This window comes from Yoonia sp. 2307UL14-13 (assembly GCF_037572755.1).
Classification (GTDB): Bacteria; Pseudomonadota; Alphaproteobacteria; order Rhodobacterales; family Rhodobacteraceae; genus Yoonia.
In genome coordinates this window covers 227,834-282,361 of sequence record NZ_JBBIFZ010000004.1, presented here as the reverse complement: position 1 = coordinate 282,361, position 54,528 = coordinate 227,834, and the positions used below count along the sequence as shown (strand labels likewise).

General features: G+C 59.6%; 63 protein-coding genes (2 of these 63 only partly in view). 42 read left to right on the top strand and 21 right to left on the bottom strand.

The features are described 5' to 3' along the window. A protein-coding gene (locus tag V8J85_RS12705; protein WP_339954120.1) for a hypothetical protein crosses the window boundary here: on the bottom strand, positions 1 to 693 show its 5' portion. The gene continues 12 nt to the left of window position 1, outside the view; 693 of the gene's 705 nt are visible here — the first part of the coding sequence; its start codon is at positions 691 to 693; its stop codon lies off the left edge, out of view. A gap of 150 nt (positions 694 to 843) precedes the next feature. Here V8J85_RS12705 and V8J85_RS12700 point away from each other — a divergent pair, with 150 nt between their 5' ends. Further along, entirely contained in the window at positions 844 to 1,692 is an 849-nt protein-coding gene (locus tag V8J85_RS12700; RefSeq protein WP_339954119.1) for a DMT family transporter, read from the top strand. Between the two features lie 41 nt (positions 1,693 to 1,733). After that, on the top strand, positions 1,734 to 2,456 hold the full coding sequence (locus V8J85_RS12695) for an alpha/beta fold hydrolase (RefSeq protein ID WP_339954118.1): 723 nt from the start codon (positions 1,734 to 1,736) through the stop codon (positions 2,454 to 2,456). Positions 2,457 to 2,459: 3 nt separating this feature from the next. Here the strand turns inward: V8J85_RS12695 and V8J85_RS12690 are convergent, their stop codons facing one another. From V8J85_RS12690 to V8J85_RS12680, 3 genes are all read right to left on the bottom strand, one after another. Further along, the gene (locus V8J85_RS12690; protein ID WP_339954117.1) at positions 2,460 to 3,530 is read right to left on the bottom strand and encodes a 5-(carboxyamino)imidazole ribonucleotide synthase; all 1,071 of its coding nucleotides are present in this window, start codon (positions 3,528 to 3,530) and stop codon (positions 2,460 to 2,462) included. Beyond that, entirely contained in the window at positions 3,523 to 4,011 is a 489-nt protein-coding gene (gene purE, locus V8J85_RS12685; protein WP_339954116.1) for a 5-(carboxyamino)imidazole ribonucleotide mutase, read from the bottom strand. The genes V8J85_RS12690 and purE overlap by 8 nt, the downstream gene beginning before the upstream one ends. Before the next feature lie 66 nt (positions 4,012 to 4,077). Then, entirely contained in the window at positions 4,078 to 4,296 is a 219-nt protein-coding gene (locus V8J85_RS12680; protein ID WP_339954115.1) for a YdcH family protein, read from the bottom strand. A gap of 172 nt (positions 4,297 to 4,468) precedes the next feature. On the opposite strand from V8J85_RS12680, the gene V8J85_RS12675 reads away from it, so the two are divergent. After that, the gene (locus V8J85_RS12675; RefSeq protein WP_339954114.1) at positions 4,469 to 4,882 is read left to right on the top strand and encodes an Hsp20 family protein; all 414 of its coding nucleotides are present in this window, start codon (positions 4,469 to 4,471) and stop codon (positions 4,880 to 4,882) included. A 3-nt stretch (positions 4,883 to 4,885) separates the two neighbouring features. Next, the gene (locus V8J85_RS12670) at positions 4,886 to 5,110 is read left to right on the top strand and encodes a DUF1150 family protein (protein WP_339954113.1); all 225 of its coding nucleotides are present in this window, start codon (positions 4,886 to 4,888) and stop codon (positions 5,108 to 5,110) included. A gap of 22 nt (positions 5,111 to 5,132) precedes the next feature. Here V8J85_RS12670 and V8J85_RS12665 read toward each other — a convergent pair whose 3' ends face one another. The 4 genes from V8J85_RS12665 to trxB form a co-directional block, all read right to left on the bottom strand. Continuing rightward, complete coding sequence (locus tag V8J85_RS12665; protein ID WP_339954112.1) at positions 5,133 to 6,842, bottom strand: bifunctional sulfate adenylyltransferase/adenylylsulfate kinase; 1,710 nt, start codon at positions 6,840 to 6,842, stop codon at positions 5,133 to 5,135. Between the two features lie 116 nt (positions 6,843 to 6,958). After that, positions 6,959 to 8,287, bottom strand: a complete 1,329-nt coding sequence (locus V8J85_RS12660) for a cytochrome P450 (RefSeq protein ID WP_339954111.1) — start codon at positions 8,285 to 8,287, stop codon at positions 6,959 to 6,961. Between the two features lie 28 nt (positions 8,288 to 8,315). Beyond that, complete coding sequence (locus V8J85_RS12655) at positions 8,316 to 8,819, bottom strand: RES family NAD+ phosphorylase (RefSeq protein ID WP_339954110.1); 504 nt, start codon at positions 8,817 to 8,819, stop codon at positions 8,316 to 8,318. A gap of 3 nt (positions 8,820 to 8,822) precedes the next feature. After that, entirely contained in the window at positions 8,823 to 9,791 is a 969-nt protein-coding gene (gene trxB, locus V8J85_RS12650) for a thioredoxin-disulfide reductase (RefSeq protein WP_339954109.1), read from the bottom strand. Positions 9,792 to 9,956: 165 nt separating this feature from the next. On the opposite strand from trxB, the gene V8J85_RS12645 reads away from it, so the two are divergent. Continuing rightward, on the top strand, positions 9,957 to 10,457 hold the full coding sequence (locus V8J85_RS12645; RefSeq protein ID WP_339954193.1) for an Lrp/AsnC family transcriptional regulator: 501 nt from the start codon (positions 9,957 to 9,959) through the stop codon (positions 10,455 to 10,457). Between the two features lie 138 nt (positions 10,458 to 10,595). Here V8J85_RS12645 and V8J85_RS12640 read toward each other — a convergent pair whose 3' ends face one another. Together V8J85_RS12640 and V8J85_RS12635 are read right to left on the bottom strand one after the other, a co-directional pair. Continuing rightward, entirely contained in the window at positions 10,596 to 11,231 is a 636-nt protein-coding gene (locus V8J85_RS12640; RefSeq protein WP_339954108.1) for a hypothetical protein, read from the bottom strand. Next, positions 11,212 to 11,799 (bottom strand): TetR/AcrR family transcriptional regulator, encoded by a 588-nt coding sequence (locus tag V8J85_RS12635; RefSeq protein ID WP_339954107.1) that lies wholly within the window; start codon positions 11,797 to 11,799, stop codon positions 11,212 to 11,214. Before V8J85_RS12635 ends, V8J85_RS12640 begins: the two co-directional genes overlap by 20 nt. An 89-nt stretch (positions 11,800 to 11,888) precedes the next feature. Here V8J85_RS12635 and V8J85_RS12630 point away from each other — a divergent pair, with 89 nt between their 5' ends. From V8J85_RS12630 to V8J85_RS12610, 5 genes are all read left to right on the top strand, one after another. Then, entirely contained in the window at positions 11,889 to 13,118 is a 1,230-nt protein-coding gene (locus V8J85_RS12630; protein WP_339954106.1) for an MFS transporter, read from the top strand. 45 nt (positions 13,119 to 13,163) lie between these two features. After that, positions 13,164 to 13,814, top strand: a complete 651-nt coding sequence (msrA, locus tag V8J85_RS12625; RefSeq protein WP_339954105.1) for a peptide-methionine (S)-S-oxide reductase MsrA — start codon at positions 13,164 to 13,166, stop codon at positions 13,812 to 13,814. Between the two features lie 3 nt (positions 13,815 to 13,817). Further along, positions 13,818 to 14,552 (top strand): SGNH/GDSL hydrolase family protein, encoded by a 735-nt coding sequence (locus V8J85_RS12620; protein WP_339954104.1) that lies wholly within the window; start codon positions 13,818 to 13,820, stop codon positions 14,550 to 14,552. 29 nt (positions 14,553 to 14,581) lie between these two features. Beyond that, positions 14,582 to 15,451 carry a 50S ribosomal protein L11 methyltransferase gene (locus V8J85_RS12615; RefSeq protein WP_339954103.1) on the top strand — a complete coding sequence of 290 codons (870 nt, stop codon included), beginning with the start codon at positions 14,582 to 14,584 and terminating at the stop codon, positions 15,449 to 15,451. A gap of 143 nt (positions 15,452 to 15,594) precedes the next feature. Beyond that, the gene (locus V8J85_RS12610) at positions 15,595 to 15,909 is read left to right on the top strand and encodes a hypothetical protein (RefSeq protein ID WP_339954102.1); all 315 of its coding nucleotides are present in this window, start codon (positions 15,595 to 15,597) and stop codon (positions 15,907 to 15,909) included. A gap of 120 nt (positions 15,910 to 16,029) precedes the next feature. Here the strand turns inward: V8J85_RS12610 and V8J85_RS12605 are convergent, their stop codons facing one another. Then, the gene (locus V8J85_RS12605; RefSeq protein ID WP_339954101.1) at positions 16,030 to 16,239 is read right to left on the bottom strand and encodes a DUF1127 domain-containing protein; all 210 of its coding nucleotides are present in this window, start codon (positions 16,237 to 16,239) and stop codon (positions 16,030 to 16,032) included. Positions 16,240 to 16,537: 298 nt separating this feature from the next. On the opposite strand from V8J85_RS12605, the gene ruvC reads away from it, so the two are divergent. From ruvC to V8J85_RS12510, 19 genes are all read left to right on the top strand, one after another. After that, positions 16,538 to 17,044 carry a crossover junction endodeoxyribonuclease RuvC gene (gene ruvC, locus V8J85_RS12600; protein WP_339954100.1) on the top strand — a complete coding sequence of 169 codons (507 nt, stop codon included), beginning with the start codon at positions 16,538 to 16,540 and terminating at the stop codon, positions 17,042 to 17,044. Beyond that, a complete protein-coding gene (gene ruvA, locus V8J85_RS12595) occupies positions 17,041 to 17,691 on the top strand; it encodes a Holliday junction branch migration protein RuvA (RefSeq protein ID WP_339954099.1) in 651 nt (216 codons plus the stop codon). Before ruvC ends, ruvA begins: the two co-directional genes overlap by 4 nt. 9 nt (positions 17,692 to 17,700) lie before the next feature. Next, positions 17,701 to 18,723 carry a Holliday junction branch migration DNA helicase RuvB gene (gene ruvB / locus V8J85_RS12590; RefSeq protein ID WP_339954098.1) on the top strand — a complete coding sequence of 341 codons (1,023 nt, stop codon included), beginning with the start codon at positions 17,701 to 17,703 and terminating at the stop codon, positions 18,721 to 18,723. Between the two features lie 69 nt (positions 18,724 to 18,792). After that, positions 18,793 to 19,410 (top strand): hypothetical protein, encoded by a 618-nt coding sequence (locus V8J85_RS12585; RefSeq protein WP_339954097.1) that lies wholly within the window; start codon positions 18,793 to 18,795, stop codon positions 19,408 to 19,410. Continuing rightward, positions 19,407 to 19,832, top strand: a complete 426-nt coding sequence (locus V8J85_RS12580) for a hypothetical protein (protein ID WP_339954096.1) — start codon at positions 19,407 to 19,409, stop codon at positions 19,830 to 19,832. The genes V8J85_RS12585 and V8J85_RS12580 overlap by 4 nt, the downstream gene beginning before the upstream one ends. Before the next feature lie 25 nt (positions 19,833 to 19,857). Beyond that, positions 19,858 to 20,244, top strand: a complete 387-nt coding sequence (ybgC, locus tag V8J85_RS12575) for a tol-pal system-associated acyl-CoA thioesterase (RefSeq protein WP_339954095.1) — start codon at positions 19,858 to 19,860, stop codon at positions 20,242 to 20,244. 113 nt (positions 20,245 to 20,357) lie between these two features. Continuing rightward, positions 20,358 to 21,032 (top strand): protein TolQ, encoded by a 675-nt coding sequence (gene tolQ / locus V8J85_RS12570; RefSeq protein WP_339954094.1) that lies wholly within the window; start codon positions 20,358 to 20,360, stop codon positions 21,030 to 21,032. 3 nt (positions 21,033 to 21,035) lie between these two features. Continuing rightward, complete coding sequence (locus V8J85_RS12565) at positions 21,036 to 21,503, top strand: ExbD/TolR family protein (protein WP_339954093.1); 468 nt, start codon at positions 21,036 to 21,038, stop codon at positions 21,501 to 21,503. A gap of 34 nt (positions 21,504 to 21,537) precedes the next feature. Further along, a complete protein-coding gene (locus V8J85_RS12560) occupies positions 21,538 to 22,662 on the top strand; it encodes an energy transducer TonB (RefSeq protein WP_339954092.1) in 1,125 nt (374 codons plus the stop codon). 104 nt (positions 22,663 to 22,766) lie between these two features. Next, the gene (tolB, locus tag V8J85_RS12555; RefSeq protein ID WP_339954091.1) at positions 22,767 to 24,071 is read left to right on the top strand and encodes a Tol-Pal system beta propeller repeat protein TolB; all 1,305 of its coding nucleotides are present in this window, start codon (positions 22,767 to 22,769) and stop codon (positions 24,069 to 24,071) included. A gap of 76 nt (positions 24,072 to 24,147) precedes the next feature. Beyond that, entirely contained in the window at positions 24,148 to 24,678 is a 531-nt protein-coding gene (pal, locus tag V8J85_RS12550; RefSeq protein ID WP_339954090.1) for a peptidoglycan-associated lipoprotein Pal, read from the top strand. 20 nt (positions 24,679 to 24,698) lie between these two features. Then, complete coding sequence (gene ybgF, locus V8J85_RS12545; RefSeq protein WP_339954089.1) at positions 24,699 to 25,523, top strand: tol-pal system protein YbgF; 825 nt, start codon at positions 24,699 to 24,701, stop codon at positions 25,521 to 25,523. Then, positions 25,514 to 26,776 carry a tRNA lysidine(34) synthetase TilS gene (tilS, locus tag V8J85_RS12540; protein WP_339954088.1) on the top strand — a complete coding sequence of 421 codons (1,263 nt, stop codon included), beginning with the start codon at positions 25,514 to 25,516 and terminating at the stop codon, positions 26,774 to 26,776. The genes ybgF and tilS overlap by 10 nt, the downstream gene beginning before the upstream one ends. A gap of 84 nt (positions 26,777 to 26,860) precedes the next feature. After that, complete coding sequence (ftsH, locus tag V8J85_RS12535) at positions 26,861 to 28,777, top strand: ATP-dependent zinc metalloprotease FtsH (protein WP_445285901.1); 1,917 nt, start codon at positions 26,861 to 26,863, stop codon at positions 28,775 to 28,777. 125 nt (positions 28,778 to 28,902) lie between these two features. Next, the gene (locus V8J85_RS12530; protein WP_339954087.1) at positions 28,903 to 29,382 is read left to right on the top strand and encodes a hypothetical protein; all 480 of its coding nucleotides are present in this window, start codon (positions 28,903 to 28,905) and stop codon (positions 29,380 to 29,382) included. Between the two features lie 61 nt (positions 29,383 to 29,443). Next, positions 29,444 to 30,022: an MOSC domain-containing protein gene (locus V8J85_RS12525; protein WP_339954086.1), complete on the top strand. Its 579-nt coding sequence runs from the start codon at positions 29,444 to 29,446 to the stop codon at positions 30,020 to 30,022. A gap of 139 nt (positions 30,023 to 30,161) precedes the next feature. Beyond that, positions 30,162 to 31,838 (top strand): formate--tetrahydrofolate ligase, encoded by a 1,677-nt coding sequence (locus V8J85_RS12520; RefSeq protein WP_339954085.1) that lies wholly within the window; start codon positions 30,162 to 30,164, stop codon positions 31,836 to 31,838. 94 nt (positions 31,839 to 31,932) lie between these two features. Next, positions 31,933 to 32,826: a bifunctional methylenetetrahydrofolate dehydrogenase/methenyltetrahydrofolate cyclohydrolase FolD gene (gene folD, locus V8J85_RS12515; protein WP_339954191.1), complete on the top strand. Its 894-nt coding sequence runs from the start codon at positions 31,933 to 31,935 to the stop codon at positions 32,824 to 32,826. Positions 32,827 to 32,899: 73 nt separating this feature from the next. Continuing rightward, entirely contained in the window at positions 32,900 to 33,640 is a 741-nt protein-coding gene (locus tag V8J85_RS12510; RefSeq protein ID WP_339954084.1) for a LytTR family DNA-binding domain-containing protein, read from the top strand. Here the strand turns inward: V8J85_RS12510 and pdeM are convergent. Further along, the gene (gene pdeM, locus V8J85_RS12505) at positions 33,594 to 34,277 is read right to left on the bottom strand and encodes a ligase-associated DNA damage response endonuclease PdeM (RefSeq protein ID WP_339954083.1); all 684 of its coding nucleotides are present in this window, start codon (positions 34,275 to 34,277) and stop codon (positions 33,594 to 33,596) included. The genes V8J85_RS12510 and pdeM overlap by 47 nt on opposite strands. A 32-nt stretch (positions 34,278 to 34,309) precedes the next feature. After that, entirely contained in the window at positions 34,310 to 36,712 is a 2,403-nt protein-coding gene (locus V8J85_RS12500) for a ligase-associated DNA damage response DEXH box helicase (RefSeq protein ID WP_339954082.1), read from the bottom strand. Between the two features lie 130 nt (positions 36,713 to 36,842). Here V8J85_RS12500 and V8J85_RS12495 point away from each other — a divergent pair, with 130 nt between their 5' ends. After that, on the top strand, positions 36,843 to 37,031 hold the full coding sequence (locus V8J85_RS12495) for a PLDc N-terminal domain-containing protein (protein ID WP_339954081.1): 189 nt from the start codon (positions 36,843 to 36,845) through the stop codon (positions 37,029 to 37,031). A gap of 54 nt (positions 37,032 to 37,085) precedes the next feature. Here the strand turns inward: V8J85_RS12495 and V8J85_RS12490 are convergent, their stop codons facing one another. The 4 genes from V8J85_RS12490 to V8J85_RS12475 are packed head-to-tail and all read right to left on the bottom strand — an operon-like array spanning position 37,086 to position 41,038. Continuing rightward, on the bottom strand, positions 37,086 to 38,645 hold the full coding sequence (locus V8J85_RS12490) for a phospholipase D family protein (RefSeq protein ID WP_339954080.1): 1,560 nt from the start codon (positions 38,643 to 38,645) through the stop codon (positions 37,086 to 37,088). Then, complete coding sequence (locus V8J85_RS12485; protein ID WP_339954079.1) at positions 38,626 to 40,275, bottom strand: sensor histidine kinase; 1,650 nt, start codon at positions 40,273 to 40,275, stop codon at positions 38,626 to 38,628. Before V8J85_RS12485 ends, V8J85_RS12490 begins: the two co-directional genes overlap by 20 nt. A gap of 47 nt (positions 40,276 to 40,322) precedes the next feature. Beyond that, the gene (locus V8J85_RS12480) at positions 40,323 to 40,877 is read right to left on the bottom strand and encodes an RNA polymerase sigma factor (RefSeq protein ID WP_339954078.1); all 555 of its coding nucleotides are present in this window, start codon (positions 40,875 to 40,877) and stop codon (positions 40,323 to 40,325) included. Continuing rightward, positions 40,874 to 41,038: a hypothetical protein gene (locus tag V8J85_RS12475; RefSeq protein ID WP_339954077.1), complete on the bottom strand. Its 165-nt coding sequence runs from the start codon at positions 41,036 to 41,038 to the stop codon at positions 40,874 to 40,876. Before V8J85_RS12475 ends, V8J85_RS12480 begins: the two co-directional genes overlap by 4 nt. A gap of 102 nt (positions 41,039 to 41,140) precedes the next feature. Between V8J85_RS12475 and V8J85_RS12470 the strand changes: the two genes are divergently transcribed. After that, on the top strand, positions 41,141 to 41,950 hold the full coding sequence (locus V8J85_RS12470; RefSeq protein WP_339954076.1) for a response regulator: 810 nt from the start codon (positions 41,141 to 41,143) through the stop codon (positions 41,948 to 41,950). Positions 41,951 to 41,989: 39 nt separating this feature from the next. Here V8J85_RS12470 and V8J85_RS12465 read toward each other — a convergent pair whose 3' ends face one another. Then, entirely contained in the window at positions 41,990 to 42,487 is a 498-nt protein-coding gene (locus V8J85_RS12465) for a Dps family protein (RefSeq protein ID WP_339954075.1), read from the bottom strand. Positions 42,488 to 42,571: 84 nt separating this feature from the next. On the opposite strand from V8J85_RS12465, the gene V8J85_RS12460 reads away from it, so the two are divergent. Both V8J85_RS12460 and V8J85_RS12455 read left to right on the top strand, forming a co-directional pair. Continuing rightward, entirely contained in the window at positions 42,572 to 42,958 is a 387-nt protein-coding gene (locus V8J85_RS12460; protein WP_339954074.1) for a DUF883 family protein, read from the top strand. Positions 42,959 to 43,043: 85 nt separating this feature from the next. Continuing rightward, on the top strand, positions 43,044 to 43,304 hold the full coding sequence (locus tag V8J85_RS12455) for a hypothetical protein (RefSeq protein WP_339954073.1): 261 nt from the start codon (positions 43,044 to 43,046) through the stop codon (positions 43,302 to 43,304). On the opposite strand, the gene V8J85_RS12450 is transcribed toward V8J85_RS12455, so the two are convergent. Beyond that, a complete protein-coding gene (locus V8J85_RS12450; protein ID WP_339954072.1) occupies positions 43,282 to 43,647 on the bottom strand; it encodes a hypothetical protein in 366 nt (121 codons plus the stop codon). The genes V8J85_RS12455 and V8J85_RS12450 overlap by 23 nt on opposite strands. 61 nt (positions 43,648 to 43,708) lie before the next feature. Here V8J85_RS12450 and V8J85_RS12445 point away from each other — a divergent pair, with 61 nt between their 5' ends. Beyond that, a complete protein-coding gene (locus tag V8J85_RS12445) occupies positions 43,709 to 44,437 on the top strand; it encodes a Crp/Fnr family transcriptional regulator (RefSeq protein WP_339954071.1) in 729 nt (242 codons plus the stop codon). A gap of 87 nt (positions 44,438 to 44,524) precedes the next feature. After that, on the top strand, positions 44,525 to 44,803 hold the full coding sequence (locus V8J85_RS12440; protein WP_339954070.1) for a hypothetical protein: 279 nt from the start codon (positions 44,525 to 44,527) through the stop codon (positions 44,801 to 44,803). On the opposite strand, the gene V8J85_RS12435 is transcribed toward V8J85_RS12440, so the two are convergent. Then, positions 44,804 to 45,256, bottom strand: a complete 453-nt coding sequence (locus tag V8J85_RS12435; protein WP_339954069.1) for a hypothetical protein — start codon at positions 45,254 to 45,256, stop codon at positions 44,804 to 44,806. It abuts the gene before it with no gap. 277 nt (positions 45,257 to 45,533) lie between these two features. Here V8J85_RS12435 and V8J85_RS12430 point away from each other — a divergent pair, with 277 nt between their 5' ends. The 5 genes from V8J85_RS12430 to V8J85_RS12410 all read left to right on the top strand — a co-directional run bounded on the left by V8J85_RS12430 (position 45,534) and on the right by V8J85_RS12410 (position 50,731). Beyond that, on the top strand, positions 45,534 to 46,184 hold the full coding sequence (locus tag V8J85_RS12430) for a sugar transferase (RefSeq protein ID WP_339954068.1): 651 nt from the start codon (positions 45,534 to 45,536) through the stop codon (positions 46,182 to 46,184). Positions 46,185 to 46,283: 99 nt separating this feature from the next. Next, entirely contained in the window at positions 46,284 to 46,541 is a 258-nt protein-coding gene (locus tag V8J85_RS12425; RefSeq protein ID WP_339954067.1) for a spike base protein, RCAP_Rcc01079 family, read from the top strand. A gap of 3 nt (positions 46,542 to 46,544) precedes the next feature. Continuing rightward, entirely contained in the window at positions 46,545 to 48,164 is a 1,620-nt protein-coding gene (locus V8J85_RS12420; protein ID WP_339954066.1) for a hypothetical protein, read from the top strand. A gap of 30 nt (positions 48,165 to 48,194) precedes the next feature. Beyond that, positions 48,195 to 50,234 carry a YjbH domain-containing protein gene (locus V8J85_RS12415; RefSeq protein WP_339954065.1) on the top strand — a complete coding sequence of 680 codons (2,040 nt, stop codon included), beginning with the start codon at positions 48,195 to 48,197 and terminating at the stop codon, positions 50,232 to 50,234. Positions 50,235 to 50,260: 26 nt separating this feature from the next. Further along, the gene (locus V8J85_RS12410; RefSeq protein WP_339954064.1) at positions 50,261 to 50,731 is read left to right on the top strand and encodes a YjbF family lipoprotein; all 471 of its coding nucleotides are present in this window, start codon (positions 50,261 to 50,263) and stop codon (positions 50,729 to 50,731) included. Here the strand turns inward: V8J85_RS12410 and V8J85_RS12405 are convergent. Beyond that, complete coding sequence (locus V8J85_RS12405; protein ID WP_339954063.1) at positions 50,715 to 52,697, bottom strand: GumC family protein; 1,983 nt, start codon at positions 52,695 to 52,697, stop codon at positions 50,715 to 50,717. The two genes, V8J85_RS12410 and V8J85_RS12405, sit on opposite strands and share 17 nt — an antisense overlap. A gap of 127 nt (positions 52,698 to 52,824) precedes the next feature. Here V8J85_RS12405 and V8J85_RS12400 point away from each other — a divergent pair, with 127 nt between their 5' ends. Both V8J85_RS12400 and V8J85_RS12395 read left to right on the top strand, forming a co-directional pair. Continuing rightward, the gene (locus V8J85_RS12400; RefSeq protein WP_339954062.1) at positions 52,825 to 54,051 is read left to right on the top strand and encodes a hypothetical protein; all 1,227 of its coding nucleotides are present in this window, start codon (positions 52,825 to 52,827) and stop codon (positions 54,049 to 54,051) included. Then, positions 54,036 to 54,528 carry the beginning of an oligosaccharide repeat unit polymerase gene (locus V8J85_RS12395; protein WP_339954061.1) on the top strand. The gene runs 845 nt beyond the window's last position, so 493 of the gene's 1,338 nt are visible here — the first part of the coding sequence; it begins with the start codon at positions 54,036 to 54,038; its stop codon lies beyond the right edge, outside the window. The genes V8J85_RS12400 and V8J85_RS12395 overlap by 16 nt, the downstream gene beginning before the upstream one ends.

The window sequence follows — 54,528 nt, the reverse complement described above, 5'->3', positions numbered from 1 at the left end:
GGCCCTCAGCCACATCCGGTCCAGCGCGTCTATGGCATCGGTGTCGAACCGCTCTTCCTCTTTCCAGTATTTGCCCGAGGTGACGTAATAGCCAAGCCGTGTTTCTTCTTCCAATGCTGCGCGGGCCCGGGTGGCGTCGTATGCGGCGGGCTGGGCCGTTGTGACATTTTCGGGTAATGCGCGGGGAAAGATCAGGCGGCTTTCGTCGTCGGACAGATTGACCATCGCGCAGTTCTGGCGGGCGGCCATGATCATCAGGCGCGCGGATTTTGCCTCGAGCGATCGCAGGCTGACATCTTGGCGCAACGGGTCGGGCAGGCCTGCGCCGTAGAAATGGGTCGCCGTTGTGGTCGGATAGACCATGTCGCAACCCAACATCGCGATCACTTTGGGTCGCAGCGCGGCGAGCGCCCAGTAAGCCGCCGTATAGGCCATCGTGCCGCCTGCATAGACAAAGCCCCCTAGGGTGTTTTGTAGCGGTACATAATCGGCTGCGGTGACGATTTGTTGGTGCGGTTTCGTGTCCACCGGATGCCGTTCAGAGGGGAAATCATCGGGGTGGATCAGATAATCCCAATCCGACCGCACGGCCCATGCGTTGTTGATCGCGACGATATCGTCGAACGGTGCGCGCGGCCATGTCCGGCAGGTGACCACGTTGGGGCCACTGCCCAAGATCAAAACGATGCTCACGCGGGATATCCTATCGCTACCGACCCGAAACGTTAGCGCAACGGCGGCTATGGTCCAGAAAAATCTCACGTTTTCGCGGGGTGGCTGGACCGGATATATCGACAGCGTTACCACAAACCGCAGACATCTATCAGGCGGGTGACCTTATCAATGCAGCTTTTTCTTCTGGTCGCCCTGACGATGACGGCCTTCGCCGCGAATTCCATCCTGAACCGGATCGGCGTGGCGGGATACGGCATGGACCCGATGGATTTCGCCACGATCCGTGTGGCGGCGGGGGCGCTGATGCTGTGGGTGCTGGTCCTGCCGCGCCAGGCCGCGCGACCCATCTTGGTGGGCGTTCGCAGGTTCGCCGGGGCGCTGTCGCTGGCCGTCTACATGATCGGATTTTCCTGGGCCTATATCAGCCTTGGCGCCGGTCTTGGTGCGCTGATCCTGTTCGGTGTGTTGCAGGTCGTCGTTTTTGGTTGGGCCGTCGTCGAAAGGCAGGGGATCCCATTGCAGCGCTGGATCGGGGCGGTTGTGGCCCTGATCGGTTTGGGAATTTTGCTGTGGCCAGCTGGAGAGGCCGCCGTGCCGGTGGGCGGTGCATTGGCCATGACATGCGCCGCAGTCGGATGGGCAGTCTACACCTTGCTGGGCCGCGGTGAGCCGGACGCCTTGGGCGCGACGGCGGCGAATTTCCTTTTGTGCCTGCCTGTTACCGGTTTCGCCTTGCTGCTGATTGGCCTTGGCGACCTGAGTGCAGGTGGTGTCATCACCGCCATCGTCGCGGGTGCAGTTACATCCGGCCTTGGCTATGCGCTGTGGTATCGGGTTTTGCCGTCATTGCCCACGACCGTCGCGGGGATAGCACAGTTGAGCGTCCCGGTGATCGCGGTGGCGGCCGGTGTGCTGCTGCTCGATGAGCCTTTGACGGCCCGCCTGATCCTGTCGGGCGCCCTTGTTTTGGGTGGCATCGGCGTATCACTGATCCCGCGACGCAGGGTCATCGCGTAAATGTTTGCGCGGTTCTTACAAAGGAATGATATCGACGTGTCATGAGATATCTCAGCGCCCTACTTGCTGCCATTATGGCCAGCTCTGCCGCGGCAGAGGATTGCGTCGTCATGTTGCACGGCCTCGCGCGGACCGAGATTTCGTTCACGCCAATGCAGATCGTGCTCGAGAACGAAGGATATACAGTCGTCAATCGCGGCTATCCTTCGACCGAGGCGACGATCCAAACACTGGTCGATGAACACCTGACCGAGGATGTGGCCGCGTGCGGTGACCGGACGGTGCATTTCGTCACGCATTCCATGGGCGGGATCCTTGCGCGGGCGTGGTTGACCAAAAACCGCCCGGGCAAGATGGGCCGCGTGGTGATGTTGGGGCCGCCCAATTCGGGTTCGCAGCTGGTCGATATCTTCGGTGATTTTGAGCCGTTCGAATGGGTCAACGGACCTGCCGGGCTACAGCTGGGCACCGGGGACGAGAGCTTTCCCAACCAGCTGGGCCTACCGGAATACGAGGTCGGGGTGATCGCGGGGAACCGGACGTTGAACCCGGTTTATTCGACGCTGATCGATGGGGCGGATGACGGAAAGGTATCCGTTTCATCCACGCGGTTGGATGGGATGACGGACCATATCGAATTGCCCGTGACACATACGTTCATGATGAACAATCCACTGGTGATTCAAGAGGTTCTGGCGTTTCTGCGGGACGGGCAGTTTGATCATGACCTGAGCCTGACCGGGGTGATTTTGGGGACAGAGTAGTCCCTAAGCCCGTGTCTTGATCCGGTTCACGTGACCCATTTTGCGGCCCGGCTTGGCGTCCGCTTTGCCATAAAGATGAATGGCGGTGTCGGTCTTGGCGATATCGGGTAGCCCGTTGATATCGTCACCAATCAGGTTCTCCATCACCACGTCCGCGTGCCGCGATCCGTCACCCAGCGGCCAGCCGGCGATGGCGCGGATATGCTGTTCAAACTGGCAAATGGTGCAGCCGTTTTGCGTCCAATGTCCGGAATTGTGCACGCGCGGGGCGATTTCGTTGACGATCAGGCCTTGCGGCGTGACGAACAACTCTACCCCCATGACGCCCACATAATCCAGCGCATTCAGGATGCGGGCGGCGATCAGCACCGCGTCGCTGCGTTGGCTGGGGCTAAGGCGCGCTGGCACGGTCGTGGTGCGCAGGATGCCGTGCTTATGTACGTTTTCGCCGGGGTCGTAGCAGGCGACCGACCCGTCAAGCCCTCGTGCGCCGATGACGGACACCTCATGGCTGAAAACGACGAACCCTTCGAGGATGGCGGGGGCATCGTTCATCGTTGTGAGTGCTGCGTCTGCGTCGTCAGCCGACATGATCCGTGCCTGCCCCTTGCCGTCATAGCCCATTCGACGTGTCTTGAGGATCGCGGGGGTGCCGATATCCGCTAGTGCTGCGGTCAGATCGTCGGCGGATGCAACATTGGCGAAGGGGGCCGTTTGCAACCCCAGATCGCGCAGGAATGTCTTTTCGGTCAGTCGGTCCTGGCTGGTGGCAAGCGCCTGGCGGTTGGGGTGGATCGGCTTGATCGCCTCGAGCGCATCAAGGGCCGCCGTGGGGATGTTTTCGAATTCGTAGGTGATGACATCGGCGCTTTGGGCAAAGCGCTGCAGCGCGTCGGTGTCGTTGTAATCGGCCTTGAAATGGAAATTGGCCACGTGGCTTGCGGGGCAATCGCCCGTGGGCTCAAAAATGCAGGTTTTGAAGCCGAGCCGCGCGGCCGCGACCGACAGCATGCGCCCCAGCTGTCCTCCGCCCAATATGCCGATCGTGGCGCCCTGTGGCAGGGGGTCAGTCATCTTGCGGTATGTCCGGGATCGAGGCCGACAGATCAGCCCGCCATTGATCAAGGCGCTGGGCGAGGTCGGGGTCTTGCAGCGCGAGGATGCCCGCGGCCATCAGGCCTGCATTGGCTGCGCCTGCGGCGCCGATGGCCATGGTGGCGACGGGAAAACCGCGTGGCATCTGGACAATGGAATAAAGGCTGTCGACTCCGGATAAGGCTTTGGTCTGGATCGGCACACCGATCACTGGCACCCGGGTTTTCGAGGCCATCATGCCGGGCAGATGTGCGGCACCACCGGCGCCCGCGATGATCACTTGCAGGCCGCGATCGGCGGCTTGTTTCCCGTAATCCCACAGCCGGTCGGGCGTGCGGTGGGCTGACACGATCCGCGCCTCATGCGTTATGCCCAACTGATCCAGGATCGCCGCGGCCTCTTTCATGGTGGGCCAATCAGATTGGCTGCCCATGATGATCCCGACCTGTGGTTGCGTCATGCCGATCTGTCCCGTCCGCAAAATGAAGCGGCACTATAGCGGCGGGATGGCAGGCCGCAATCCGGGTCAGGCGATAATGTCTGGCAAAATGCGGTCTTCGAGTGCCGCGATCTGGTCTTTCAGTGCCAGTTTCTGCTTTTTCAGCCGCCGCACGGTCAGCATATCGGCGTTGGGGCGTTCATGCAGCGCTTCGATCGCCTCGTCCAGATCACGATGTTCCCGGCGCAGCACGGCGAGTTTGACGCGCAAAACCTCGTCCTGTTCCATCTTGGCGTTCGTGTTCATCGCGATCTTTGTCCGTCTTTTGGCAACTCGGCTGACGTTAAGATAGGGTCAAATGACTGGATTTGCGACATCTTCCTCTTGATCATGGCCCATCAGACACCCATATTTTTCAAGAAGGTCGCCGTAATCGGGGCCGCACTCCGACAGTCGCTTGACGAAAAGGGCATGTCTCATGACGAAATTGGCTTTGGGAACGCATCCGTTCCTGCTTGGCTTTGAACAGCTGGAACGGCTGGTCGAACGCACCGCGAAAAGCGGGAATGAAGGTTACCCCCCTTACAATATCGAACAAACCTCGGAAAATTCGTACCGGATCACGCTGGCTGTTGCGGGTTTCGCGGAAAGCGAATTGGCGATCACGGTTGAGGATAACTCCTTAGTCATTCGCGGGCGGCAGAAGGATGACAGCGCAGAGCGGGTATATCTGCATCGCGGCATAGCTGCCCGTCAGTTTCAGCGGTCATTCGTGCTGGCCGATGGTGTCGATGTGGGTGAGGCGATGATGGAAAACGGGTTGCTGCATGTCGATCTGACCAGGGCGGTCCCCGATCGCGTGGTGCAAACGATCAATATTCGGAAAGGTTAAGCAATGAATAGTAAGTTCGATCTGAAAGCCATGGGTGAAGGTATCGTTTACGTGAAGCCTGTCGCCGTAGCTGATCTGCCCGATGAGGTGCAGGAACATGCTGGCGATCTGGAGACGCTGTTTTCAGTGCACAATGCCGATGGTGAGCGTTTGGCCTTGGTCGCCAACGAACAACTCGCCTTTCATTTGGCGCGCGAACATCAGATGCATCCGGTGACGGTGCACTAGGTAAGGTGGGTTCAAACCCACCCTACGCCTTGATCAGGCCCATACTTTCCAGTTTCAAGATCACCTGATGCGCGCAGTTGTCGACGGGCACATTCTCGGTCTCGACCCGTAGTTCGGGGTTGTCCGGTACATCATAAGGGTCTGAAATCCCGGTAAATTCCTTGATCTTGCCCGCGCGTGCCAGCTTATACAGCCCCTTGCGGTCGCGCCGTTCGCATTCCTCGATGGATGTCGCCACGTGCACCTCGAGAAACGCGCCGAATTGTTCGATCTCTTCCCGCACCGCGCGCCGCGTCGTCGCGTAGGGCGCGATCGGCGCGCAGATCGCGATGCCGCCGTTTTTGGTGATTTCCGACGCAACATAGCCGATCCGCCGGATGTTCAGGTCGCGGTGTTCCTTGGAAAAGCCCAGTTCGGACGACAAGTTCTTCCGCACGATATCGCCGTCCAGCAAGGTCACGGGCCGTCCGCCCATTTCCATCAGCTTGACCATCAGCGCGTTGGCGATGGTTGATTTGCCCGACCCGGAAAAGCCGGTGAAGAACACGGTAAAGCCCTGTTCGGCCCGGGGTGGGCGCGTCTTGCGCAGCTCTGACACCACGGCGGGGAATGAGAACCACTCGGGGATTTCCAGCCCCTCGGACAGACGCCGCCGCAGTTCGGTGCCCGAGATGTTCAGGATCGTCAACTCATCCCGGTCGTGGATTTCGTCCGCCGGTTCGTATTGCGCCCGGTCCTGCACATATACCATGTGTTTGAAGTCGACCATCTCGATGCCCATTTCGTCCTGATGTTCGCGAAACAGGTCCTGCGCATCGTAAGGGCCGTAAAAATCCTCGCCCTGGCTGTTCTTTCCCGGCCCGGCATGGTCCCGGCCCACAATCATATGGGTGCAGCCGTGGTTCTTGCGGATCAGGCCGTGCCAAACGGCCTCGCGCGGGCCGCCCATGCGCATGGCGAGGTTCAAGAGACTCATCGTCGTCGTTGACGAGGGGTATTGATCCAGCACCGCCTCATAGCAGCGGACGCGGGTGAAGTGGTCGATATCGCCGGGTTTGGTCATGCCGACGACGGGATGGATCAGCAAGTTCGCTTGCGCCTCTTTCGCGGCGCGGAAGGTCAATTCCTGATGCGCGCGGTGCAGGGGGTTGCGGGTCTGGAAGGCTACGACCTTGCGCCAGCCGAGTTTCCGGAAATAGGCGCGCAGTTCGTTGGGCGTGTCGCGGCGACCGCGGAAATCATAGTGCACCGGTTGCTGGATGCCGGTGACGGGGCCACCGAGGTAAACGGCACCTGCGGTGTGGTGCAGGTAGTTGACGGCGGGGTGGGCCAAGTCGTTGGCACCGAACACCTTTTCCGCCTCGTGCGCCTTGTCGGGTATCCATTTGTCGGTGACCGTCATGGTGGCGAGGATCACGCCCTCTTGATCCCGCAGGGCGATGTCCTGTCCTACTTCGACGCTTTCGGCAAAGCCTTCGGTCACATCCAGTGTGATCGGCATCGGCCAGAGCGTGCCATCGGCCAGGCGCATGTTATTGACGACGCCGTCGTAATCGGCTTGCGACAGGAAACCTTTGAGCGGGTTGAAACCGCCATTCATCAACAGTTCCAGATCACAGATCTGGCGCGGGCTGAGGTCGTGGCTGACAAGGTTCGCCGCCTCTGCCTTCATCTTTTGCGCGCTGTCGTATGAGACGTAAAGCTCTGGGATCGGGGCCAAATCCTGCTGCATTCTCAAGACCTTCATTTGTGTTTCGCGCGTGGGATAGACCCGGAATGCGGGCAATGTCTAGCGGATCACGCGCGATAAGGACCGCATTCGCCCCTCTGGCGCGTTCGTGGAACGGATCAGCCTTTGCGCGGGATCAGCCGGATCGGCAGGCCGTTTTTCGGATAGGGGATCGGAACGCGCTGCCATGTGATGGGGGCATTGTCCGCGTGCGCCACCCGATACCGGCGCAAGAGCAGCGTCATGAACACCTTGACCTGCATGGTTGCAAAGTGCAGCCCGATGCATTTATGCGCCCCGCCTCCGAAGGGCGCCCAGGCATAGCGGTGGCTTTGATCCTCGGCCCGGTCGGGTGCGAAACGGTCGGGGTCGAACGTGTCGGGCCGGGTCCAGTGGTCTGAGGACCGCAGGATCGTGCAGGGGGCGCCGACCACCCCGGTGCCTGCCGGGAAATCGACACCACCAAAGCTGAATGCGCGGGTGGCCTGTCGCGGGATGAACGGCGCGGGTGGCATGAGGCGCAGGCTTTCCTTGAATACCCTTTCGGTGACGTTGAGCGCCGCCATGGCCTCATCGTCGATGGGGGTTTCACCCAGGGCGTCGACCTCGGCGATCATCCGGTTCTGCCACTCGGGATAAGTCGCCATCGCCCAGATCATCTTGGTCAGACTCGCCGCCGTCGTGTCATGGGCGGCCATCATCAAGAAATTGAAATGGTTGACGATTTCTTCGTCGGTCCAGGCGTTGCCATCCTCGTCCTGCGCGAGGCACATCTGGCTGAAGAAATCATCGCCCCCCGTCTTGCGCCGCTCCGGTATCATGTCCCGGAAGGTTCCCGTCAGGTATTCTCGCGCCCTCATCCCACGCCGCAGTTTGGTGAAGGGGAGCGGTTTGCGGATGGGGCTGATCGAGGCGGCGACCTCGGCCTCGAAAGCGTGGTTCAGCTGCGGGACGCGCGGGTCGTCGACGGGCAGCCCCATGAAAACTGCGCCGCCCATTTGCAGGGTCATGGTCTTGACCGCCGGGTAGAATTTGAACGGCTGTTCGACGGGCCAGTCGCCGATCAGACGGTCGAGTGTTTCCGTCATCCGGTCGCGATAGGCGTCCATCACCGGCTTGCGGAACGCGGCCTGCATAATCCGCCGATGTGCCCGGTGATCGTCGAAATCGCGCAGCATCAGCCCGCGCGGAAAGATCGTGTGCAGCATGTTCCAGCCGCCCGCACTGGAGAAGATCCTGTCGGGATCGCTGAGGATGTATTCCAGACCATCGGCGTTGTTCAGTGCGACGCTCCACCGTCCCAGAACCTTGGTTTTGTAGATCGGCCCGTATTGTTCCGCGGCGCGTTTGTGCAGCCCATAGCTGTCGCGCAAGAGGTCCAGCGTGTGGCCGACCAGCGGCTTGGGCGGTGGGCCGGGGATGTGGTCGAGGGCGGGGGCGTAGGTCATGGCCAGAGCGTAGCGCGGGGCCGTTGACCTATAAAGCGTTTTCAGGGATCGGTGGGCCGGCGCGGGTGACCTGCGCCTCGGTCCCTGTTTCGTTCCAGCGGAAAAGCGTCAGGTGTGTTTTCGCTGGGTCCGAGCGCGAGGCGTAGAGCATCCCATCGAGGGCCAGTTCTCGGACGCGGTCGGCGATGTCCCAGGTGGGGGAGGGCAAGCCCTTTTCGCGGAGTGTCTGCCATTCCAGTGCGCGATGCGTTGTGTCGATCTGCAGCGCATTCGTTTCGGTTTTGTTTCTCAGATCAACGACTTGGGCATTCGTGACCTGCAAAGGAAAAATGCCACGTTCGGGTGTCGTGGCATCGGTGTAGCGCGCTGTCGCGACCACGCAGCCTTCGGGTGTGGACGATAAATATAGGGCTCGCTGCCCGTCGCGGTGGAACCTGCCTTCAAGGGCGCGGGCGGGGCTGAGGATGTCATCCGCTTCGGCCAGCGCCTTCATGCGATAGTAGATGCCGTTCAGCGTGATCGTGTGGTCCACGCCTTATTCAGCGGCGGTCGCGGCTGGCATATCCTCTTGTTCTGCAAGGAATTTTTCGGCGTCCAGTGCGGCCATGCAACCCATACCTGCGGAGGTAACGGCCTGACGATAGACGTGATCGGTCAGGTCGCCTGCCGCGAAGACGCCGGGGATGGCGGTGCGGGTCGTGCCGGGTGCGACCTTCACGTAGCCGCCGTTATGGGTTTCCAGCTGGTCCTTGACCAGTTCCGAGGCGGGGGCGTGGCCGATGGCGATGAAGACGCCCTTGCAGGGGATTTCGGTGATCGCGCCTGTTTTGGTGTGTTTGACCCGCACCCCTTCGACGCCGAGCGGATCCTCGGACCCGAAGACTTCATCGATTTCGTGGAACCAGAGCGTTTCGATCTTTTCGTTCTTGAACAGGCGGTTCTGCAGGATTTTCTCGGCCCGTAATTCGTCGCGGCGATGGATCAGCGTGACTTTGGAGGCGAAGTTGGTGAGGAACAACGCCTCTTCCACCGCCGTATTGCCGCCGCCCACGACGACGATTTCCTGACCTCGGTAAAAGAACCCGTCGCATGTCGCGCAGGCGCTGACGCCGAAGCCTTTGAATTTGTCCTCGGTCGGCAGGCCCAGCCATTTGGCCCGCGCGCCGGTGGACAGGATCACCGCGTCGGCGGTGTAGATCGTGCCGCTGTCGGATTTCGCGGTGAAGGGCCGATGCTGCAGGTCGAGTTCCGTGATGATGTCACCCACCATTTCGCAGCCCATGGCGCGGGCATGTGCCTCCATCCTGACCATCAGGTCGGGGCCTTGGACCTCGGTGTCGCCGGGCCAGTTTTCGACCTCGGTTGTCGTTGTCAGTTGCCCGCCGGGTTCCAGGCCCTGAACAAGGATCGGTTCCAGCATCGCGCGCGCAGCGTAGACGCCGGCGGAGTAACCGGCAGGGCCGGAGCCGATGATCAGAACTTTGGTATGGCGGGTGGTGGACATGGCAGACCTCGTGCGACTGGCGTTGTCCCGATATAGCGAGCGCCTTGCGATCTTGAAAGGGGACCGCACGGTCGCGTGAAGCGTTATTTTCTTGCTGCCATGTGAAACATTGTTGCGCACGGCTTGGCGCTGGCGTAGTATTTGCAAAAATCGACAGGGAATATGATGCCGGGAACGAAACTGGACGATATCGACCGCATGATTCTGGCGGAATTGCAGGCCGATGGTCGCATGACGAATGTGGAACTGGCCAAGCGCGTCGGCATCTCGGCCCCGCCATGTTTGCGCCGGGTGCGGACGCTGGAAGAGCAGGGATTTATCCAGGGATATCATGCGGATGTCGATGCCCGCGAACTGGGCTTCGAGGTGCAGGTGTTCGCCATGGTGGGTCTTGTCAGTCAGGCGGAGGCTGATCTGAGCGCGTTTGAGGAACGGTGTCAGGGCTGGCCGCTGGTGCGTGAGTGCCACATGCTGAATGGCGAGGTGGACTTTATCTTGAAGTGTGTCGCGCCGGATTTGCGCACGTTTCAGCGCTTTCTAACCGAGGAATTGACCAGTGCGGATAACGTGGCGAGCGTGAAGACGTCGCTGGTCATTCGGGGGGCGAAGGACGAGCCGGGAGTGCCGTTCGACGTGCTGGAAGCGCGGTTGGCGCAAGAGGCTTGAACGCCTCAGTCGGTGATGGTTAACGGCGGTGCTGGCCGCAAAAGCGCCTATCGGAATTGCATCGGAATATCATCGGAATTCCATCGGACCTTCGCGCGCGGTCGCCGCGTGATTAACGCAACGTGCGGTGACGGTTGATTAACCAAGATCGGATGTTAGAGCCCGCAGTTGATCACCGAGTTTCGGGTCGGACACGATTGCGCCGTGGCAGGGGATCAGGGTTGTCGGCGGGTTTTTGGCGATGAACTTGGTGATCCATTGTCGGTAGGTTTGCGCGTCGCCGATCCCGTAGCGCGGGAAGGTCTTGAGCAATGTGGCGTCTCCACCCGGCTTGGCGGGACCGGCGAAGGCGTCAGTGACCAGCCATGCGGTTTTGGTGCAGAGCCAGATTTCGCCGGTTTTGAGCCCTTCGGGTGTGATGATTTGCACGGTGTCGGGAAGATCGAGAATGGCGGGGCTTTGGAAGGTCAGGCCTGTGATCTTGGTCAGCCTTTCGTGACAGGCCATTGGCGCGATCAGGGCGGCGCTCGGAAAGGTTGCGGCGTATTCGGGCAGTCCTTTGTTGTGGTATTGGTTGGGAGCGAGGAGCGCGCTGACCTTGCCTAGGGTTTCGAGGCTGGATTTGGCGATATCGCCGAAGCCCGCGACGGGGCTGTGCAGGCAGAGGGTGTCGTCGCTTAGCCGGATCGCGTTGCAGCGCAGCCCGCCCTTGGTTGCGGTGTAGATGCCCGGCAGGTCGGGGATTTCGGTGAATTCAGTGAGTTGGGCTGGCATGTCCGGCCTCCCATTGGTCGAGCATCTGGTGAATGAGGGTGACCAGATATCGCCCGCCGTGCGCGGAGCCTGCGATGCGATTGGCGGTGTGGATGCCCATGGCGGCGTTGACGAGGCCGGTGGCGGTGTCTTCGACCGGCAGGTCGGTGTGTTCGAGTGCTGCGCAGAAATGTGTGTGCAGGTCGGTCCAGTAGGCGTCTGAGGTTTCTTTGAGCGCTGCGCTGTCGATCTCGGCGTTTTCGATGCCGGTGTTCACCATGAGACAACCCCATGGGCTGGAATTGATGCTGCCATCGGAGATGAGCCCGGTGAAGAAATCGCGGATCGCGGGGAGGCCGCCGGTTTTGAGTGGGGCCAGAACGGTGTGTTTGGCGGCCTGATGGTAGTGGGTGAGGGCGGCGAGGTAGAGCCCTTCTTTCCCGCCGAATTCGGTGCGGATCGCGAATTTGTTCAGGCCGGTCAGGTCTTCGATGGCGCGGATACCCAGCGCGGCATAGCCGTGTTCCCAGAACGCGTAGCAGGCTTTGGTGATCGCTTCGTCGCGGTTGTAGGATTTGGGGCGGGCCATGTTTCTCTCCGACTGTATTGTTATTTCTATACAAGTGGAGTGAAAAGTCAAGGCTCGCCATTTCCCGGCGAGGGGCGTAAATCGGATTTATGAAGATCGTGCAGTTGGAAGATGCCCATAGCCTGCCGGTTTGGCGCAGGCCGGTGGCGCTGTTGTTCGTCATGGCGATGGCCATGCCCGTGGCGTTTGCGACGTGGTCGGCGCTGCTCAATAACTTCGTCATCGAGGTGGCGTCGTTCGATGGCTCGGACATTGGCTGGCTGCACACGGTCCGCGAGATTCCGGGTTTCTTTGCCATCGGGGTGATCGCGCTGATCATGTTCATTCGTGAACAGGTGTTGGGCCTTGTGGCGTTGGCGATGCTGGGTGCTGCCACGGCGGTGACGGCGCAGTTTCCGACAATGGGTGGGATTCTGGCGGTGACGATGCTGTCGTCAATCGGGTTTCATTATTACGAGACGGTCAATCAGTCGCTGCAGTTGCAGTGGATTGACAAGGCGCGCGCTCCGCAGACGCTCGGCTGGATCCTGTCGGCGGGGTCGGGGGCGACGTTGATCGTTTACCTTCTGATTGTCGTTAGCTGGGATCGCTTTGGTCTGACTTATAACATCGTCTATTGGCTGTCCGGTGGCTTTACCGCCGTGGTCGCGGGGTTCTGTCTGTTTGCTTATCCCCAGTTCGAAACGCCCCATCCGCAGACCAAGAAGATGGTGCTGCGCAAGCGCTATTGGCTGTATTATGCACTGCAATTCATGTCGGGCGCGCGGCGGCAGATTTTTGTCGTTTTCGCGGGCTTTATGATGGTGGAGCAGTTCGACTTTGCCGTCGATGACATCACCAGGTTGTTCATGCTGACCCTGATCATCAACATGATCGCCGCGCCGTTTCTGGGGAAACTGGTCGCCGTGTTTGGGGAACGGCGGGCGTTGATCTTTGAATATGTCGGCCTGTGTGGCGTGTTCTTTGCCTATGGCGGGATTTACTATTTTGGCTGGGGCGTGGTGCTGGCGACGACCCTGTATGTGGTGAACCACATCTTTTTCAGCCTCGCGCTGGCGATCAAAACGTATTTTCAGAAGATTGCCGACCCGCAGGATATCGCGCCGACGGCGGCTGTGGCGTTTACGATCAACCATATCGCGGCGGTCTTTCTGCCGGCATTGCTCGGCTACATCTGGCTGCAATCGCCGGGGCTGGTGTTTTTGCTGGCGGCGGGGATGGCGATTGTGTCGTTGTTCCTGTCGCTCCTGATCCCCCGCCATCCGGCGCCAGGTCACGAGACCGTGTTTCAGGGCCGGTTGCTGGCGCCTGCGGAGTAGAATTCGCGCCGTCCCCACCTATATTCGGACCAAAGGAGATCTGACATGTTTTTCATGAACCGTGCGAAATCCGAGTTGGTGGCAGAGAAGGATGCTTTGCCGGGTCGTTCGACGCCGATCCCGACAGCGCAGACACACTACGTTTATGGCAACGCCCTGACCGGCGAGGTGCCGGACGGGATGGAAGAGGCCATGTTCGGCATGGGCTGTTTCTGGGGTGTCGAGCGGATGTTCTGGAAGCTGGATGGTGTGCAATCGACCATGGTGGGTTATGCGGGGGGCTATACCCCGAATGCGACCTATGAAGAGGTGTGTTCGGGCAAAACCGGCCATAATGAGGTGGTGCGGGTGATCTATGACCCTGCCGTGATTTCCTATGACCAGCTGTTGCAGGTGTTCTGGGAAGGCCATGATCCGACCCAAGGCATGCGGCAGGGCAACGATAGCGGCACGCAATATCGGTCGGGGATTTATACCTACTCGCCTGCGCAAAAGGCGGCGGCCGAGGCGTCGAAAGAGGCATTCGCTCCGCGTCTGGCTGAGGCCGGGTATGGGGCGATCACGACCGAGATTGTCGACGCGCCGGCGTTTTATTTTGCCGAAGATTACCACCAGCAATATCTGGCGAAGAATCCGAATGGTTATTGCGGGATTGGTGGGACTGGTGTGACTTGCCCGATTGGCGTCGGTGTCTGACCCATGATCGTCGATCTTGCGGCGCGAGTGGGGTTGTTTCCTGTTCTTGCGGCACAGGCTGTCTACGCCAAGTCGCGGGCATTGGCATTGCCCGAGCCGCCCGGCGAACGGTCGGGCCAAGTTGGCGACGGCCCCCCCTTGCGCATTCTGATCCTGGGGGATTCGTCTGCCGCGGGTGTCGGTGTGGAGATGCAGGATCAGGCGTTGCTGGGCCACGTGACACGAGGCTTGTCGCCGGTGGCGTCGGTGTCGTTCGAACTGATTGCGAAGACCGGTGCGCGGACCGGGGATGTGCTGGAATGGCTGCCGGATGTGCCGGATGGCCCCTATGATGTGGTTGTGACGGCACTGGGCGTGAACGATGTGACCAAGGCTGTCCCCTTGCGCCGCTGGTTGCACCAGCAAGAGACGCTGATCACCAGATTGCGACAGGATTTCGGGGCGCGTCGCATCGTCGTTTCAGGTTTGCCGCCGGTGTCGCAGTTTCCGTTGCTGCCCCAGCCTTTGCGTTGGACGGTCGGGCGGCGGGCGGAGATGTTCGATCGGGCGTTGGTCGGCCTGGTCTCGTCGCATGACGACTGCGTTTACCTGAAGGCGGATATGGAGCTGGATCACAGCAATATGTCGCCAGATGGTTTCCATCCCGGCCCAGAGGTTTATGCACGTTGGGCAGAGAAGGTGGTTGCGGCGGTGATGGCGGACCCGCCACTGCTTGACCCGGTGGAGGGCAGGGCCTAACGGGAGACGAACCCGAAAGAGGCGCTGACATGACGACCTATTCCGCTTTGACCACGTTGACCGGGGAAGAGCCCGCCTATGCCCTCGCCGAAGATTTAGAGGCCGTGACACCCGAACCCACGGGTGTGGGGGTGTTCGAGGTCGAGGATGGTTCGGGCCTGTGGGAAGTGGGTGCGTACTTCACCGAGAGCCCGGATGCGGGGGCGCTGGCGGTTTTGTCGGCTTTGCACGATGCCAAGCCGTTCACCATATCCGAGATCCCGGATCAGGATTGGGTGTCGAAGGTCCAGCGGGAATTGTCGCCCGTCGTCGCGGGGCGGTTTTTCGTCCATGGCGCGCATGATGCGGACAAGGTGCCTGCGGATGCCGTGCCGTTGCTGATCGAGGCGCAGATGGCGTTTGGCACGGGCCATCACGGGACGACACTTGGTTGCTTGCAGGCGTTGGACGGGTTGCTGGCCACTGGCGTGACACCGCGCAACGTCGCCGATATCGGCTGTGGCACCGCGGTTTTGGCCATGGCGGCGGCGAAAGTGCTGGATGCGCGGATCATCGCGAGTGATATTGACCCTGTGGCCGTCGATGTCGCTGTCGCAAATGTGGCGGCAAATGGGCTGGCCGGACGGGTGAATTGTGTCACGGCGACGGGGTTCGATCATTCGGTTTTGACGACCGCCGCCCCCTTTGATCTGGTGTTCGCCAACATCCTGAAAGGCCCTTTGGCCGCCCTTGCGCCGGATATCGCAGCACATGTCCAAAGTAACGGGCATGTGATTCTCTCGGGGATTCTGAATGAGCAAGCGGCAGAATTGGGCGATATTTATCGACAAAATGGGTTCAATCTGATTGATTCAGGTCAAATTGTTGACTGGACCACCCTAACGATGCGCAAGATTTGACCTACTCCGTGTCCAAAGGCACAATAAATTCAGATTTGCCTTGTTATGGTCCCATTTGTTGGGAATTTTAATAGCACCTCGCGTAGGTGACATCGTTTTTGGAGGATTACATGGCCCAAGCCCATGTCCCATTTGACAAAAGATTGAAGCGTATCGTGCGCCGCCATGACCGCATGGCCAGTGGTGGTGCGGTAAAGACGGTGAGTGCTGACGGACTGATCGTTGCGCGACCACGCATGTACAAGCCACGCTTTCCGCTGAAAGGACTGGTTGTTCTTGTCGTACTTGGCTTTTTGTTCAAGGGCTTTCTGTTCGCTTATCTGGGCGAAACCGAATATTTGAACCGGGTCGCTGAATTGAGCAACGGATCGATGATGGAACAGGTCGGCGCATGGGTCATGCATGCCGATCCAGCGACTGTCGTCATCGCCGGATCAATCGAGTCATTGCTGCTCTGATCTCAAGTCGCATGTTGAAATGGAAAAGCCGCACCCTGTGGGATGCGGCTTTTGTTTTGGTGAGTGGTGTGAGGGTCATGCCGGTTGGCGGTCCAACGGCATGACCATAAGGCATTTGGGTTAGCGGATAACCCGACGTGCGATCTGGTCGATGTCACCACGGGCCAGACCGATGTCTTCCAACTCGCGGTCGGACAGTTTGGACAAGGCGTTGCGTGTCACACGCTGGTTGTTCCAGTCAATGATCGCACCGAATACAGGTGTGGCGATGTTGAAGAATGCACTGGCGGACAGGCCAGCGGCGGGGCGGGTGGTGTCGATATTGGCCATGGCCGGTTCCTTTGATTTTGCTGCGTCGCAGCGTTTCCAAGATGATCCGCATGTAGGAGGGTGTTTTGGACCTGACCAGACACCTTTTTTGCATGACTCATATGCGTTTTCAGAATGCCTTATTTTTGTGCGTATTTTGCCGTAAGTTCATATGTTTCAGGACGTTACGTCACCTTCAATTTCAGCACATATGAGCAGGATGGTCGCGGCGTATCCCAGTGCGGTGTATGAAAGGTTCTTGGTCTTTGTTCGCGTTTTGTGCTAGCCCTATCGCAGAACAATAAGAACGGGGCGAGCAATGCGTGTTTTGGGGATCGATCCCGGCCTGCGGAATATGGGCTGGGGGATCATTGCTGCAGATGGGTCCCGTATCTCTCATATTGCCAATGGCGTGTGCCGGTCACAGGGCGATGATCTGCCAAGCCGCCTGTTGTCGCTGTACGAACAATTATCCGTCTTGATCGCCGATCATGCACCTGACGTCGCCGCTGTCGAGCAGACATTTGTCAACAAGGACGGGGCGGGGACCCTGAAACTGGGTCAGGCGCGGGGGATTGCGCTGTTGGCGCCTGCGCAGGCTGGACTGCCGGTGGGAGAATACGCCCCCAACACGATCAAAAAGACCGTGGTGGGCGTGGGCCATGCCCAGAAACATCAGGTCGATCATATGATCCGCCTGCAACTGCCCGGTGCGCAGATCGACGGGCCGGATGCGGCAGATGCCTTGGCCATCGCGATTTGCCACGCGCACCACCTGCAGTCGCGCGGGGCGTTGGACGCCGCTTTGGCGAAGGCGGGCGCATGATCGGGAAGATCGCAGGGCGGCTGGAATATCGCGCGGCTGATCACGTGCTGATCGACGTGCGTGGCGTGGGCTATGTTGTTTATGTGTCGGACCGTGTGATGGCGGGGCTGCCCGGCAATGGTGAGGTGGTGGCGCTCTATACCGATTTGCTAGTGCGTGAGGATAATCTGCAGTTGTTCGGATTTACCACGCTGGTCGAGAAGGAATGGCACCGCTTGCTGATGTCGGTGCAGGGGATCGGGGCCAAGGCCTCGATGGCTATTCTGGGGACGATCGGTGCCGATGGTGTCAGCCGTGCGATTGCGCTGGGTGACTGGAATGCGATTGCCAAGGCCAAAGGTGTGGGGCCGAAGACGGCGCAGCGGGTCGCGATCGAGTTGAAGGACAAGGCGCCCGCGGTGATGGCGATGGGTGCGGCCTCTGCCGATGATCGGGTTATCGAGGTGGAGGCCCCGGATCGGGTTCGGGGCGGGGGTGTGCGACAGGCCAATCCTGCGCAGGCCGAAGCGTTGTCTGCTTTGGGTAACCTTGGTTACGCGCCGGGCGAGGCGGCGAGTGCGGTGGCGGAGGCTGCGGGGGTTGAACCGGAAGCGGATACCTCGGCCCTGATCCGCGCGGCCTTGAAGCTGTTGGCGCCGAAGGGGTAGGGGTTGGTCATGACCCAGCCCGATCCCACCCTGCGCCCTGAACCTCAGCCCGAGGATGCGGATCGTGCGTTGCGTCCTCAGTCGCTTGATGAGTTCATCGGGCAGCGCGAGGCGCGAGCCAATTTGAAGGTGTTTATCGAAAGCGCCCGTCGTCGTGGTGAGGCGATGGATCATGCGCTGTTTCATGGCCCCCCGGGGTTGGGGAAGACCACGCTCGCGCAGATCATGGCGCGGGAATTGGGGGTGAATTTCCGTATGACCTCTGGCCCGGTGCTGGCCAAGGCGGGGGATCTGGCGGCGATCCTGACCAATCTTGAGAGGCGGGATGTGCTGTTTATCGACGAGATTCACCGCCTGAATCCGGCGGTGGAAGAGGTGCTGTATCCGGCGCTGGAGGATTTCGAGCTGGATCTGGTGATTGGTGAAGGGCCTGCGGCGCGGACGGTGCGGATCGAGTTGCAGCCCTTTACCCTGGTGGGCGCGACGACCCGAATGGGGTTGTTGACGACGCCGTTGCGGGATCGGTTTGGCATTCCGACCCGACTGGAATTCTATACCGAAGATGAATTGCATCAGATCGTCACCCGGGGCGCGCGGTTGATGGGCGCGCCTGCCGATGATGCAGGCGCGCGCGAGATTGCCCGCCGGGCGCGGGGCACGCCCCGGATCGCGGGGCGGTTGCTCCGCCGCGTCGTGGACTTTGCCATTGTCGAAGGCGATGGAACGGTGACCCAGGCGATTGCCGATCGGGCGCTGACCCGGCTGGGCGTGGATCATCTGGGGCTGGACAATGCGGACCGGCGGTACCTGCGGCTGATCGCGGAGTCGTATGGCGGTGGGCCTGTCGGGGTCGAGACGATGTCGGCGGCGTTGTCGGAAAGCCGGGATTCGCTGGAGGATGTGATCGAGCCGTATCTTTTGCAGAAAGGGTTGATCCAGCGGACGCCGCGGGGGCGGATGTTGGCGCAGGGAGCGTGGAAGCATTTGGGGATTGCGCCGCCGAAGTCTCAGACGGACTTGTTCGGGGGATAAGGCGGATGCCGTCGCCATTGTCGCTCGGACCAATGGCGCGAAAATGGCGACCGGGAGTATTTTGGCAAGATGATAAGCGTTGAGGATTTGTTCACCCGTGCCGATGGGGAATATGTGTTTGCCCGTTGGGGTCGGCCGATTGTGCCCGTCGTGTTTGGTGTCGATGATGCGACCTTGGCCGTATTCAAGGGGGCGATCGAGGCGGTCGTGACCTTGGCTGCGCACCAGATGGCGGAGACGGATCCGGAATTGGGCGCCAATCTGATGGTTTTCTTTTGTCAGGACTGGGATGAGCTGCCTGCTGTACCGCATCTGGATCGGCTGGTGCCGGATTTGGGGCCGTTGGTGGCGCGGCTGAAGGCTGTGGATGCGAACCAGTATCGCATTTTCCGCTTTGATGAGGCCGGTGCGATCAGGGCCGCGTTTGTGTTTTTGCGGATGGATGATCATTTGGGATCGGTGGGTGCGGATACGTTAGCATTGTCGCAAGCTGTTCAGACTATATTGTTGTGGTCTGACACAGCGTTTGACGAGGTGCCGCCCCTTGCGATGATTGATGGAAAGGCCGTGTTGCGGCCCGAGATCGCGGACGTGATCCGCGCGGCCTATGACCCGGTGATGCCCGCGATGGAGCGGGATGCGAGCCATGCGCTGCGGTTGCAGGCGCGGGTTGGTCGCACGCTTTGATCTTTTTTCTAGCAGAGTTGCCGTTGGCGATCTTTGCGATTGGACTTGGCGCGGTGGGTGGCTGGGCAGTTGTCTTTGTTTCCGCATGGGTTTTCCAGTTTCCGATGTCGCAGGCAAAGATATGGTCTGCGGTTAAGGTCCTGATTTTTGGTGCCGTGGCTTTCTGTCCATTTGTTGCAATGCGGATCATGGGTGATTTGCCGTCTGATGGCAGTGCTTTGTCATCTGTTGTGGGTTTGCTCTACAGCTATGGGATGGGCGTGTTCTTTGTTCTGTTCCTTTGGTTAACGGGGCGTTTTGTGCGCCAAGAGCTTGGCCAGTTTGGTGTGTTGAGAGATGATCATAACCGAAACGCCCGTTTGTCAGCATGTATTGGCGCAGGCTCGATGATCTTGACGGTCGTGATAGGCCTCATAAGGTAGCCCGCTGACAGGAATTGAGGCGACGATGACCCATACCTTCCACATCCGCGTCTATTACGAAGACACCGACCTCGCGGGCCTTGTCTACTATGCCAATTACCTGAAATTCATCGAACGCGCCCGGTCGGAGTGGGTGCGCGGGATGGGGATCGATCAGGTGGAGATGAAGGCGGAGGGCTTTGTCTTTGCCGTCCGCCGGGTGGAGGCGGATTATATTGCGCCTGCCCATTATGATGATCAGTTGGTTGTTGAAAGTAGTATGGATCACATCACGGGTGCGCGTGTCGTGTTTCGTCAGGATGTAAAGCGCGGGGACGTCACGTTGTTTTCGGCCATGGTCACCGTCGTTTGCCTGACGACCAGCGGTGCAGTCGCACGTCTTCCGGCGGCAATTCGCCGGTCTGTTCACTGAGATCACCCATAATTTAAGGAGGCGCTGCCGGATTGGTTGGATTTCCCTGCGCCGATGCGTTAGTAATGCTGCCAATCAGAGCCCCCAATCGGGCCAACAGGCAGAGCAGGCATATGGAAGCAGCACAGGAATTCACCATGTGGGCGTTGTTCGCGCGCGCCACGATTACCGTCAAACTGGTCATGATCATGCTGATCGCCGCATCCATCTGGTGTTGGGCCGTGATTATCGACAAGATCATACAGTACCGCAAAGCCCACGCAGAGGCGGATATCTTTGACCGCTCTTTCTGGTCGGGCGAGCCTTTGGACGGGCTGTTCGACAAGATCGGGACGGACCCGGATGGTGCGTCGCAGAAGATTTTCGCAGCGGGCATGCTCGAATGGCGCAGGTCACATACGCAGGAGGGTGAGCTGATCGCCAATGCGACGGCCCGCATCGACAGGTCGATGGATGTGGCGATTGCGAAAGAGGCTTCGCGGCTGCAGCGGGGCCTGCCGGTGCTGGCCACGGTGGGCTCGACCGCGCCGTTTGTGGGGCTTTTTGGCACCGTCTGGGGTATCATGAACGCCTTTATCGAGATTGCCGAAGCGCAGAATACCAACCTGGCTGTTGTGGCGCCGGGGATTGCGGAGGCCTTGCTGGCCACTGGTCTGGGCCTTTTGGCGGCGATCCCGGCGGTGATATTTTATAACAAGCTGTCAGCGGATAGTGATCGGATTGTGGGTGGCTACGAGGCCTTTGCCGATGAATTCGCCACCATTCTGAGCCGTCAACTGGATAGCTAGGCCATGGGTGCAGGTGTCATGAAATCGAAAGGCGGGGGTGGTCGCAGGGGCCGCCGTCGCGGTGGGCGCACGCAGCCGATGTCCGAGATCAACGTGACGCCGTTCGTGGATGTGATGTTGGTTTTGCTGATCATCTTCATGGTGGCGGCGCCATTGCTGACCGTCGGTGTGCCGGTGGAATTGCCCGAGACGGCGGCGACGGCGTTGCCGACCGATGATGAGGAGCCGTTGACCGTGACGATTGCGGCGGATGGGGCGGTGTCCATTCAGGAGACCGAGACGCCGCGTGCTGATCTGGTCGCGCGTTTGACCGCGATTGCGGGGGAGCGTGAAAGCGACCGCATCTATCTGCGTGCCGATGGTGCCAATAGCTGGGATGCGGTGGCTGAGATCATGGGTGATCTGAACGCCGCTGGTTTCACCAATATCGGTCTTGTGACCGATGTGGCCAACCCGGAGACAGGCGGGTAGGGCGATGCAAACGCCGGGCACGATCATTTCAGGTATGGGCCACACGGTCCTTATCGGCTGGCTTTTGCTGGGCTGGGGGTTGGATTCTGACCCGTTGGAGTTCGACACGATGGTGGTGACGACTGTCAGTGGTGAGGAATTCGCAGCGCTCAATGCAGCCAGTACGCCTGATCCGGGAACGGCGGAGCCGGATGCGCCGGTGCAGCCGGTTTTGGATGAAGCGCCTGAGCCGCCAGCGGAAAGCACGCCTACTGAGGTGGCCCCGCCCCCTGATCCGGTCGAGCCGCCTGTGGACGAAACGCCGCCGCCCGATCCACCGCAGGCGCCGCCGGTCGCTGATGTGACGGATACGCCGCCATCCGTGCCGAGTGCACCCGCGCCGACCCCGCCCGCGCCGGATCTGGATGTTAGTGAAGACCCAACGCCACGGCAGGCGGATGTGGTGGCCTCTACACCCACCCCGCCGCCGCCCCCGGATGCTGCTGTGGATGATGCCGCGCGCGATGAGGCTGTGCAGGAACCAGATGCGGAGCCGGAGGTTGTGCAGGAAGAGCAAGAGCAAACGGCGCCTGAAGAGACGACGACGGAGATTGTGAACCAGGATGATACCCCTTCGGCCCCGGAAGAGCCCGTGACGGTTGCGCCCGCCACATCGGTGCGTCCGGTGGTGCGGCCAAATCGGCCTGCGCCGGTGGAGGAGCCGCAGGTTGCGGATGTGCAAGAGCCAGCGGAGCCGACCGAACCCGCCGAGCCTGATACGTCGATTGAAGATGTGTTGGCAGGTGTTGTGGAGGATACCAGCACCACATCCGCCACGGATGCCCCCAATGTTCCTGCAGGTCCACCGATGACCGGTTCTGAGATTGAAGGTTTCAGAGTGGCTGTGAACAGGTGCTGGGTTCTTGACCCCGGCTCTGAGGCTGCGCGTGCCAAAATCACTGTCTTTTTTGAGTTGGGCCGCGACGGGAAAGTAGTCGGTTCACCGACCCTGGTCTCTGGATCGGGCGCTTCTGACACCGCGATCAACACCGCCTTCGAGGCGGCCCGCCGTGCCATTTTGCGCTGTCAGGGCAGTGATGGATATCAATTGCCGCCCGATAAATACGAAGAGTGGCGCGAAATCACGGGCAATTTTGATGCATCCGGAGTGAAGTACTGACATGCGGGCACAGAAACGCCGAACAGACACCGCGCATCTGCAAGTATTTGCCAGCTGGCAAATCCAGGATGTAGAAGATGCGCGCAAAGCATATGAGGTTTGAGATGTTCAAGAGACTAATCATTGCCACCTTGGCACTTCTTTGGGCTTTGCAGGCACAGGCGCTGGAACTGGATTTCAATCAGCCACGGATTGAGCCCTTGCCCTTGGCGATCCCGACGTTTCAGGCGGAAAATGCTGCTGCGACGCAGGTGGCCAACGATATATCGCGTCTTGTTGTACAAGACTTAGTTAATACGGGGCTTTTCCGTGAGGTCCCAGCGACAGCGTTCATTTCTCAGGTCTCGTCATTCACCCAGCCCATCGCATATGCCGATTGGCGTGCCGTGAATGCACAGGGTTTGATCACCGGTGCGGTTGCAGTCAACGGCAACCAGCTTGTTGTCAAATTCCGCCTTTATGACGTTTTTGCTGGCACCGAACTAGGCGAAGGTCAGCAGCTTGTGGGCACTGTCGATGGATGGCGACGGATGGCGCATAAGGTGGCGGATGCGACTTATTCCCGGATTACCGGGGAGGGTGGCTACTTTGACAGCCGCGTTGTGTTTGTCTCGGAAAGTGGGCCGAAGGATAACCGGCAGAAGCGCCTTGCTGTCATGGATTATGACGGCGCGAATGTGCAGTTCTTGACCGATAGCAGCGCGATTGTGCTGGCGCCGCGGTTTTCGCCGAATGGGGATCGGGTGCTGTATACGAGCTTTGAGAGTGGGTTTCCCCGCATCAATGTTTTGAACGTCGCCAATGTGGGGCGTCAGCAGCTTGCCACCGCGCAGGGGGAAATGGCGTTTTCGCCGCGGTTTTCGCGGGATGGTCGATCGGTAATTTACAGCCTCGCGAATGGGGGCAATACCGATATCTATCGCACTGATCTTGGGTCTGGGCAGCATGTTCGCCTGACCTCGGCCCCGTCGATTGAGACCGCGCCGAGCCTATCGCCGGATGGCAGCCAGATCGTGTTCGAGAGTGACCGGTCGGGGACCCAGCAGCTGTATATCATGTCCGCCAATGGCGGCGAGGCGCGGCGGATTTCGTTTGGTGAGGGTCGTTATGGCACGCCGGTTTGGTCGCCGCGCGGTGATCTGGTGGCGTTTACCAAGCAGAATGCAGGGCGGTTCCATATTGGTGTGATGCGCACAGATGGGTCGGAAGAGCGGCTCTTGACCTCGTCCTTCCTTGATGAGGGGCCGACTTGGGCGCCGAATGGCCGTGTGATCATGTTCAGCCGCGAGACGCAGGGTGCGGGCGGGACTTCGTCGATGTACTCGGTGGACATTTCGGGCCGTAACCTGCGCCCCGTGCAAATCCAAGGCGGCGCATCTGACCCGTCATGGGGGCCGCTTCAGCCGTAACGAAGTGTGATTCCCTTGGCCTGAAACCCGTGCTATGCTGTGCCAAAATGAGCAGAAAACAACAGGGATAATTCCGATGAAAATGATGACACGCGCGACCGTGCTGTTGCTGGCGCTGGCCACGGCGGCCTGTACGAACCCGGACCGGTTTGGCGGCGGCGCTGGTGGTGCCGGTGCCGATGGTGCAAACGGCGGTATTGGCGCTGACGGTCTGGCCGGATCGGCCAGCGATCCGACGAGCCCGCAATTCTTTAACCAGACGATTGGGGACCGCGTCCTGTTCACGGTGGATTCGTCGACCATCACGCCCGCCGGTCAGGCGACATTGGACGGTCAGGCGCAATGGCTGATGACCAACGCGGATTATCGTGCCGTTGTCGAAGGACACGCGGATGAGCAGGGCACGCGCGAATACAACATCGCGCTGGGCTTTCGCCGGGCGAATGCGGTGCGCGAATATCTGGTGTCCCGCGGTGTCCCCGCCAGCCGTTTGGAAGTGACCAGTTACGGGAAGGAACGCCCGATCGAGGTGTGTTCGCAAGAAAGTTGCTATGCGAAGAACCGTCGGGCCGTTACAGTTCTGGCAACCTCAGCGTTGACCAGCTGATCCAGACCGAAGGACCGAACATGTTGTATCGTGTTGCCGCCATTTGTGCCGTTTTACTGGCCCCGTTACCCGGGGCCGCGCAACAAGAGGAAACGCTGGCGGATATCAGGCAACAACTGACTGTGCTGTATGTGGATGTGCAGCGTCTGCGGCGCGAGCTGTCAACGACGGGCGGTGTGAATACCGGTGTGGCCGGGAACACGCCGCTTGACCGTCTGAACGCGATCGAGGCGGAGTTGCAGCGGCTGACGTCCAAGACGGAACAGCTGGAGTTCCGCGTCAACAGCATCACCGTCGATGGTACGAACCGCATCGGCGATCTGGAGTTTCGTCTGTGCGAATTGGAAGATAGTTGTGATATCGCCGATCTGGGCGATACGCCGTCCTTGGGCGGTGAGGTTCCGGGTGGAACCGGCGTGGTCGCGCCGACGCCCGCACCGCAGACAGACGGCCCCGCCCTGGCCGTTGGCGAACAGGGCGATATCGAGCGGGCGCAGGAGGCGCTCGCCGCCGGTGACTTTCGCAGCGCCGCTGACCAGCTTGCGTCCTTTGGCACGACCTACCCCGGTAGTCCGCTGACGGCGGATGCAGAGTATCTGCGCGGTGAAGCGCTGGAAGGTCTGGGCGATATGACCGAGGCAGCGCGTGCTTACCTCGCCGCATTTTCAGGTGATCCGACGGGGGCGAAGGCGCCGGATGCGTTGTTCAAGTTGGGGGCGTCGCTGGGCGCGATCGGACAGACGCAGGATGCGTGTTTGACGCTGGCCGAGGTGGATGTGCGTTTTCCGGGTAACCCGGCAGTGGCGGATGCGCAGGCTGAGATGCAAAAGCTGGGATGTCAGTAGACGATCCAGAGATTGCTTTCCGGCAGGCTATCGACAGCGTTGATTTAGAAGAGCGCGACCAACCGGTTATTCTGGGTGTATCGGGCGGCGGCGACTCCATCGCCATGATGCATTTGGCGGCCAAGAGTATGCCGCGTGACCGCATACTGGTTTTGACCATCAATCACGGCCTGCGCGCGGAAGCTGCAGAAGAATGCGAATTCGTTGGGCTGCAGGCCAAGCGGTTGGGTATCCGACACAACACCGTTTACTGGCAGTGGGATGGGAAGGGCAATCTGCAGGCTGCTGCCCGGGATGCGAGATTCGAGGAGATGGCCAAATGGGCGCGCCGCTGGGGTAATCCTGCAATCCTTTTGGGGCATACACAGGATGATCAAGTCGAAACGTTTCTGATGAGACTTGGCAGAGGATCCGGTGTTGATGGTCTTGCTTCCATGTCACCTGTTTCGGAACGTCAAGGTGTCAGGATCGTGCGGCCGCTTCTGAATGTGCCGCGTGCCGCGTTGCGCAACTGGCTGCGTACACATCGTATTGAGTGGCGCGATGACCCCAGCAACGACGACCAGACCTTTGACCGTGCGCGCGCAAGACAGATGCTAGCCGATCTTTCGAATCTAGGCCTGACCCGTGAGCGCGTGTTGCAAAGCGTGGACCACATGCAGGCAGCCAGAACGTCATTGCAGATCGCCGCGAAGGATTTTGCGCAGAAGTATGTTCATCAAGACAAGAGCGATCTGGTTTTTTTCGGTGAAGCGGTTGACCTGACGTCCATGGATCTGCCGCGCAGGGTGATGGCCGCTGGTCTGGGGTGGATCGCCGGGCAAGTGCACCGTCCAAGATTCGCACGCTTGATCGAGATTGTGGCGCAGGTCAATTCCGGACAGACCGCAACGCTTTCCGGGTGTCTTCTAACGCCGGAAGGTGGGGGTAAAATCCGGATTGCACGTGAGGCAGCCGCTGCGGGAGGTTTTATTGGCCCTTCTGAGAATCCACACGATGATCGGGATGCGGTTTGGGATGGGCGCTGGGCGTTGAAGGGCCCCGTTGAATTTGGATTGCGGGTAAAGGCCTTGGGTGAAGGCATCGTGAAATGCCCGGACTGGCGTGAGGCTGGTCTGCCACGAACCTCGCTCATGGCGTCACCCGCCATTTGGCGCGGTGATGAGTTGATCGCCGCCCCCATTGCGGGCCTCACCAACGGATGGACAGCGCGTATTGTCGCGGATTTTCATGACGTGGCGTTTGCGCATTGAAGATTAAGGTTTTGCGACTATTTTAGATGAAACGCTTATGCGGCGACTCTGTCGTCTCATTTCCCCATTTCAGAGGAGTCTCCCTTGGGCAACGCGCGTAACATGGTCTTTTGGGTCGTCCTGTTCCTTATGGTGCTGGCGCTGTTCAACTTGTTCAGCGGACCTCCGGGATCGGCCGGCAGCGACAGCCGCAACTATTCCGAGTTCGTGGCTGCCGTCGAAGACGGGCAGGTGACGCGCGTGGTGATCGATGGTGAGAACGTGCGTTATTCTGAAGGTGGGCGCGAGTTCACGACGATCATGCCGCAGGACGCCGAGGTGACGGACCTGCTGATCGAAGCTGGCGTTCCTGTTGAGGCGCGCAGCCAGGAAACGTCATTCTTTCAGTCGTTTATGATCAGCTTATTGCCTTTCTTGCTGCTGATCGGTGTCTGGATCTACTTCATGAACCGCATGCAGGGTGGTGGCAAAGGTGGTGCGATGGGCTTTGGCAAGTCGCGCGCGAAGCTGCTGACCGAAAAGCATGGGCGCGTGACGTTTGATGACGTGGCGGGCATCGATGAAGCCAAGGAAGAGCTGGAAGAGATCGTGGAGTTCTTGCGGAATCCGCAAAAATTCTCGCGCCTTGGCGGTAAAATTCCGAAGGGTGCGCTGCTGGTCGGCCCTCCGGGTACCGGTAAAACGCTGCTGGCCCGCGCGATTGCGGGTGAGGCGGGTGTGCCGTTTTTCACCATCTCCGGCTCTGACTTTGTCGAAATGTTCGTGGGTGTGGGGGCGTCACGTGTGCGTGACATGTTCGAGCAGGCGAAGAAAAATGCGCCTTGTATTGTGTTTATCGACGAGATTGATGCTGTGGGTCGTTCGCGTGGTGCTGGTTATGGCGGCGGGAATGACGAGCGGGAGCAGACGCTGAACCAGTTGCTGGTCGAGATGGACGGGTTCGAGGCGAATGAAGGGGTCATCATTGTCGCCGCGACGAACCGTCGTGATGTGCTTGACCCGGCCCTACTGCGTCCGGGCCGTTTTGACCGCCAGGTCACGGTGCCGAACCCGGATATCAAAGGGCGCGAGAAGATTTTGGGCGTGCATGCGCGCAAAATCCCCTTGGGGCCTGATGTTGATCTGCGGATCATTGCCCGTGGTTCACCGGGGTTCTCGGGTGCCGATCTGGCGAACCTCGTGAACGAGGCTGCGCTGATGGCTGCCCGTGTCGGACGCCGGTTCGTGACGATGATCGACTTCGAACAGGCCAAGGACAAGGTGATGATGGGCGCCGAGCGCAGGTCCATGGTCATGACCGCCGAACAGAAAGAGATGACGGCCTATCACGAAGCAGGCCATGCGATCGTCGGGATCAGTTTACCGAAATGTGATCCGGTGTATAAGGCGACGATCATTCCGCGCGGCGGTGCCTTGGGTATGGTGATGAGCCTGCCCGAGATGGACCGTCTGAACATGTTCAAGGATGAATGCCATCAGCGGCTTGCCATGACGATGGCGGGTAAAGCGGCTGAGATCATCAAATATGGCGATGATCAGGTGTCGAACGGTCCCGCCGGTGATATCCAGCAGGCCAGCCAGTTGGCCCGTGCGATGGTGCTGCGTTGGGGGATGTCTGAGAAGGTTGGCAATATCGACTATGCCGAGGCGCATGAGGGTTATCAGGGGAACACGGCAGGTCTGTCCGTCTCTGCCAGCACCAAAGAGATGATCGAGGAAGAAGTGCGCAGCTTTATCCAGCAAGGCTATGAGCGGGCGCGCGATATCATTCTGGAAAAGAACGAAGAGTTCGAGCGTTTGGCGCAGGGCCTGCTGGAATACGAAACCCTGACAGGCGATGAGATCAAGCGCGTGATCGCCGGTGAGCCACCGCACGTAAACGACGATGACGCTGACGACAGCTCGGGCGGGACACCTTCGGTGACGTCGATCCCGAAGACGAAGCTGAAGAAGCCGCCGCGCGAAAGCGATGGCGGGATGGAGCCGGAACCGTCTACCTGATTTGATAAAACGCCGTCCCTCGGGGCGGCGTTTTTCGTTGGCGGCCTTTTTGCACATTTGCCTATGATGATCTGCACCTGCCGGCTTCACGATTTGAGGCGGTTGTTTCGCCGACGGGAAACGTGATGCGGTTTGTATATTGGTTGACCTTTGGTGTTCTGGCGCTTTGGTTCATCAGCCCGCTTCGTCGCCCGACATTGTTGTTGGTGACTGGCGCTGCTTATCCAACAAGCTGGCGTGTTTTGCAGGCAACTGCTGTTCTGGGCGGTTTTGTAACTGCATTGGTTGCTGAACGCCGACTCGGTCATGCAGCGTTTATGTGCGCGGCACCGGTCATCGCGGTCGGTTTGATCTGCCTGACCGCGGACTCGCAGCGAAGGTCCGCGATTGCAGCATTTCAGCCGGACCGCGTGTCTCAGAATTCCATACTCTGGTCACTTCGCAACACACCGCGCGATGATCAGTTCCATCTTCATGCGGTTCTGATGAAGGGCTGCCGGTTTTACCGGTGGAGCTATCGCGACATGGCACCATACCTGTTGCAGGAAAACGCGGTGCGCAATGTCGTACCATCGGAGTGGATCACCACGTGTCAGGTGGACTGATCAGATTGCACTTGGATTGCCGGTCGATTAGCCATTGCTGTATTGCAACGGAGATATCACGATGCCTGCCCTGAAACCTACGGATATTGTCGGCGAAGTTGTTTGGATCGGCGCTGTGAAAGATCGCGCGGCGGCTTTGAGTTCGGTCCCGATGACGCAGGCTGACTTGACCTATGCGGGGATACCGGAGGAGGCGCATGGGGGTGTGACCCGGGGGGCCTGCGTCCGGGTGCGCAGCCAGTATCCCGAAGGCACTGAAATTCGCAATGTGCGTCAGCTGACGGTTCTGTCAGCCGAGGAGCTGGATGCAATCGCGGCGGAATGCGGTCTGGACCATCTGAACCCCGCATATGCAGGTGCTTCGCTGGTCGTGAAGGGGATCCCGGATTTCACGCATGTTCCACCGTCGTCGCGGCTGCAGTTTCAGGATGGGTCGGCGATCGTCGTGGATATGGAGAATCGGCCCTGTCATCTGCCCGCGAAAGGCATCAATGCGGATCATCCGGGGAAGGGCGATCGTTTCAAAGCCGCGGCCAAGGATCGCCGGGGTGTCACGGCATGGGTCGAGCGGGAAGGCCGTGTCAGGGTCGGTGACGCGGTGCGTTTGCATATTCCCGACCAGCGCCCGTGGCGCCCGTAGGTTTCTGATCCGAAACGACGGTGTCGCATGTCGCCGATTCCGTGGGCGAAAATGTCGCAATCACGGCAAGCCGTGGCTTGCCCCGGCGTTAGAAGCGGTGTGAACAGGAATGGCATCGGCCTGCAACAGGGAAATTTTCATGGAATACAAGTCGGATATCGAGATCGCGCGTGCCGCTTCAAAGCGGCCTATTCAAGAGATTGGTGCGAAGCTGGGAATCGAAAGCGATGATCTGCTGCCTTACGGCCATGACAAGGCGAAGGTGAGCCAGCGTTTGATCGATAGCGTGCAGGATCGTAAAGATGGCAAGCTGATCCTTGTGACGGCAATCAACCCGACGCCTGCGGGCGAGGGGAAGACCACCACGACTGTTGGTCTGGGTGATGGGCTGAACGCGATCGGCAAGAACGCTGCGATTTGTATCCGTGAGGCATCGCTTGGCCCATGCTTTGGGATGAAAGGTGGCGCGGCCGGTGGCGGCTATGCCCAGGTTGTCCCGATGGAGGACATGAACCTGCATTTCACAGGCGATTTCCACGCGATCACCTCGGCCCATAATCTGCTTTCGGCGATGATCGACAACCATATCTATTGGGGCAACGCGCTCGAGATCGATATCCGTCGCGTAGTCTGGCGCCGCGTGCTGGATATGAATGACCGGGCCTTGCGGCAGATCACGACGTCTTTGGGGGGTGTCGCGAATGGTTTCCCGCGTGAGGCTGGGTTTGACATCACTGTGGCCTCCGAGGTCATGGCGATCCTGTGTCTGGCGCGTAATCTGGACGATCTGCAAAAGCGGCTGGGTGATATCATCGTCGCGTACCGCCGGGATCGGTCGCCCGTGTATTGTCGTGATATCAAGGCGGATGGTGCGATGACCGTGCTGTTGAAGGACGCGATGCAGCCGAACCTTGTCCAGACACTGGAGAACAACCCCGCCTTTGTGCATGGTGGTCCGTTCGCGAATATCGCGCATGGGTGCAATTCGGTCACGGCGACGACGACGGCATTGAAGCTGGCGGATTACGTGGTGACAGAGGCCGGGTTCGGGGCCGATCTGGGTGCCGAGAAATTCATGAACATCAAGTGCCGGAAGGCGGGCCTCGCGCCGTCTTGTGTGGTTGTCGTGGCGACCGTGCGCGCGATGAAGATGAATGGTGGCGTGGCGAAGGCCGATCTGGGTGCCGAGAATGTCGATGCGGTGAATGCAGGCTGTGCCAATCTGGGGCGGCATATCGAGAACGTGAGAGGCTTTGGCGTGCCGGTCGTCGTGGCGATCAACCACTTCGTCACCGATACCGACGCCGAGGTTGAGGCTGTAAAAGCCTATGTGGCGACCCAAGGGTCCGAGGCGATATTGTGCAAGCATTGGGCGCACGGGTCCGAAGGGACCAGGGACCTTGCGACCCGTGTTGCCGAGATCGCGGAGGCGGGTGAGGCGAATTTCGCGCCGATCTATCCCGACGAGATGGGCCTGTTCGACAAGATCGATACGATCGCCAAACGTATTTATCGTGCGGATGAGGTGATCGCGGATACGAAAATTCGTGATCAGCTGCGTCAGTGGGAAGAGCAGGGTTATGGCAATCTGCCCGTCTGCATGGCGAAGACCCAGTACAGCTTTACCACCGATCCGAACCTGCGCGGTGCGCCGACCGGCCATGCCGTGCCGGTTCGCGAAGTCCGGTTGAGTGCCGGTGCTGGTTTCATCGTGGCGATTTGTGGGGAGATCATGACGATGCCCGGGCTGCCAAGGATCCCGTCCGCCGAAGCGATTATGCTGAATGAAGCGGGTGAGATCGAAGGCCTGTTTTGATTGTTCGGGTGGGGCGACGCTCGGCTACGCCGTCGCCCCACCCACCCTCCCATTTGCCTCCGGCGGAGGTATTTTTGAACAAAAGAAGAATGTGATGACGGCGATAGTGATTGACGGAAAAGCCTTCGCAGCGAAGGTGCGCGGGCAGGTGGCGGAACATGTGAGCCGGCTCAAGGATGAACATGGGTTGGTTCCTGGGCTGGCGGTGGTGCTGGTGGGGGAGGATCCGGCGAGCCAGGTTTATGTGCGCAACAAGGGCAAGCAGACCGTTGAAGTTGGTATGGCTTCGTTCGAACATAAGCTGGACGTTACGACGTCGGAGGCGGATTTGCTGGCGCTGATCGATCGGTTGAACGCTGACCCGAACGTGCATGGGATATTGGTGCAGTTGCCATTGCCGGATCATCTGGACAGTGATCTGGTGATCAACAGCATCGATCCGGCCAAGGATGTGGATGGCTTTCATATCTCGAATGTGGGCTTGCTGGGGACCGGGCAGAGAAGCATGGTGCCGTGCACGCCGCTGGGCTGTCTGATGATGCTGCGCGATCACCACGGGTCTTTGTCAGGCATGAATGCCGTTGTGATCGGTCGGTCCAATATCGTGGGCAAGCCGATGGCGCAGCTTTTGTTGGGCGATAGCTGTACGGTGACGATCGCGCATAGTCGGACCGCGGATTTACCCGGTGTTGTGCGGCAGGCAGATATCGTTGTGGCGGCCGTTGGTCGCCCGCAAATGGTGCCCGGTGATTGGATCAAGCCTGGTGCGACGGTGATCGATGTCGGGATCAACCGTATCGAGAAGCCGGAGGGCGGGACCCGTCTGGTCGGCGACGTGGATTATGCCGGTTGCGCCGCTGTTGCGGGTGCGATCACGCCTGTGCCCGGTGGTGTCGGCCCGATGACCATTGCCTGCCTTCTGGCAAATACAGTGACCGCATGTTGCCGTGCCAACGGCTTAGCCGAACCGCAGGGGTTGACGGCCTGATCCTGAACGAGAGTTGATCCGCACCGTATGACCAAGGGTTGTTTCGTGTGCGCCCGTCGGCTAAGCGCATGTTATGCGGCGGTTTTTCAGCAAGGCGATTGTGTATCTCGGGCCCGAGCCAGTCTGGACTTTGTTGCTGGGTCTGGGCGCGATCATGGCCTTCATCGGGCCGTTCGGCAGCTTTGACGCGCTAAGTCTGCCGGTGCGTATTCTTTATTGGGTTCCGGTCATTCTGGGTGCGAACATTTTCGTGCGGCTATCAAGCTGGATCATTGCGGTTTTTGCGGTCAGAACCGGGTCAGCCCGTTGGTATGTGCTGAATACATTGACGTTCGCCGGCCTTTTTGCCCCGGTCGTTTGGGCCTACAGCGCCCTTTTCTCACCGGATTTGCGCAATGCCGCCGGCTTTCTGTTTTTTGCCGGGAATGTGTTTGGCCTATCCGTGATCCTGTCTGCGTTGGTTTATGCCATGACCCGCGATGTCGAAGAGCATGTGCCGCGTCCCCGTCTTTACGATCGTTTGCCGGATGATGTGACCGGCTCTGTCATGCGCCTGACGGTCGATGATCATTATGTCGAGGTTTTTCTGGATGATGGAACGCGGCATAGGCTGTTGATGCGGCTGTCGGACGCGATCGCCGAAATGGATGGCCTGCCCGGGTTTTGCACCCATCGGTCCCATTGGGTCGCTACTGCCCATGTCAGCCGCGCGGCCCGCGAGAAAAACAAAGATTATTTGATGCTCGCGGATGGAGCCAAGGTGCCGGTCAGCCGAACCTACCGGGACGACGTGGTGGCGGCCGGGTTTTTGTGACCGGGACGGGGATGGCTTTGGTGCCGGTCAGGATGGCCATCGGATGGGCGTCGAAGAGTTTCCGCAGATCGGGCGCGTGGGCGGACAGACCGCCGGTATAGGCGCCGTAGGCGGGCAGGATCAGGTGGCATTTGTCGTAGAGGAAAGCCGGACGGGACCGCCCTGCAACCATGTATTTGGGATGGTAGTGGCCCGAGACTTCGCCTTTTTGACCTGTCGCGATGTGTCGGAAGGTGAGCGTGCCAAGCGTGATATCATGTCGGTGCGTTCCACCGAGGTCGACCGGGCCGGGATCATGGTTGCCTTCAATCCAGATCCACTTGCGCCCGGCCTGCATGGTACGTAGCCAGTTTTGCATGTCGTCAGTGATGCTTTGCGCGGCGTCCAGATCGTCGAAGCTGTCGCCGAGGCAGATGACCGTTTTGGGTTTGGTTGCGGTGATGTCGGTTTCGAGTTTTTGCAGCGTTTCCTGCACCTCGTAGGGGGGCAGCATGACCCCGCTGCGCCGGGCGATGCGGTCGGATTTGCCAAGATGCAGGTCGGAGACGCAGAGGGTATCGTGATCAGGCAACCAGAGCGCGCCGGTGGGGAGCGCGGTGCAGGTCGTGCCGCAAAGATCGAAAGTATGGCTGTTCATGGTCTGTTCTTTGGGTGATCGCGCTGGCGATGTCAAATGGTGCTGAGTCCTGCGTTTTCCATCATGCGATTGGCGGCTTCTTCCATCAACCGCTCTTGCCCGGCGCCTTTGACGGGGACGCGTCCGACTTCAAGGAAGAGGGGGGCAGCGAGGGGTGTGATCCGGTTGGTTGTGACGTGATCGACGCGGCCGGCGGTACGGGCGAGCATTTCCTCGATTCGCCCGAAATCGACCAGGCCGCGCATGGCCTCTTCCCGGGTGATCTGCAGCATCAGGTGGTCGGGGTCGTATTTTGCGAGCGTATCGTAAAGGATATCGGACGAAAACGTCGCCTGCCGCCCGGATTTGCGCGCTTGCGGCAGGTTGCGTTCGATGAGGCCTGCGATGGTTGCGCAGCCGCGGAAGGTTTTCTTCATCACCGCATTGCCGCCGAGCCAGTTTTCAAACCCGTCCCGCAGGTCGGGGGCGCGGAAAAGGGGAGCGGGTTCTTCGACGCGATCTAGCCCCCAGATCAGGGTGGCGTAGTCGGTGGCGACGAAACCCATGGGGTGCAGGTTCAGTTCCTCCATCCGCTGGGTCAGGAGCATGCCGAGCGTTTGCATCGCGTTCCGCCCGGCAAAGCCGTAAGCGCAGGTATATTCCCATTGCTCGAAACTGAAACTTTCGACCAGGATGCGGTCGGCCTCGGGGAGTTTGGACACCTCGCGCTGCAGGGTGAGCCATTCGGCGGTGTGGTCGGGGAGGTCTGGCCATGAATCCTGCTGGAAGTTGCGCAGGATGCGGTGGGACAGTTGCGTGGAATTGGCGAATTTGGTGCCCATAAAGGTCGCTACCTTCGGGGTTTTGTCGCCCCGGCGTGTGACCTCGACCGTCATTTCCTTGAGGCCTTCGTAGCGGACGACTTCGCCGCCGATCAGGAATGTATCGCCGGGGGTGAGGGTGGCGGCGAAGCCTTCTTCGACCTCGCCGAGCGGTTTGAAGCCGCGTTTGAGCCGCACCTTCAGCGTGTCGGTGTCCTGGATCGTGCCAATATTCATGCGGATGCGCTGGGCCGCGCGAGGGTCGCGGAGTTGCCAGAGGCCGTCCTTTTGCAGGAGCCGTTTCCATTTGTCATAGGCGCGCAGGGCGTAGCCGCCGGTGGCGCAGAATTCGAGGCAATCGTCGAATTCGGGACGGCTGAGGGTTCTGAAGGCGCCGACGCTGCGGACTTCTTCGAATAGCAGGTCGGCGTCGAAACGTCCGGCGCAGGCACGGATCAGGATGTGCTGGCACAGCACGTCGCGGGGGCCGGGGCCTTTGGGGTCGCCGTCGAGGTCGTGTTCCTTGACCGCCTCTAACGCGGCGACACATTCGACGATTTCAAACCGGTTGGCGGGGACGAGAATGGCTTTGGAGGGCGCATTGTAGCGGTGGTTGGCGCGTCCGATTCGCTGGACGAGCCGTTTGACGTTTTTAGGCGCGCCGATTTGGATGACAAGGTCCACGTCGCCCCAATCGATCCCCAGATCGAGGCTGCCGGTGCAGACGATGGCGCGCAGGTCGCCGTTGACCATGGCGCTTTCGACCCGCTCACGCTGTTCACGGGCGAGGCTGCCGTGGTGGATGCCGATGGGCAGGTCGTCGGTGTTGGCGAGCCAGAGATTGTGGAAAAATATCTCGGCCTGGGCGCGGGTGTTATGGAAGATGAGTGTGGTCTTGTGCTGTTTGACCTGTTCGAGGACCTGCGGGATCGCGTATTTGGCGCCGCCGCCGGACCAGGGTGGTTTTTCCTCGGTCACCAGCATGCTGATGTCCGGATCAGGCCCCGGATCGGCCATGAGGATTGGGCACGGGTCGGGATTGCGGGCGAGTTCGCGGGCGATGGCGGCGGGGTCTTCCACCGTCGCTGACAGACCGACCCGGCGCAGGTTGGGCGCGAGCGATTGCAGGCGGCTGATGGCGAGCATCAGTTGATCGCCGCGTTTGCTTTCCGACAGGGCATGGATTTCATCGATTATGACCCGTTCCAGCCCGGCGAAGATGTGTGGCGCGTCTTCGTAGCTGGTGAGTAGGGCGAGGGATTCAGGCGTTGTGAGCAGGATATGCGGCGGGTCGGCGCGCTGGCGGCGTTTCTGGGTGTAAGAGGTGTCGCCCGTGCGGTCCTCGATCCGGATGGGCAGGTTCATTTCGTCGACGGGCGTGCTCAGGTTGCGTTTGATGTCAGCGGCGAGGGCCTTGAGCGGTGAGACGTAGAGCGTGTGCAGGCCTTGATGCTTACCTTCGCTGAGTTCGACGAGGCTGGGCAGGAACCCGGCGAGTGTTTTGCCGCCGCCGGTGGGTGCGATCAGCAGAAGCGCAGGAGCATCGGCGCGGTCGAGCATTTGCTGTTGATGAGGGTGGATGTCCCAGCCACGGCGGTCGAACCATTGCTGGAAGGTGGGGGGGAGGGCGGTCATGCGCGTAAGGTGACCTTTGTGGGGGGCGGGTCAAGACCCACCTTACGGATCGCGCCATGGTGAGAAAAACGGGAACTTTTCAATCACCGATTTGTTTTGGTTACGACATACACAAACGGGAGATCGTAAGATGGAATATGCAGGTTTTGGCGGATTGATCGTTTTGGCGCTGAATATTTGGGCAATCGTGTCGATCATCGGCTCTGGCGCGTCGACAGGTTCAAAAGTGCTTTGGATACTGCTTGTTCTGGTATTGCCTATCATCGGTTTCATCATATGGCTCATCACCGGACCACGCGGTCAGAAAGGCTTTGCCTGATCGACGCCATGGATGGATTCTGACGAACGTGCCGCGATTGGGGTGCTTCGTCGATCAAACCATTTCTTTCGGGACGCCCGGCAGGATGCGGGCGTCCTGTGCTGCGGTTTCAAGGGCGTATGGCAGGATGCTGTTAGGTCGCTGCTCGGGCATAAGCTGCGCATTTCGTGTAGCGATGCGTGACCACGCATCACAAGCTGTCGTCAGCCCGTAAGGTGCCTGATCTACATCGTTTCCAAGCCAATTTCTAAAACAGCGATTGCGCAGAGTTTCCACCTGCCAGTTATCGTCCAACGCGAGCCCGGCTTCCGTATCCCATGACATACTGCGCCCGTTAAGATTGCCCGATGACACGATGGCGCTATGATCGTCGAAAATGGAGACTTTGGCGTGTAGATAGATCAGCGGTGCGCGATAATGCGAAGCGCGGCTATCGTCGGTCGCCGAACGCATTTGCGCAGGTGCACAGAACAAGGCACGCGGCCCGAAAGCATCACGCAGCGTCTTAAGACATGCCACCTGAAGATGTTCACCATAAGCGGCATCGCTGCCCGGTTCATTTTCGAAAGCGATATCTTCTGGTGCGGCGGGCAAGACAACGATGAGTGTCAGCTTTGGATGATCCCGCCCGCGCTTAGCCAATGCCTTGGCCAAATCGGTATCACGCAAGAATTGCGTTTCGAGATATATCAGCTTTTCCGCTTTTTCGATCCTGTCATAGTGCGCATCGGCCAGTTCAGTAAGGCACGGTTTTGGCGACAAAAACGGCATTGCGAAACGGCGCCTTTGGGAAATCGTCCGCAACAGGTGTCGTGTTTTGGATGGAGTGCCGCCCGCCGTGATCGCCTGAAATTCGCGTAGATGGGTTGCCGCTTCCGTCACGATAGGGCCATCCATGATAAGTTGCGTATCATGCCAGGTTTGTTCCGCAGGCCGGTCATGATCCAGTGTATCGTAGCGGCGTTCGTTTACATCCAACCCGCCGATATAGAGCAGCCGATCGTCGAAAACGGCCAACTTTTGGTGATGGCTGACCGGCGCAAGCGGTGGTGGGGGAAACTTTCGGGCCACCCAACGGTCATCATGCTTGCGGATCAATCTGCGAAAACCCGGCGCATGATCAAGAAAGGCGTCACGTTGCGCAGAGGACATTTGTTGCAATCGTCCCAGTTGATCGTTGATTTCACCAATCAGGCGCGGCCAAAGAAAAAGCCGGGGCAGCATGCCGACGCGGGCCGGATGCCAGAGCCGGAATACCTTCAGATTTTCCGCAGCGGACGAACCCGCGGCTGCCTTATGCCAGTCCTGGACACATTGGCCGGTATAGGCATGCAAAGATGGTCGAACAGTCGGGTCGAAATCGCTGAGGTTGATATGGATTTTCACGCCGCGATCCAGCGTGTGCGTGATCAAATCCGACCAAGTGTGACCGATCCTGCGCGCCTTGTCAGACCGTAGCTTGGTCGCGGGATCGAAGATTCGGAAACCGGCCAGGATGCTTTCGCGCGCATCGAGAAAGAGTTTTTCCAAGGCTGGGTAAGCCTCTTCCGCGGTCAGAAGAACCTCGAAATGCTTTTCATCGTCACGTTGATGATCAGTAGTCCCGGCGTTCATCTTCGAATTCCTTCGCCTTGAAATCGACCGTCATGGTGTAGCTGCCGGGCTGTTGGTCGATATCGACGGTACTGCCCAACTGGATGGAGAAGGCATTGATCAACTGTGCGCCAAGGCCGGTGCTTTCCGCATTGCCATGTGCACCGACGGAATTCGCCACGACCAGTTTGCAGGCATTACCGTCCCTGGTCAGATCGACCTTGATCCATGGTGTTTCACCTTCACCAAGGTACTTCAAGACATTGGTCATCGCTTCCGAGACCATCAGCGACAGCGGGACCGCCTGATCGGGATACAGCATGACCTTTTCGATCCGAGTATCCACGCGCACGTCGTTGGCGTCTTGGATCACGAGCTCGACCGATTTTTCGACAATCTCTGACACCAAAGCACCGACATCCACCAGCCCACCATGCTGGGATTGGTAAAGGTCGCGGTGGATGGTGGCGAGGCTGAGGACCCGATCCTGCACCCGCGACAGAACAAATTTCGTCTCGTCATGTTCCGCGTTGCGGATCTGCATATTCATGATCGATGAAATCAGCTGCAGGTTGTTTTTGACCCGATGGTGAACCTCTTTCAGCAGGACGCTTTTGTCTTGCAGGGCGTCTTCCAGACGTGCTTCGTCCTGCAGCAATTCGCCCGTCATCCGGGTGAAATTCTCGTGCAGTGCGCGCAATTCGTTGGGCATCGGGCCGTCATGCAGGGCCAGCACGTTCTTTCGGTCATCGGAAAAGGCATCCATGGCGCGGCGCAGGCGCAAGACGTGCCGCGTGACGAGCGTATAGATGGCAAGCATGGCGACGGTGATACTGGCGAGCCACATCAGCACCGGAAAAAGTCCGGGGATGATCAGGTTGCTCAAAATGGTGTCCAACGGGTCATTGGAGCGCCAGACGCCGATCACGCCGGCTGGGCTGCCCTCGATCTGCACCACGGTGTAGGTGAACAGGTCGCCCCCGTTCGATCGGTCCTGAAACGCCCGACCGGTTTCCGCGGCAAGGGCCTGCAGCGGTTCGGTCGCGGGCAATAACTGCTGGACAACCCCCTGATCCGTTCGTGATGTCAGCACCAACCCTTCGTCGTTGAAGGTCAACAGATCCTCGAGACCCATAGCGAGCAGTTCGCTGCGATCCCGATTCAGCAAATCGTGCGGGATGGACACAGAGACGAAGCCGCCAAAACGGCCGTCGATTTCGTAGGGATACGAAATGATAAAAACCGATTTACCGCTCATCGGGGCATCTGCATTGACGGTGATACTGGGCTGCTGCGCCGCTATGTTTTCGTCAAAATCCGGAAACTCCGAGAAATCAAAAGTTTGCCCGTTCGAGGCGCAGGTCATCAGACCCGACACAGGCAGAAGCCCGGCAAAACTGTAGGATGGGTTGCTGGCCACAAAACGCTGCATTTCGGACGTGCATTCCCGCGGGTTTGCGATGAAATCCTGTGCATTTTCGGCCAGAAAGCGCGCCGCGACAAAGGCGCCTTCGATCAGCAGCCGTTCGGTCCGCGCCGCCCGTTCAGTCAGCGCGAGAAGGGCCAGTTCTGCGTTCCGCTCTGCCTCGTCCGCGACCCGGTTCGTCTGAAAGATGGCGACCGATCCAATCGGGAGCAGCGCCAACGTCATCAGCACAAAAACCTGAACACGAAGGTTGTTATACCACTTCGCCTGATTCAAGAGGGGATGTTCGGGCTGCCGACGACCGCCATGGTCGCCCGATCGGTCAGTTCAAGCGCGTCGTCGTCATCAAGCGCCAACATCTCTGTCAGGCGGTTCCGCGCCCGGTTCACACGGCTTTTCATCGTTCCTGTCGCCACCCCGCACATTTTCCCGGCATCTTCGTATGAAAATCCGGATGCACCAACGAGAATGAGCGCTTCACGGTGTTCATCGGCCAGCTGGTCGAATGCTGCGCGGAAATCCCGCATCTGCAACTTACCGTCATGTTCCGGCTTTACCGACATCTTGTCGGAAAAGACGTTGTCAATGTCCGCTACTTCGCGGTTCAGCTTGCGGCGGGTCGTGTAAAAATTGTTGCGCAGAATGGTGAACAGCCAGGCCCGCATGTTCGTGCCGGGGGTAAAGCTGTCGATATTGGTCCACGCCTTGAGGACGGTATCCTGAATCATATCATCCGCCGTTGCCCGATTGCGCGTCAGGCTGAGCGCAAAGGCACGTAAGGCCGGTAAATGCGTCACCAGCTCTTCTTTGGGTTCCGGATGGTTCATTTTTTGCCTTTGAGTTCTTCGTCCTGCGCGCGCAGCACGGTCAGCAGATCGGTGATCTGTGTGGGCATTTCATCTTGTTCAAGATCGGCAAAAACCTGCTTAAGATTTTTGTCTATGTATTTGGCGATCTTGGCTTTTTTTGCATTGTCTGCCGGTGCCATCACGTTACCTTGCCTCGGGATTGGAAGTGTTTTTCTAATCAAGTTCGGAACCAAACCCATTGTATCGCGTTTGGTTCCGAAAATATGCAAAAAGGATGCAAAATGACCGACACAGGGGCAGATATCACGTTTTCGGACTTGATCGCGGCAGAATTGCCATATCTGCGACGCTACACACGGGCGTTGACCGGATCACAGGCGCGCGGCGACAAATATACCGTCGCCACGCTCGAAGCGATATTGAAAGATCGTTCAACGTTCGACAACGACGACAGTACGCGCGTGAACCTGTTCAGATGCTTTCATGCGATCTGGGTGAGTTCTGGCCAAACCTTCGCCGAGGAAGAGGATGGCATCCGTGCGCGGGCGCAAGGTTTGTTAGCACAGCTTACCACCAACTCGCGCGAGGCGTTGCTGTTGCGCACGATCGAGGAATTCAGCCTGGCCGATATCGCGGCGATCATGCAGGTCGATATCGAAGAAGTACGGCGGCTTATTTCGACCGCGAATGAAGAACTGGCCAACAACATCAGAGGCCGTGTGATGATCATCGAAGATGAACCGATCATCGCCGCCGATATCACCGCGATTGTCGAACAGCTTGGTCATGACGTAATCGGTGTCGCCCGGACCCATACCGAGGCGGTCGAGCTGGGACAGGCGGAAAGATTCGATTTGATCCTGGCGGATATTCAGCTGGCAGATAACTCTTCGGGGATCGATGCGGTGAACGATCTGCTAAAAGACACCGATGTGCCAGTGATCTTTATCACCGCCTTCCCGGAACGTTTGTTGACAGGCGACAGGCCAGAGCCTGCATTCCTGATCTCAAAGCCGTTTCAAGAGGCACAGGTGCAATCGGCGGTCAGTCAGGCAATGTTTTTTGCTTCGACCGCGACCTTGAAGGTGTGAGAATAGCCGCGCACGACGTGTCGTGCGCGGCTATCTTTATTATTGCGTGACCAAGGCCTTCAACATCCATGCCGCCTGCTCGTGAAAGGCGGAACGCGCGGTGGCGAGATCTTCGGTCACCGGATCATTCTGTTTGCCGGACACCTCGATCAGGGCATGTAGACGGTGCGCCAGACGCTCGTGATCGTCGGCGAGGATTTGGCACATCTGGCCTGCGGTCAGTTTATCGGTATCATCTTCGATAACTGACTTTTCCATGATTTCCGCCATCGTCATCGGTGCCATCTGTCCAATGGCCCGAATGCGTTCGGCCAGTTCATCGGCTGCAGCGAACATATTTTCATATTGCCCATCCGTCAGGTTATGAATCGAATAGAACAACGGACCTTCCACATTCCAATGATATGCGTGGGTCTTGAATGTAAGCCGGTATGTGTCGGCCAGAACGTTGGTCAGACCCTCTGCAATGGTTTCGGGCGCGCGAACACCTGTCGCGATCTCTTTCGGTGCGGGAACGACATTCAATGGTTGTGTCATGATATCTTTTTCCTCTCATCTATAACGTTCGCGAAATAAACGTCGCAGGCTGTCCAAAGTTCCTTGAAGAATTCGGCTTGCCGGATGGAACGGAATGTCTTTGCCCGTGTTTGTCCATCAGCAACTAAAAGGAGTTTTCTCATGGCGACGAAAGCAACAAACGGTAAGGTAAGTAATCCATCACCGGGCGATCTGACCGATCAGATCGCGGTCATCCGCGATGATATAACTGCCTTGACACAAATGATGGCCGATATGGGTAAAGACAAAGCTGGCGAGGCTGCAGATGCGGTCAGATCGCAGGCGGCAGATGCGCAACAGCGTTTGTCCGAACATGCCGACACCGCCCGTCAACATGCCGCTGATATGCAAGGCCACGCAAACGATTTTGTTCGCAATCAGCCAGCCACGGCGCTGGGCATCGCGGCCGGTCTGGGCTTTCTTTTCGGTTATTTGGGTAGTCGGCGATAAGATGTTTGGTTTGCGCAATAAGGTCGCGAACACAGCGCGCCGCGCGGGCTTTTTGTCCGCGGGCGTGTTGTGCTGCCTTGTGGGAATGGCTTTCCTGACCGTCGCCGCCTGGTTTGCATTGTCGGCATTGTTGGGCGCTGAAATGACAGCCCTATGCATCGGGGCCGCGTATCTGGGCGCGGGCTTGATCCTGATCGGCACGACAGGTCGCGGTGATGGAGTCGACGCAAGCTATTCCGAACAGCGGACGGCGCCGCGGCAGGATCCTGACCAGCCGCCTGTCATGCAGGCCTTCATGTATGGTCTTCATGCGGGAACGCAGGCTAATCAGCGACGCCATTCCTGAGTGCGGTGAGAATCATCTCGGTCGTGAACGGAACTTCGACAACTGCTTTCGGAAAGTCGGTCAAAATGTCTTTCCCGACAATTACGATGTACGCGCCCCGACTGACGACATTCCGCAAAGTGTCGAGTCGGCGATCATTGAGCAAGGCGCCGTTGATCAATATCGTCGTGTGACTGTGGATCGCCGAGATCAGTGATGCTGCATCCGCCCAGGATTGGACAGCGCTGACCTGCCCGTCGTCGAACGTGCCCCGGATCATCGTCACCAAATCCAGGTTGATGATCGGATCAGGCTCAACCACGACGAATGCGCGCGGCGTCTGCGGCTTGTTCCGGCGATTCATTCGGGCACAATATACAGCCCGCCCGGAACCGCATTAATCTATGACATAGGGAGAGAGTGAATTGGCTACACGTTGCGAAAATTGTCCGCTACGTCGCCGAGATTTGTTCATTCCGCTGACCAATGACGATGTGCAGGTCATGCAGCGGTTCAAAGTCGGGGAACTGGTCGTTGATGCTGGCACACCGCTGCTGATGGAAGGGTCAAACAGTGCCCAGCTATTCACGGCCCTTCATGGCATGGGATTGCGGTACAAGCTGTTGCCAAACGGCAAGCGACAAGTCGTCAATCTGATCTTTCCCGGAGACTTCATTGGGCTGCAAGCCGGCATCATGGGCAAGATGGGCCATTCGGTCGAAGCCACCACAAACATGACACTATGTGTTTTTGATCGGTCTGCGGTATGGTCGTTTTTCAAAGAACAGCCCGAGCGTGCCTATGCCGTGACATGGCTTGCCGCAGTAGAAGAGCATTTTATGGGTGAGGCATTGTCGACCCTGGGGCAACGGGACGCCAGGCAATCGGTATCGTGGGCACTGACCCGCATTTTTTTGCGTGGCCAGGCATTAGGTTTGGTTGAAAACAACACAATGGCATTGCCCTACAAGCAACAGGACCTCGCTGACGCTTTGGGTCTGTCATTGGTACATACCAACAAAACGCTGGCCTATCTGCGCGAACGGCAATTAGTGCAATGGTCAGACAATACGCTGCGCATCTTCGATCTTGATGATCTCGCCGACGCGGCACTGATTGAGAACACGGAGATAGTGCAGCGCCCGATCATGTAGTTTTGCACGCCTTCACCGGAAGTTAATCGGTAAATGTTCGAATAAGTGCGTATGTCGATTGATGGAGTGATGTGGATGTATCCGCGAATGTTTGTGACTCTTTGCGCAATTTTGTTCGGCGCTTTGCCCTGTCTGGCGCAAGATCGACCCGATCCGGCGTTGGTCGCCGCAACGCAGGGCGTTTGCGAACCTTTCGGCGTGGCTGCGGCCCGGTATGCGCCTGACGGTCATATTGCCGTTACCTGTAATGAAGACGCCACCGCGTTCGTTCCGATTCTGGGTGGTGTCGCGCCGGCACTGGGTTTGGCTGCAGCTGTTTTGGCGCAATCGATCGCCGGTGGGAATGCGACACCCGATACCCGCTGATCACGGGCAGGCCGGATAGCCAAGCGCGACCAGCTGCGCCCCGCTGATCCGTTTGTAACCGCGCAACTGGTGCCGCGCATCATCCAAAAACCATGTCCGCAGCGGCGGACGATAATGCCGGGCCATGATGTCCGACCAGTGTGCAAATTGTTCCGGTGGCAGTGGCCGTCCATTTCGACTGGGGCCATGGAAGCCGAACGATGTGCGCGGGTCTATGCAAAGCCGCGTCGCGCCCAGATACATTGTACAGGACGACAGACAGACCCGGCCCCGCAATTCCACCCGGATGCTGCGCGCGTTCAACTCGGCGATTTCGATTGCGCGCGCGCCGATGTAACCGCCGCGATCATCGCGGACCACTTTGGTCAGGGGATGATCGGCACATGCGGGGCCGACGCCTAAAATGATGGCAACCAGCATAGACCTGACCACCGCACAGATCAGCTGTGACATAGCTTTCTTCCACTCTACCCAACCACATAAAATGCGACTCCCACGCAGCAGAAAACATGCCCCATGTTAACGACCGGTTGCCTTTCAAATTTGCCGGATATTTATGTAAAGCTGCAGCGAAGTGCATTAATACACGCATAGCGATAATCGCGATGCAAAAGATACGTGAAGCGCTTGTGCGTTCAGGCAATATTAACCGTCTCCGCCGCAGTTTCAAAATTCGCAACGCGCCCTAAGGCCTTGTTAAAATTTTAACTTTTTGGGAAAGGCCCCTTCGATGCTGGACTTTCAGGCAGACAGTGCCCTGCACAATGAATTCGTCATGCAAACACGCCCTTCGCTCCGGCAAGGCGCGCTGATCAAGCGGGGTTTCGATATTTTCGTCACGGCTGTCCTCATGCCAATCCTTGTGGCGGTGATCCTCTTTCTTTTGGTCCTAAACCCCATTTTCAACCGCGGTAATCTGCTGTTTTGGCAACGACGCATGGGGCAGCATTGCAAACCGTTCTGGGCGGTCAAATTCCGGACCATGCGGGCGGCAAACGGGCCAGGGCGTGGCGCGTTTGATCGGCTAGAGCATGATCGGATCACCGGCTTGGGCCACATTTTGCGAAAGACTCGCATCGATGAATTGCCGCAGATCGTGAATGTGCTGCTTGGCGATATGAGCCTGATCGGGCCACGCCCTGACTGCTACAACCACGCGCGGGTCTATCTGCGCGATGTGCCGGGTTATCGCGCGCGTCATGCGGTTCTACCGGGGATCAGCGGGTTGGCCCAAACCGAAATCGGTTATGTCGATGGGCTTGAGGGCGTGCGGCGCAAGGTGATGACCGACCTCGACTATATTGCGCGACAGGGGCTGCAGCTGGATCTGTGGATCACCTGGCGCACGATTTGCGTCGTGCTGGGGCGATGTGGCGCATGACGGACCTGTTGCGCCGACACTGCGGGGCGCACGCAGGCCCAATATCTTGGTAAGGGGCGAAAGCTAGGCAAAGGGCTCAACCAATTTCTGGAGAACCTGATGCCTGATCCATTCGATACCGATTACGTTGACCTGACCTCGCCCGCCGTCTCGCATTATGCGGTCGCCCCTTCTGACAGCACCGATTTGCCTGTCCGGCCCCGTGCGCTTTACGTCAATGCTGCTGGTGCCGCTGCCCTACAGGACGCCGATGGCGAGACCGTCACCTATGATCTTGCCGCCGGCACGACGTTGACGCTGCGCCCGACCCGGGTTCTGGCGACGGGCACGACCGCGCAGCTGATCGCCTGGTATTGATCCATGATCGGTCTGGATTTTTCCATGCGGCCTGGCCGGTCGGCGCCCAGCACTGCACCACCGCAACCGCTGTCGCAGTTTTTTGCGGGCGGGGGCGGGCAATCCGTCGCGCTTGCGCCCGGTGCCGCGGGCAACCTTTCGGTCTGGACCGAGATTGGGGCGGACCACGCAGCCTTGCTAAGGTTCGACGGCAATGACACCGGCACCCGCTGGTCCTGGCGCGAGACATTGATCGCCGAGTTGCGCAATGTCTACACAGTCGGCGATCTGACGCTGTCGGCAGGCTGGTCTCAACTGCAGTCATCCGGCTCCGGTCTGACCGGCAGCTATACCGGCAACCGCGCCATCAGCACGAGTTCCGCCAACGCGGTGGCGACCGTGACCGTCAATCGCGCGGCCCCTTATGACGTTTGGGTTCATTATACGGGCCGGACAAACGGAGGTTACTGTCGTGTCGATATCGACGGAGCGCAGGACCTCGTGACCGAGATCGACGATCCAGCCGCGCTGGGTTTCAAGGCGTTTTCGATGTACAGCGCGACCGATCTCCAGCGTCGCCAATCCATCAAGGTCGCGACCGGTCTTACTGGCGCGCATACCGTCACCCTGTCCCATGGGGGGGTGGCCACACCCGGTGGCAATACGATCCTGATCGAGGCCGTGGCGATCAGCGGTGCCCTGACCGATCCGAAAATCATGCCGCAGCTTTGGCAACCTGCCACCAGCTATACGATTGGGGATGAGGTCCAGTTCGGCGGTCTGTTCTATACCGCCCGTGGCACCGGTGTCAGCGGTGCGGACGGGCCGACGCATACTGGCGGGATCGCGTCGGACGGGGCGCTGGATTGGCGCGCCGACAATCGCAGCACGTATCCGCGGTTCGTCACCATCGATTATGCGTCCGAACGTGAATATGCCGCGCGGGTGTCAGTCGGTGGCGCAGCGACCGAGATCGGTGGTCAGACCCATGGCAATGAGCCTTTGCAGCACCGTACGGTTCTTCTTGATGGTGCGCCATGGGTTCCGAACGATACCGGCAACGGCCTAAGCGTCGGGACCGAATGCACGATCACCGAGGAAACGGAATGGCGGACCGGCACCGGGGCGGCGTTGACCGATTGCGCCCTGACCCGCACGATTACACCGGGGGCGATTAGCCACGGCGTTTCCGTTACCGGTACGGGCGCCGTCGCCGATTTCGACTGGTTCTATGCAGGCATGCTGCCGCTGGTTGCCTGGGATGGCGAGATGCGCAGCGATGTGATCGAAACAGTATCGATCGCCGGATATTCCGATGTGATACTGGCAGATTATGACGGGGCGAACCCGCCCAATCTGGATTTTGCCGGGGCGCAACGGATCGGTCTGACCGGCGCGGTGCTGGATGCGACCTTGCTTTATGGGCATGAGGCGGCGGCGACGCCGGTTCCCGGCAATATCGTTAATCAATTCGACACCTTTCTGCGGCCAAATCTGAATGCCACCACGTCCGGTGGCAGTTCCGATTGGCAGGCCAAGGCCTATGTGACGGGCGATGCGGCAGGCGGGTTGCGTTTGGGTGCGGGCGATAGGCTGGCATTCTTCAACCGCCACGTTCTACGGGTCGACCCACAGGCCACCTGACGCCCCTCGGGACAGTGATGAGGGTGGCGAATGCGTCTGTTGAGTGCGATATGCGGTTTGGTCTGGCTTTGGGCCGCATCCGCTGTCGCGCAAAACCACCCCTTTCGCTATAACAGCTATGGCGCGCCGGGCCTGATCGACATGCCCGGCGCGTTTTCCGCGCCTGACGCGGAACTGGCCTTTTCCATCAGCCACTTTCGCGGCCAAACCCGCAACACCGCAACATTCCAGCTATCGTCAGGGCTCTCGGCGAGCTTTCGGTATGCCGCACTCGACAATGTGCTCGGGCAGGGTGATGTGGTCCATGACCGAATCCTTGATCGCAGTTTCGCGCTGCATTACCGCCTTTCGAACGAAACAGATCGCTGGCCCGCCGTCGCGGTCGGCGTAAATGATTTTCTCGGCACGGGCATCCATGCCGGTGAATATGTCGTCGCGACAAAGGCTTTGCGATCTGACCTTGCCGTTACGGCGGGTCTGGGCTGGGGGCGGCTCGCGGGTGTGCGTGGTTTCGACAATCCGCTGGGGCCGCGTTTCGGCGACCGGCCTGACCGGGACTTTGGGGAAGGCGGCAGCGTCAGCCGCAATCATTTCTTCAAAGGCGATGCTGCCCTGTTCGGCGGTCTGCATTGGCAGATACGCGACGATCTGGATGTGACGCTGGAATATTCATCCGATGCGATGCTCTATGCGGATGCGGGCGATTTCGATCGCCGAAGCCCGGTGAACATCGGGCTGACCTATGCCCCTAGCGAGAACCTGCGCCTGTCGGCCCATGCGCTTTATGGCAGTGAGGTGGGGGCGCAGCTGACATATGAATTGAACCCACGAAACCCACCCTTTGGCGGTGGGCTGGATCGTGGGCCACCGCCGATCCGGATGGCGGCTGGGATCAGCGGTGACCTGAAACAGGCACTGCAAGCTGAGGGTCTGGTGCTGCGCGGCTTTGAACGCCGGAATGCGGTTTGGCGCGTGACCGTCGCCAATCTACGATACATGGCCGCGGCACAAGCGGTCGGGCGGGTTGCGCGGGTTCTGAGCAATCGGGCGCCAGCCGGGATCACGACGTTCGACATCACGCTTATGACGAACGGCATTGTCGGCCCCGCAGTGACCCTCCAACGGACCGATCTGGAACGCCATGAATTCGCGCTGGATGGCGCGCAGGCGACGCTGGATCGTGCGGTCATTGCGGCATCATCGGATCGCCCACCGCGGGTCCCACGCGCCGATCTGCAATGGACGATCAGCCCCTACCTGACGCCCAACATCTTTGACCCCGACGACCCGTTACGCGCCGATATCGGCGTCGCACTTGGCGGGTCATGGTCTCCGCGGCCGGGGCTTTTGCTATCGGGGACCGTACGCCAGAGGCTCGTGGGCAATCTGGACCAGACCATGCGCAGGTCGGATTCGGTTCTGCCACGGGTACGCAGTGATTTCGCGCTCTATGACAGGGAAGGCGATGCCGATCTCATCGACCTGACCGCGACGTGGTATGCACAGCCGCATCCAACGGCCACGACCCGCCTGTCGGTGGGTCTTTTGGAAGAAGCGTTCGGGGGTGTCGCAGCAGAAGTCCTGTGGCGACCGCCCGACAGCGCCTTTGCCTTCGGCATCGAACTCGCGCAGGTACGGCAGCGCGACTATGACAGTGATTTCGGCTTTCGCGACTATGGGGTCGCGACCGGCCATGCCTCGGCCTATTGGGATATGGGCGGTGGGTATCATGTGCAAATCGACACGGGCCGATACCTGGCGGGCGATTGGGGCGGCACGCTGCATGTTGCCCGGCGGTTCCGCAACGGTTGGGAGATCGGGGCGTTCGCAACCCTCACCGATGTACCCTTCGCGGATTTCGGCGAGGGGTCCTTCGACAAGGGGATCACGTTCAGTGTGCCCATCGCCTGGCTTTCGGGGCGACCCAGCCGTCAGACGCTGGACCAGACAATCCGGCCCGTCACGCGGGATGGTGGGGCGCGGCTGAACCTTCAGGGTCGCCTTTACGACCTGACCCGATCGGTGGGCAAAGAGGCGATCATCGACAGCTGGGCGCGGTTCTGGCGATGAGGATGCTTTGGTTGATCCCCCTGCTTATGGCTGGATGCAGCTCGATCCCGCCAACGGACCGCGAGAGGTGGGCGGACGGCGTTCCATTCATCCGCGTATCGATGCCGAACGCCGATATCGCGACAACGATGCACCTGATCGGGCAGAATGGTGATGTCGAAACTTGGGAGAGCCGGGATGGCGTCCAGGTCGTCCTGCGCGGCGGGGTGCTGGTGGCGACACGCGGCTTTGGCTTTGATCTGATGTCCGCTGAACGGGGCCTTCGGGCCGGGCCTTACACGCGCCGGATCAGTATGCTCGATGGTGATTTCGGGCTGCAGTTCATGACATTGACCTGTGTCGCGAGGTCGGGGGATGAGAGCCAGGTCGAAACCTGCAATGGCCCCCACGATGTCATCATCAACACGATCACACGTGATCCGGGCGGCGCGATCCTCCGGTCACGGCAATGGGTGTCGCCGCAAATCGGTTATATCGATATCAGACATGGACCATAGCGGTTCGCCGTGAAAAAACACGTAGATTGCGCCGTGATGCGGCCGCGCTGACAAAGGTCAGTCCGACAATGTTGGCACCTGCGTGGTGCAAAGCATCTAGACCGGTGAGCGTACTGCGACGGTCGTTCGTTTCGGCATGCACAGCATAGATGACGGCATTGCTCAACCGGGCGAGAAGGCGCGCCTCGGGCCCTTCCGAAACCGGCGGTGCGGCGATGATGATCACGTCGTACTGTGCCTTCAGATTGCGGATGAACCCGGCGAAGCGGTCCGTCGAAAAAAGATCGGCGCGATCGCTGTGCGTTACTTTGCACGACAAGATGTCGACCGGAAGGCGCGGATCGCGCCGGATTGCATCCGACAACGGGAACAGTCCCGCGATGACCCCCTCAAGATCGCGATGTCCATCGGACAGCGGATCGTCTCGCGTCGCCATCAGCAAAACGGATTTGTCCAACCCGGCAAATGCCTGCGCCAAGCCCGCTGCTTGCATATGCGCGCTGTCCATATCCGTTACGGCGGTCGACAGGATGATGCCGGGCGCTTTGCCACGATCCAGCATCAACGACGTCCGCAGATCGCGCATGGCGACGACATGATCGTGATCCGCGATCTGGTCCAAGCCACAGCTGCGGGGTCTCGGTATCTCCGCCAGCACCGGTAGCCGGGTCGCGCGCGACAGTTGCGCTGCAGTCTCGAACCCGGGTCGCAACGCACCGCGGATCAGCGCCAGCGCCGTACCCAAACACAGCCCGACGATCCCCGCCATGACCAGGATCAGCATCTTGCGAGGTGCCACATAGGTGCCGGGGATCGCGGGCGAAAGAATCCGGCTGTCCGCGCTTTGCGGGCCGCGCTGCGCGCCCACCTGCTGGAGCCGCGCCAGATAGGTTTCGTACAAAACCCGGGTCGCGCCGGCCTCGCGCCGGACCTGTTGCAGGCGTAATTGGTATGCGGATTGAGCGTCGCGCTGGGCAACGATGCCCTCGTGAAATGTCTTCAGCGATGCGACCTGCGCCGCTAGCCTGTCGGCATCGGCCCGCAGTCGCGCGCGGCCGACCGATGGCCGAAGGGCCGCTGGCGTCGCCGCCGTATCGCGCCGGGCAAGCGTGGCCTGCGCCGCGATCAACGTGCGTTCAGTTTCGTCCAATCGGTCGGCGGCTTCGACCGCCTGGCGACTCAGGGCGTCGAGCGCGCCGATATCATCGGCGCGATGCGCTGTGACAAGCGTGTTGATTGTTGTCTCTTGCCCTTGCAGATCGCGCTGCAACTGGGCAACACGTTCTGAAAGCCAGACAAACGCCTCATCCGTCGCGGCCTCTTTCGCAGCGACCTGATCGGCAAGGTAGACGGCAGCCAGCGTATCCGCGATCCGCGCGGCGCTGTCGGGGTCGCCGGTCGTTGCGGTGATACGAAAGATCAGCGTGTCGCGCAGCGTATCGACATTGACACTGGCCGCGACGTTCTGCGCGGTCTTTTCCAGGATCGCGGCCTGATCCGGCGGGTCCTCGGGCACACCGGTCAGAAAGCTGCGCAGCCTGTTGCGCATGCCTGTCATCGACCAAGGTGCGATCGGGGTCAGGTAACGGTTAAAGGCCGGGTCCGACAACAGATCCAACTCGTCCACCACCCGCCGCATCAGGTGCGGCGACCGCAAAACGGCGACCTCGGTCTTCAGGCTGGCGGGCTCGACCGGTAGCCCGCCGACCGTCTGCGCACCATCCGCCACCGGCAAGGATCCTGCATCGATCTTAAGCATCGTCACGGCGGCGAATTGCGGCTTGGCGATCGCGAACGCATAGTAACCGGCCATCATGACGGTCAGCAGCGTCACCGCGACGATGATCAGCTTGCCGCGCCAGATCACCCTGAAAAGCCCCGCGAAATCAAAGGGTTCAATCGGAACGGCATCCGGTGTCAAGGACCGTCTGTCAGAGGTCGTCGCGCGATCGAAACATGCGGTCATGGATACCAACCCTTCTTGTCATTCAGGGCCAATTCACCACAGACGGGTTAACCTAAAATTAAGCACAATCAACAACGACTGACACTGTTCGGGCATCTAAGGGCCCGGTTCATGGTGCGAGTCGCTGATGCTGTTAAGCACATTACGCAGATTGATATCCGACACCGCCGCGCCGGTGATGCTGTGGCGTGCGGTGATCGTGGGTATCAATTTCGCCGTGATGCTTGGGCTGGCTGCCGGTCTTGGCTTGGCCGTGTTCGGTCCTTTGATGGTGAACTGGGGTATGGCGATGGTCGGGGCGGCGATCATCGGTTGCGGGGGGCCGCTGATCCTGCTGCAAGGTGGCGATACGCGGATGCGTGCCGTTGCGATCTATGTCCTTGGATACCCTCTGGCGATTGGGCTGTTTGGTCTCGCCATCCTTCCGCTCATTCTGCCCGGCATCGCATGGATGACCGTCCTCGCGCTCGCCTTCGCGATCAATCTGGTCTTTTGCGGGGCGAGCCTTTTGCGCGTGATCGGTTCGGTCCAGTGGTCCATGGCGCTACGTGACGCCGCGCCGTCGGTCGCGCTGGGCTTTGCGGCCATGCTGCAGCCCGACGCCATTCTGTCGGTCACGGCGCTGATCCTTTCCGCATGCGGCGCGGTTGCGGTCCTCATCTTTTTGCGCAGGGTGCATCGCAGGTCCACTCTGGGCAAAAGACCCTCAACGCCCCGCCTGCCGTGGTCGATGTGGGGGGCGTCAGTGCTGGGCATGGCGCTCGCGCAAGTCGACATCATCGTCGGTGGTGCGGTCCTGAGTGACACACAAATCGGCCTGTATGCCTTCCTGCGGCGGATCGCCAATCTGGTCGCACTGCCGGTCAGCGTGGCGACATGGGTCACCGCCACACCGATCGCCAGGGCCTACACAGCCGGAGATCGAACGGCGCTGATCCGGTCCAGCCGACAGGCCAGCCGGATCGCGTTGATCCCTGGTATCGTATTGCTGATCACCGCCAGCGCGACGTTTCCGATCCTAGGTCTTTGGCAGACCGTCGACCCGTTGACCTATATCGCGCTTCTGGCCTGCTCTGGCGCGCAACTGATCTTTGCCGCGACGTTCACCGTGGCGACCATGTGTGACCACGCCCATTTCGCCGCCATGTCGCGACTGGTCAGTCTGCTGGTCTATCTTGGCCTGATCGCCGCAATCCCCTCGTTGGGTCCAAGCCTGAATGCGCTCGCCTATCTTTGCGCTGTCATGTTCGGGGCCACGGGCCTCTGGGCCGTGATCAGGCGCGAATTGCACATCGATACCGCCGCAACCGCCTTGCTGGCCCGTCGGGAAGGGATGGCATGGACGCAATCCTGATCATCACGATGGCAGCGATCTGCACCGCGTTGCCGCTATGGCTGGGCCAGCGCTACGGGCGGATCGCATGGGTGTCGCCCTTGCATCTGGTGGGGTATTTCTGCCTTTTCGGTTTCCTGCTCAAGGTCTGCGTCTACACCGCCCGGCCCGACCTCGCCTTTTACCGGCGCTTCGTCGAAAACCCATGGGGCGACCAGCTTGGAGCGATCTATCTGACGTTTTTCGTCCTGATGCTGTGCGCGGGCTATTGCTCTGCGATCCGATCGGTCGATGGCAACATTCCTCCCGCCGCACAGACAATGGCGCGCGGGTTGGCGCGGACCACGCCCCTGTTCCTGCTGGCTTTCGGCATCACGGCCGCGACCATCGGATTGATTCTGCGCGCCCGCGGGGCGGGGGTGTTCGACCCGGGCACGCTGGCCACACTGAACAGTGCCAAACAAATTGATGTCAACGCCGACGGGGTTGGCGCAACGC

Coding starts and splice junctions, on each gene's coding strand:
- V8J85_RS12700 (WP_339954119.1), top strand. CDS start 844: ATGCAGCTTTTTCTTCTGGTCGCCCTGACGATGACGGCCTTCGCCGCG.
- V8J85_RS12695 (WP_339954118.1), top strand. CDS start 1,734: ATGAGATATCTCAGCGCCCTACTTGCTGCCATTATGGCCAGCTCTGCC.
- V8J85_RS12690 (WP_339954117.1), bottom strand. CDS start 3,530: ATGACTGACCCCCTGCCACAGGGCGCCACGATCGGCATATTGGGCGGA.
- purE (WP_339954116.1), bottom strand. CDS start 4,011: ATGACGCAACCACAGGTCGGGATCATCATGGGCAGCCAATCTGATTGG.
- V8J85_RS12680 (WP_339954115.1), bottom strand. CDS start 4,296: ATGAACACGAACGCCAAGATGGAACAGGACGAGGTTTTGCGCGTCAAA.
- V8J85_RS12675 (WP_339954114.1), top strand. CDS start 4,469: ATGACGAAATTGGCTTTGGGAACGCATCCGTTCCTGCTTGGCTTTGAA.
- V8J85_RS12670 (WP_339954113.1), top strand. CDS start 4,886: ATGAATAGTAAGTTCGATCTGAAAGCCATGGGTGAAGGTATCGTTTAC.
- V8J85_RS12665 (WP_339954112.1), bottom strand. CDS start 6,842: ATGCAGCAGGATTTGGCCCCGATCCCAGAGCTTTACGTCTCATACGAC.
- V8J85_RS12660 (WP_339954111.1), bottom strand. CDS start 8,287: ATGACCTACGCCCCCGCCCTCGACCACATCCCCGGCCCACCGCCCAAG.
- trxB (WP_339954109.1), bottom strand. CDS start 9,791: ATGTCCACCACCCGCCATACCAAAGTTCTGATCATCGGCTCCGGCCCT.
- V8J85_RS12645 (WP_339954193.1), top strand. CDS start 9,957: ATGCCGGGAACGAAACTGGACGATATCGACCGCATGATTCTGGCGGAA.
- V8J85_RS12640 (WP_339954108.1), bottom strand. CDS start 11,231: ATGCCAGCCCAACTCACTGAATTCACCGAAATCCCCGACCTGCCGGGC.
- V8J85_RS12635 (WP_339954107.1), bottom strand. CDS start 11,799: ATGGCCCGCCCCAAATCCTACAACCGCGACGAAGCGATCACCAAAGCC.
- V8J85_RS12630 (WP_339954106.1), top strand. CDS start 11,889: ATGAAGATCGTGCAGTTGGAAGATGCCCATAGCCTGCCGGTTTGGCGC.
- msrA (WP_339954105.1), top strand. CDS start 13,164: ATGTTTTTCATGAACCGTGCGAAATCCGAGTTGGTGGCAGAGAAGGAT.
- V8J85_RS12620 (WP_339954104.1), top strand. CDS start 13,818: ATGATCGTCGATCTTGCGGCGCGAGTGGGGTTGTTTCCTGTTCTTGCG.
- V8J85_RS12615 (WP_339954103.1), top strand. CDS start 14,582: ATGACGACCTATTCCGCTTTGACCACGTTGACCGGGGAAGAGCCCGCC.
- V8J85_RS12605 (WP_339954101.1), bottom strand. CDS start 16,239: ATGGCCAATATCGACACCACCCGCCCCGCCGCTGGCCTGTCCGCCAGT.
- ruvC (WP_339954100.1), top strand. CDS start 16,538: ATGCGTGTTTTGGGGATCGATCCCGGCCTGCGGAATATGGGCTGGGGG.
- ruvA (WP_339954099.1), top strand. CDS start 17,041: ATGATCGGGAAGATCGCAGGGCGGCTGGAATATCGCGCGGCTGATCAC.
- ruvB (WP_339954098.1), top strand. CDS start 17,701: ATGACCCAGCCCGATCCCACCCTGCGCCCTGAACCTCAGCCCGAGGAT.
- V8J85_RS12585 (WP_339954097.1), top strand. CDS start 18,793: ATGATAAGCGTTGAGGATTTGTTCACCCGTGCCGATGGGGAATATGTG.
- ybgC (WP_339954095.1), top strand. CDS start 19,858: ATGACCCATACCTTCCACATCCGCGTCTATTACGAAGACACCGACCTC.
- tolQ (WP_339954094.1), top strand. CDS start 20,358: ATGGAAGCAGCACAGGAATTCACCATGTGGGCGTTGTTCGCGCGCGCC.
- V8J85_RS12565 (WP_339954093.1), top strand. CDS start 21,036: ATGGGTGCAGGTGTCATGAAATCGAAAGGCGGGGGTGGTCGCAGGGGC.
- V8J85_RS12560 (WP_339954092.1), top strand. CDS start 21,538: ATGGGCCACACGGTCCTTATCGGCTGGCTTTTGCTGGGCTGGGGGTTG.
- tolB (WP_339954091.1), top strand. CDS start 22,767: ATGTTCAAGAGACTAATCATTGCCACCTTGGCACTTCTTTGGGCTTTG.
- pal (WP_339954090.1), top strand. CDS start 24,148: ATGAAAATGATGACACGCGCGACCGTGCTGTTGCTGGCGCTGGCCACG.
- ybgF (WP_339954089.1), top strand. CDS start 24,699: ATGTTGTATCGTGTTGCCGCCATTTGTGCCGTTTTACTGGCCCCGTTA.
- tilS (WP_339954088.1), top strand. CDS start 25,514: ATGTCAGTAGACGATCCAGAGATTGCTTTCCGGCAGGCTATCGACAGC.
- V8J85_RS12530 (WP_339954087.1), top strand. CDS start 28,903: ATGCGGTTTGTATATTGGTTGACCTTTGGTGTTCTGGCGCTTTGGTTC.
- V8J85_RS12525 (WP_339954086.1), top strand. CDS start 29,444: ATGCCTGCCCTGAAACCTACGGATATTGTCGGCGAAGTTGTTTGGATC.
- V8J85_RS12520 (WP_339954085.1), top strand. CDS start 30,162: ATGGAATACAAGTCGGATATCGAGATCGCGCGTGCCGCTTCAAAGCGG.
- folD (WP_339954191.1), top strand. CDS start 31,933: ATGACGGCGATAGTGATTGACGGAAAAGCCTTCGCAGCGAAGGTGCGC.
- V8J85_RS12510 (WP_339954084.1), top strand. CDS start 32,900: ATGCGGCGGTTTTTCAGCAAGGCGATTGTGTATCTCGGGCCCGAGCCA.
- pdeM (WP_339954083.1), bottom strand. CDS start 34,277: ATGAACAGCCATACTTTCGATCTTTGCGGCACGACCTGCACCGCGCTC.
- V8J85_RS12500 (WP_339954082.1), bottom strand. CDS start 36,712: ATGACCGCCCTCCCCCCCACCTTCCAGCAATGGTTCGACCGCCGTGGC.
- V8J85_RS12495 (WP_339954081.1), top strand. CDS start 36,843: ATGGAATATGCAGGTTTTGGCGGATTGATCGTTTTGGCGCTGAATATT.
- V8J85_RS12490 (WP_339954080.1), bottom strand. CDS start 38,645: ATGAACGCCGGGACTACTGATCATCAACGTGACGATGAAAAGCATTTC.
- V8J85_RS12485 (WP_339954079.1), bottom strand. CDS start 40,275: ATGACGTTGGCGCTGCTCCCGATTGGATCGGTCGCCATCTTTCAGACG.
- V8J85_RS12480 (WP_339954078.1), bottom strand. CDS start 40,877: ATGAACCATCCGGAACCCAAAGAAGAGCTGGTGACGCATTTACCGGCC.
- V8J85_RS12475 (WP_339954077.1), bottom strand. CDS start 41,038: ATGGCACCGGCAGACAATGCAAAAAAAGCCAAGATCGCCAAATACATA.
- V8J85_RS12470 (WP_339954076.1), top strand. CDS start 41,141: ATGACCGACACAGGGGCAGATATCACGTTTTCGGACTTGATCGCGGCA.
- V8J85_RS12465 (WP_339954075.1), bottom strand. CDS start 42,487: ATGACACAACCATTGAATGTCGTTCCCGCACCGAAAGAGATCGCGACA.
- V8J85_RS12460 (WP_339954074.1), top strand. CDS start 42,572: ATGGAACGGAATGTCTTTGCCCGTGTTTGTCCATCAGCAACTAAAAGG.
- V8J85_RS12455 (WP_339954073.1), top strand. CDS start 43,044: ATGGCTTTCCTGACCGTCGCCGCCTGGTTTGCATTGTCGGCATTGTTG.
- V8J85_RS12450 (WP_339954072.1), bottom strand. CDS start 43,647: ATGAATCGCCGGAACAAGCCGCAGACGCCGCGCGCATTCGTCGTGGTT.
- V8J85_RS12440 (WP_339954070.1), top strand. CDS start 44,525: ATGTTTGTGACTCTTTGCGCAATTTTGTTCGGCGCTTTGCCCTGTCTG.
- V8J85_RS12435 (WP_339954069.1), bottom strand. CDS start 45,256: ATGTCACAGCTGATCTGTGCGGTGGTCAGGTCTATGCTGGTTGCCATC.
- V8J85_RS12430 (WP_339954068.1), top strand. CDS start 45,534: ATGCTGGACTTTCAGGCAGACAGTGCCCTGCACAATGAATTCGTCATG.
- V8J85_RS12425 (WP_339954067.1), top strand. CDS start 46,284: ATGCCTGATCCATTCGATACCGATTACGTTGACCTGACCTCGCCCGCC.
- V8J85_RS12420 (WP_339954066.1), top strand. CDS start 46,545: ATGATCGGTCTGGATTTTTCCATGCGGCCTGGCCGGTCGGCGCCCAGC.
- V8J85_RS12415 (WP_339954065.1), top strand. CDS start 48,195: ATGCGTCTGTTGAGTGCGATATGCGGTTTGGTCTGGCTTTGGGCCGCA.
- V8J85_RS12410 (WP_339954064.1), top strand. CDS start 50,261: ATGGCTGGATGCAGCTCGATCCCGCCAACGGACCGCGAGAGGTGGGCG.
- V8J85_RS12405 (WP_339954063.1), bottom strand. CDS start 52,697: ATGACCGCATGTTTCGATCGCGCGACGACCTCTGACAGACGGTCCTTG.
- V8J85_RS12400 (WP_339954062.1), top strand. CDS start 52,825: ATGCTGTTAAGCACATTACGCAGATTGATATCCGACACCGCCGCGCCG.